This window comes from Paenibacillus tabacirhizosphaerae (genome assembly GCF_040812395.1).
Classification (GTDB): Bacteria; Bacillota; Bacilli; order Paenibacillales; family NBRC-103111; genus Paenibacillus_E.
In genome coordinates this window covers 57672-115342 of the sequence record NZ_JBFNXH010000001.1, presented here as the reverse complement: position 1 = coordinate 115342, position 57671 = coordinate 57672, and the positions used below count along the sequence as shown (strand labels likewise).

The following is a 57671-nucleotide window of genomic DNA, read 5'->3' as shown; positions in this document are numbered from 1 at the left end:
AATAATCCGATTACAGTTGGCCCTTACATGAATGAGCCGGACTATATCAACAACTGCTATCAGCAATCAATGGCCATGTATAACGCAGGAGACGTTTACAATCAAATACGTGAAGCATACGCTGATCTAACTGGGCGCGATTATCCGATTCTTGATTTGTATCGGATGGAAGATGCGGAAGTTGCGGTTTTCCTGATGAACTCGGCATCGGAAATTATTAAGGATGTCGTGGATCAACTGCGCGAGAAAGGCATAAAAGCCGGTTCGATCGCACCGAATATGATACGGCCGTTCCCTGCAAAGCAGATCGCTGCTGCATTGAAACATGTGAAGGCGATCACCGTCGGCGATCGCGCTGATTCGTATGGCGGCCATGGCGGGAATATGGTCAATGAAATTAAAGCCGCACTGTTTACGGAAGGGAACCGCGATACGCTTGTCATAAGCCGTGTTTATGGCTTAGGCGGGAAAGATTTTTATGCCGAAGATGGGCATAATCTATTTCAATTTGCTATCGATGCGATGCAAAGCGGAAAGGTTGAAGTGCCGTTCGATTACTACGGGCACACGCCTGGAGATCCGGCAAAAGCTCCGAAGCGGGTGTTAACACCGATGAAGTATGAGGATCTGAAGACAGGGCTTATTACAGTCACGCCTGATGAAACCTCTGGCAAGCTGAATGTTCGTATTCCGCCACTTCGCTCCTTGACGAAAAAGCCGAAGCGGATCGCTCCGGGGCATGGAGCTTGCCCAGGTTGCGGTATTTTCTCCGGGCTGGAGCTTTTCTTTAAGGGAATTGAAGGCGATATCGTCTCTATCTTTCATACCGGTTGTGCGATGGTTGTAACGACCGGTTATCCGTACTCGGCACACAAAGCGACGTATATCCATAATTTGTTCCAGAACGGCGCAGCGACCCTGTCAGGCGTTGTAGAGATGTTCTGGGAGCGCAAGCGTCGTGGCGAGCTCGACCACTTGAATTTGCAGGATGACTTTACTTTCGTCATGATTACGGGAGACGGCGGCATGGACATCGGGATGGGACCTGCGATCGGAGCAGCGCTGCGCAATCACAAAATGATCATCCTCGAGTACGATAATGAGGGCTACATGAATACGGGAGCCCAGCTTTCGTATTCAACGCCTCTCGGCCATCGGACGTCGACGTCTAACGTAGGCAAGAAGCAAGGCGGCAAAGTGTTCCATCACAAAGACACGGCGCAAATTATGGCGGCTACGCATATTCCATATGTGTTTACCGGCTCGGAGGCCTACCCGCAGGATCTTGTGAAAAAAGCGGCTAAAGCGCAGTGGTATGCCCAAAATGAAGGTCTGGTCTATGGGAAAATTCTGATTGCCTGTCCGCTAAACTGGCTGTCCGATGATCAAGAAGGCTCAAATATCGTAGGCGCAGCGGTAGATTCCTGCTTCTTCCCGCTCTATGAGGTTGAGCACGGGGTCACTACGCTGACATATAATCCAGAAGAGAAGAGTAAGAAGATTCCGCTGTCCGACTGGCTGAAAACGATGGGTAAAACGAAGCATATGACGAAACCGGAGTACGGAGAGTCTTTGAAATCGTTTGAAGACGAAGTGGAACGCCGGTGGAATATGCTTAAAGCGAAGCACGAAAATCCGTATTTGTAATAGCCGCAAAGGCACTTTCCTCCTCGGGGGATCGTGCCTTTTTACGACGCAGCAAAGTTTAACTTTGGCGAAATCATCTTACAGGTAACGGGATAGCTCATTTCGGAAATGAGTCGATGAACGCTTTTCATTGGAGGAACCTTAAATGCTCTATGTTTTAAAGCATAACAGCACTTCACAGATTTTTACGAGCACATTAGTAAATCAGTATGGGCTAGCTTATTATGGCGTTAAATTCTGGCATGACCGGAGTGACGCGGAAGCGGAAATGGAGCAGGTCCTTCAACAGGCAGGCATGTTGGCGCCTGCTGAGATAGAATGGAACATCCTCGAACTGGAAGAGGGGGAGATGAAGCTTTGCAATGTAAGGCTTCGGAACGATCCAGCATCTCTGTTGTTTTGGCGTGAAGACCGAAAGCCTGAAATTAGGCATAGAGAAAATGCATAAATTGATGATATTGATGCAAGAGGAGTCCATTTCTTGAGCATGGGTATCGTTTTACGCGAAGGTATGGTTCGATTGCAAGGATTTTGCCATATACTAAGATAGGAGCGGATTGCACGACTAGCACCCGCTTCTTCCTGATTCCAAGGAGAAAGGAAGAAACTTATCTTTGAGACCAATAACGATGACCCATTCGCTGGAATTCCGGAACACAACAGAAAGAGGATTAAGTTTGGAAACCGTTCATGAACGCATACTCCATTTCATGCGGCTTGACCCTGCAGCAGTGTATAAATTCATTATTGGAACGGATTGCCAGGTGCATCCTGGACACACGAAGTTCATAACAGGGGTTGTCATACAGCGCATGGGGAAGGGAGCATGGGCATGTTATCGTCAGGTGATTATACCGCGCGCCATGACCTCGGTGAAAGAAAAGCTGTCAACAGAAACTGCGCTGAGTGAAGAGATCGCCATGTATTTTGATGAGCATAAGCGTCGTGACATGGAGGATATCATTTTACCCCATTTGTATCAGGGCGCTACTTTCGATATGTACATACATATTGACGCCGGGGAGGATGAGAACAGGAACAAAACGGCGAAGTTCGTACAGGAAATGGTTCGGAGAGTGGAATCTGTGGGCATGGTGCCTGTCATTAAGCCAGATTGTTATGTAGCGTCTTCCTACGCAAACCGCTTTTCCAAGAAGCCGTATCAACATGGGTTTCAGGATCAAGAGGTGATCGATGGCAGTTTATAGCGCTGGACGCAACCGTTAGCTTCTGCTCATGTGAATGATCAGTTGGGCTAGCGGTTTTTTGTATAACGGACAGTTGCGGTCCAGTTCTGATGAAAGAAGGAGTTCAGCCGTAACATATCGAAATAATGCCTATTAACGATTGAAGGAGGGGGTCCATTTATGTCCAGGACTTTTGTTATGGAAGCTGTTATGTTGGCCGTTCATGGTCAATTGTTGCTTCCAGGATGCCCGGTTACTTATATCATCCCGCATACAAGCATTCAAGAATTATACGAACTTCAAGTCAGCGAAGAACCTATCATGCTCTCAACTGAAGACGATGGTTATGCAAAACAAAAGATCGGGGAACTCATATCCTTTTTCGAGGAATCTTTTAATAAGAAAAAAATTGAGAAGGCTCTTTCCGTTCCTTGGCGGAAAAGTCCTCCGTTTCCAATAAATGAGTATGTTACGTTGAATGTCGTATTTGCCATCGATAATGAAGCGTATGGTGAAAGCTTCGATCCGATCGAAACGGAAATCATCCTTACAGCAATCAAAGAAAATGCCGCGGTGCTGACGGATCAATTAGACATGCTTGACCGCATAATAGAAGCCGGAATTCCTGTTCAGGCCTATGATGTTGAAGATTTTGAATACGCCGTGGAAGGCGATTACCAAGTATAATTCTGAAGGAAGGGTGGTTCCATATGATTCGTGTAAAAGATCAAGAAGAGCAGCTGACCTCTTTGCCGGAACACTGGTTCCCAGGGCAAAAACAGTCAATTCGCAACGGTTCAGGAGGAATGAATAACACGACTCGTTTCGTAGTGGTTGACGGCACATCTTACGTGCTTCGAATCTACGAGACGCACCGCGATCGGGCAAAAATACAATTTGAACATGCTGTGCTTATGGCTTTGTCGTGTCAGAAGCTTCCTTACCGGCTTCCCATTCCAATCCCGCTGCCTGATGGAGGGACGATTAAAGCGATTGACTCGGAGGAAGGCAAGCTGGCAGCTTTATTTACGTTTACCGAAGGTTGTAATCCTGTATGGGAGCATGCGAATCAGGTGCGTTATTTCGGAGCGGCTGTCGGACAGCTGTCGAAAGCGCTGGCAGTGATTGAATTGAATTTAAAACCAGTCTATTCACCTTATTATGAAATTGAGCAGATCCATCCGCGATGTACTCCGGAGGCGATTCAACAATTTTGCCTATATCCTCCTGAAGCCTTTGAGGCTAAAAAAACGACGCTTCAATATATTTGGAATCGATTCCTTGCCTTCTATGAAGCTATTCCCGAATTAAAAAAACTGCCTCATCAACTGGTTCACGGAGATATTAATGGTTCGAATCTTCTTATACATCCTAATAATGAAATCGCCGCTGTATTGGATTTTGAATTTGTTACGGAAGATGTTCGTGTGATGGAACTCGCAGTATGCTTGTCGGATTTGATTGATCCAGCGTTGCCCGAAATGAAGTTGTGGGAGTTGTGTGCTGCCTTCTATGAAGGGTACAGGCCGTTTATTGATTTGAAGGATGATGAACTGCGCTTGATTCCTCAGCTCATTGAACTTCGCAGATTGGATGTGTTTGTTCACTTTCTGGGCAGATATTTAGACGGTGTCGACGCACAGGGTGTCCTTGCTGATATCATTGATAACACGACGGAGAAAGTAGCATGGTTAGAATCGCATCATGATAAGCTTGCATCCATTTTCGAAAGATAATGCTGCTACAGCAGTGGTCATACATAGATGAATGATCAGATTCTCGAAGCGATCTGGCAGCTCTTAACGGGCGGATAATATCTCTTTAAAAAGGAATAACTAACCTCCAAGTGAGTAAGGCACGTTTTTTTCAGTTCTTTTTTTGTTGAGACAGTTAGCCTATACTAGGACAAGGAAGTAAGTTTTCTAACTCTAAGGAGGACACATCATGGTCTATCAGGCAAGCGCAACTCGGTATGCAGAAATGAAATATAATCGCACAGGCAAGTCAGGTTTGAAGCTTCCGGCGATCTCTTTGGGGTTATGGCACAATTTCGGTGGATTGGATATTCACGAGAATGGTAAAGCGATGCTGCTTCGTTCTTTTGATTTAGGCATTACGCATTTTGACTTAGCGAACAACTATGGACCGCCGCCAGGATCTGCGGAAGAATTATTCGGGAAAGTGCTGAAGAGCGATCTGGGTGCTTATCGTGATGAACTGATTATTTCAACAAAAGCAGGCTATCACATGTGGGAAGGTCCCTACGGTGAATGGGGTTCTAAGAAAAATCTAATCTCCAGCCTCGATCAGAGCTTGAAGCGGATGGGTCTTGAGTATGTCGATATTTTCTACTCGCACCGCCCTGATCCAAACACGCCATTTGAAGAGACGATGGGGGCTCTAGACCAAATCGTTCGTCAAGGGAAAGCTTTGTACGTGGGAATTTCCAATTACACGGCTGAGCAAACCCAGCAAGCGGCTTCAATTTTGAAGGGATTGGGCACACCGCTCCTTATTCATCAGCCGTCATATAGCATGTTGAATCGTTGGATTGAGGATGGTTTGCAGGATGTGCTGGATGCGTTTGGCGCAGGCAGCATCGCATTTTGTCCGCTTGCTCAAGGATTGTTGACGAACAAGTATGTATCAGGTAACGTTCCAACCGATTCCAGAGCCGGGGGCAAGAGCGTTTTCTTGAACACGAAGGACATCACGGAAGATAAGCTTACGAAAATTAATCAACTGAATGAACTGGCGAGTTCCCGTGGCCAAAGCTTAGCACAAATGTCGCTGGCATGGGTGCTTCGCGGCGAGCGAGTGACTTCTGCGTTGATTGGTGCAAGCCGCGTGTCTCAAATCGAGGAGAATGTAGCTGCGCTGAACAATTTGGCGTTCTCGCCGGATGAACTTGCCAAAATCGAAGAAATCCTGAAGTAGTATTCAGGATTCCGAACGTTTGTCGATGGCTTCAGCCATCGTTTTATCCGTGAGATGCGCATAGATTTGAGTTGTTTCCGGCGAGGCGTGTCCGAGTTGTTCTTGCGTCTTGTACAAATCATTCTGCAAGTAATAATCGGTCGCGAACGAGTGGCGGAGCTTATGAACGGACAGGTAAGGCTTGCCGAATCGTTTGGCATATTTGATGACCATTTCTTGCAGAGCCCTTTTGGTCATCCGTTCGCCTTCTTTTTTGCCATTTGCTATGGCAAGGAAGAGGGCTTTTTCTTTTTTTGCAGGTTTGTAGCGGCTCGAACGAATGGCCAAATAGTCGGTTAAGGTTTGTATCGCATCCTGACGGAAATAAACCGGCGTTTTGAAGGTATCGTCATTTTTACCTTTGCGATAAACATGGGTTAGTTTTTTCTTCAGATCAATGTCATCGGCATTCAGATTGAAGACTTCAGAGACGCGGAGACCGGAGTTCAGAATTAATGTGATAATGCAGCTATCGCGTATTTTGTTCAGCTCATAGGAGTAAGTTGCTTGTTTATTAGTTGCCACGTCGTGCTCGTAACCATGCTGCACATAGTCGATGAATTCAATAATTTCCTGTTCTTGCAGGAGCTTGCCTTCAAGCTTCGCCGCTGTGTCCTTTGGTTTGTGCGAACGCTTGATCTCTATCTTGGCCATCACATTGCGCTTGAGAAGCGGATAGAAGTTCTCGTCCTCAGCAATCTGGCTCAAATAATGAAACAACGACCGGAGGGCGGAGAGCTTGCGATTGATGGTTGTTTTCACGTTGGCCTGCTCCTTGCGCGTGGCAAGAAACATGCGGAAATTGTCGACAGAGTCCATGTGCAATTTCTCCAAATCTTCAAGGGGAACTTGTGTCATGGATGGAGCTGAAGACAAACCTTCGGCTAAAAGCCAGGAGAAAAAAATCTCGTAATCGCGAACATACTCAAGCAAAGAGGAAGGAGACAGATCAGGAAGTTTATAGTTAATGAATTTCTCTACATACCAAGGCATTGAGGGGATTTTCTTCTCTAGTTCATTGCGGTCTTTCACTTTAATGATGTTCATCGGTGTTGTCACCTCTACGTTTTCTTCTTGTTGTTAGTATAGCAGTGGGTTCAGCAAAATGGTAGATCGTAAAAAAGAGTGGAAATGTCAAAATCATTCTGGTAATATAATGAAAAACGAAAAAGGAGATCATCAGATGAATTTAGGAGGGATATCTTTCCAAACGGTACAGCGAAGGCAAATCGTCGATGATGTCGTCATGCAACTACAAGCGAAAATCTCGCTGGGCGATCTGCCCGTCGGCACGCAAATTCCGACTGAACCGGAATTGATGGCGCAATTCGGCGTAGGCCGCTCTACGATTCGTGAAGCGGTTCGCGTGCTCGCACATGCTGGTCTGTTAGAGAAACGCCAAGGTCATGGCACCTTCGTTATGGGTGTAACGAGCGTGCAGGAGCCGCTGGACTACCGCTTGCGCCGCGCGGAGGTGCTTGATGTGTATGAACTGCGTTTCATGCTGGATGTAGAGATTGCCAGATTAGCGGCGGAGCGGCGTGACGAGCACGACTTGGCGCAAATTCACGATTGTTTAGAGCTGCGCAATAAGCATCTGGCTTCTGGGGATTGCAAGCTTTATCTGGATGCAGACATTGCGTTTCACGTAGCGGTGGCTGCGGCTACGAAAAACCCGGTTACCGTAGATTTATATCGTACTTTCTCGCAAGTGCTTCGGGTTGCGCTTGATAAGCATACAGCCGATCCTGAACTTAATAACCATTATACAGAACAGCACATTAGGCTCTATGAAGCAATTCGTGATCAAGACGCTATTGCGGCGGTAGCGTGTACGCTGGAACATTTGGAAGGCGTGAAAAGAGAGCTGGAGCAATTACTTCGCTAAGGTTTTCTTTTACATTTAAACGTCAGACGATATGACGAATTATTAAAAAGGAGAGATGACAATGAATACACAAGCAATAGGAAAACAGGCGAACGCTATGGCTTTCTCCATTCTTTTTGCGGTTAGTTTCGCACATTTTCTGAACGATACGATCCAAACGGTTATTCCGTCCATGTTTCCGGTCTTACATGAATCCCTTCATTTTACTTTCAGCCAAATCGGCTTGATCGGGATGGTTTTAAATCTGACGGCGTCCTTGCTTCAACCGCTCATTGGCCTATATACGGATGCTAAACCTATGCCATTTTTGTTGCCGGCAGGCTTTCTTTTCTCCATGGTCGGCGTTGCTGGCCTAGCTTACTCACATAACTTCATCGTTTTGCTTGGGTTCGTTGTATTAATCGGTATTGGATCGGCTGTGCTTCATCCTGAAGCTTCTCGTGTTGCCCATCTTGCTTCAGGAACGCGGAAGGGACTGGCGCAATCCATTTTTCAATTAGGAGGGAATACGGGGCAAGCTATTGCGCCTCTGCTGACCGCTTTTATATTCGTGCAGTTTGGTCAAAAAAGTATGATTTGGTTTACATTGTTTGCGGCATTAGCCGTGATTGTTTTGCTTCGTGTAGCGAAATGGTATCAGCAGGATATCGCGCAGCGCTCACAGAATTCAAGCGTGCGTACGAAGCTGAAGAGGGAGCTGAAGCTTAATAAACGGGTTGTTGCACTGTCCGTTTCGATTCTAATCGTGATGCTGTTCTCCAAGTTTATCTATCTCGCGAGTATGAACGGGTATTATTCATTCTTTCTTATTGAAAAGTTCGGATTGACCATTAAGCAATCACAGTTTTATTTATTTGTGCTTTTGTTTGCCGGAATGGCGGGCACATTTTTCGGCGGTCCGCTCGCGGATCGATTCGGTAAGCGAAACATTATCTGGTTCTCGATCCTGGGGACAGCACCATTCTCGTTGCTGCTGCCTTATGTAAGTCCAACCATTGCGATTGTCCTGCTCATTTGTATAGGTCTAATTCTGATGTCAGGTTTCTCGGTTATCATCGTATATGCGCAGCAGCTGCTTCCTGGACGAGTCGGTATGGTTGCAGGATTGTTCTTTGGTCTCGCCTTCGGACTAGGAGGTATTGGTTCGGCAGTTCTTGGGTCAATTGCTGATGCGACCAGCATTACTTTTGTCATTAAGCTTTGCGCGTACTTACCGCTTCTGGGCTTGCTTGCTACCTTACTGCCATCCGATCAAAAATTAGCCGGGAATGGATGAAAGAAGGGGATTTAGATGGAAGAGATCATACATATTCAGCAGGCTACTTATCGTAGAGAAGAGCAGGAACTGCTTAAGGCAATCAATTGGCGTGTAAAAAAAGGCGAGCATTGGGCCATTCTGGGTTTGAATGGCTCAGGCAAAACGACTTTGCTTAATATCATTAATGGCTATATTTGGCCAACAAATGGAACTGTTAAGGTTCTTGAAAATAGCTTCGGTTCTGTTGATTTGCGAGAGCTGCGCAAAGAAATCGGTTGGGTCAGCTCATCACTCCAGGATAAGCTGTATATGAATGATAAGGCGGAGTATATCGTCGTTAGCGGAAAATTTGCGACGATTGGGTTGTATGAGAATCCAACCGCCGAAGAGTGGGCGAGGGCGGATCAACTCATGCGGCAGCTTAGTTGTGGACATCTGAAAGGGAGGACATTCCAGTCATGCTCCCAAGGCGAGAAACAGAAGCTGCTGATCGCCAGAAGCTTGATGGCATCGCCAAAGCTGCTCATTCTCGATGAGCCCTGTAATGGTCTTGATCTTTTCTCGCGCGAGCGGCTGCTGGAAGCGATCGACTATCTTGCGCAAGACGCGGATGCGCCAACTTTGATCTATGTGACGCATCATACGGAGGAGATATTGCCTATTTTTCGCCACGCTTTGCTGCTGCGAAGGGGAGAGGTCTTCCAGAGCGGGGAGCTACGCGAGATGTTGACGAGTGAGCAACTGACGGATTTCTTTGAGACTCCAGTTGATGTGATCGAGCGGGATGAACGAATTTGGGTACTGCCGGCAAAGCGGTAAAATTGTAACAAGAAGGAGAAGCTCAAATCAGAGAGCTTTTCCTTTTATGTTTACATAATATATGATATGTAAACATACTTCTTGGCTTTTCACGCGTCATGATACTTGCTTTGCTTATTCCTTACTTTTCCAGGAAAAGTGAAGAACCGGAAAGCTTGATGGAATAGCGAGTTCAAGGCTTTATTTATACAAGCTTGGATCCTCATTATGGGTACAGCAATCTACATCTTTGAAAAGAATACGATCAAATTGTGACATTTTTTCATGAAAAAACGCATCCTGCGATGCGCTTTAACGTTTTATACTTGGGGGGATAGTGGATTACACCAGGGTCTTGTATCAATAAGTGCTATGGCTAAGAGGTCGAATAAAACGAGTGGAAGAATAAAGGGCAGGAATGAAACGTATGCTTTTTTTCCTTTTCTCGTTGTTTTTACATATATTTTGTTATTGTCTACTTTAACAATAGTTCCTCTAATGGTGCCCTGTTTGCTCTTGATCATGACTTCACGATGCAGATATTTTTTGCAAATAGCTATTTTCTCAGTTTTGTTCATCGCATTACCTCCTAACTTCGTTGATATTCTATGATATGGTCTGCTGATAGAAGTAGTGTGTGTCAATGGTAGGGAAAACAAAATTAATAGAAGAAAATGAAGAGTCGCACCTATTTTGTTGACATAACATTTATTATGTGAATTATTTTGTTGGAGTAAAAAATGGTATACTGAATTCACGCCAAGTTGAACTGAACATGATGGAGGGGGAAAGAATATGGCAAAGGCAAAAGTAGCCAAGAGACCAACGCGCGATGAATTTGTGCTGGAGGAAATCGGGAATCAATTAAGTGAGGCAAAGGATGAAAATTCAGAGATCGTGCTTACTGTATGGGGAGTTGAAGAACCCGTTCGCGGTCTTATTATAGCGATGGATTCCCGAACGGGTAAAGTGCACGTTGAAAGAAACGGAGAGTTGGTCAAGGTGCCGTTCATGGATATTATGCAGGTTAATTATCCGAAAGATTAATCGAATAACCGATAGAGCTGCCAGCGAATATCGCGGCAGTTTTTCTTATTTACGAGTACATCGGCGCAAAACCAGGCGCAGCTTGTAATCGATAGAAGACATAACAATAATTATGTAAACTATTGTTTTTTACACATTGATGCTATACTGGAATGACTACACGAATAGGAAGCAGGCGAACGTTTCAGCATGAATGGTCAAATCAGGAAAAATATTGTCCCAGGTATTGAAGTGAATATTGTATTAAAGCAAGATCAACGCAGCGGCAAGCTAACGCGTGGGATTGTGAAAGATATATTAACGAACTCACCCAATCACCCGCATGGGATTAAGGTCAGATTGGCGGATGGACAAGTAGGGCGGGTTCAACAAATTTTAACAAACGGGCTATGATTTCGCCATTATGAACAGTTATCTCTTTCGAGAGGTAACTGTTTTTTCTATTAACGGTCAAATATTTCATGAATGAAGGGCGTTATGGTATGATAAAATAATTGCACTAAATCTATATTTAACGCAATTTAAGATCTGAAGGACGGAGAGAATCATTTTGATACATCTAGATGACTTTGATGACGACTGGCTTGAGCTTTTTGACTCCTGGATGAAGGATCAAGGCTTTACGAAACGAACGCAGATGGCATACTTGGGGGATGTGCGTTTATTCCTGACAACGATGCAGAAAACGGTAAGCAGTATTGAAGCGATTGACGTTATGCGTTTCCTTACCAAAATGCGGCAGGGCGGGGCTGGCGATGCGGCCCGGAATCGGTACCTATCGTCCATTCGCACTTTTTTTACGGCTATGATCGAATATAACCTTGTTCAAAGCAATCCATCTCTAAATGTTAAGAAATCTAAAGTGGAGAAAAATCAGCTTCCTACTTATTTGGATCAAAATCTATTACGAGTATTTCTGGAATCAATTGAGGGAAAATATCAGATCAGGAACGTAGCAATGTTTCTGCTTATGAGTTATGCGGGATTGCGCGTAAGTGAGCTGCATCGCTTGAATATCGGGGACTACAGCAGGTCGAATGAAGTTCTTCAAGTATTTGGAAAAGGACGCAAGTGGCGAGCTATCCCGCTCCCGACTCAATTAGTTCATGTTTTGAATAAAGCGCTGGAAGAGCGGATTGAAGCTAGGAGCACGGGAGAGCAGGCATTTTTTGTGTCTCAATTCGGAAGAAGGATCAGCGTGCGCATGATTCAGACGATTGCCGAGAAACATTTCGAGGAATTAAAGATAAAGTATACGGAATTGCAAGGTAAATCCATTTCCAGCCATAAGCTCCGGCACACATTTGCAACGATGCAGGTTTTAGCGGGAACGGACATCCGGACGTTACAAGAATTGCTCGGTCATGCGAGCATACAGACTACACAGATTTATACCCATGTAGGGGATAAACAAAAACAGGACGCAATGAATCGCGTATCGACATATGTGCCCGCTAGTCTGGGTATTTAAAATAATCTCCAGCTATCACTTACTCAAGTGATCCTGGAGATTTTTTCATTGAGCTATTTTATCGGCAAATCGAAGTTTTCATTAGAGTTCGAACGGGATTCAGGTCAGTTCGATTTACGTGGAAAAGGTCATGGTATGCCCAAGCAGCATGGCAGTTTAGAACTTGATGTACGAGTTCTTGGCTGTCATGCTGTTTCTAATTATACAAAGTGTAAAATTAGAAACCCAATTTTAAAACACTTTGTATAATGTAAATTCATTTATATGTTATATAATATAACATATAAAGTTATTGAAATTGACTAAAATCTATCATTTAAACGTTGGAATGAGGAGGGAAAGGAATGAATTCAGATTTTCCCGAGAAAAATGTGGAAATCGCAGTCGATGGCGTATCCATGGTGTTCGGCAGGAAGGGGCGTCAAGTCACAGCACTTCAAGATGTGTCATTTGACGTGTATCAGAATGAATTCGTATCCTTGCTCGGTCCTTCGGGGTGCGGCAAATCAACATTGCTGCGGCTGATGGCCGACTTGCTGCAGCCGACTAGCGGTTACATCACCATCCAGAAGGAGCATCCTCGCGAAGTGCGTTTGCACAGGAAATTTGGCATCGTATTTCAGAATCCGACGTTATTCGAATGGCGCACTGTAAGGGAAAATATTGAGCTTCCTCTTGAAGTGCTTGGCGGCAGCCGAAGCGAGTACAGCGAACTGGTAGATCGATTGCTGGATATTGTCGGGCTTACGAAATTCAAAGAGCACTACCCCTGGCAGTTGAGCGGCGGCATGCAGCAGCGAGTGGCTATCGCCAGAGCGTTATCGCTGGATCCTCCGATTCTGTTCATGGATGAACCGTTTTCGGCGCTTGATGAATTCACGAAAGAAAAGCTGCAGCTAGAATTGCTGGATATTAAGAAAAAGACGAATAAAACGATCGTTTTCGTGACGCACAGCATTCCGGAAGCTGTTTTCTTATCTGATCGCGTGATTGTACTGTCTGCTCATCCAGGTCGCGTTCATTCCATCCTGGATGTAGAGCTGGGGAATGTGCGCGGACCGGCCGTTCGTGAATCCGAGCGTTTCCATGCACTGACAGCAGCTGTACGAAACTGTTTTTACAAGGAGAGTGGCAGCCTTGATGAGCAGATTGGCTAGGAATTGGCATCAAAGCGTTTTGATAACCGCTTGGGTCGCCGTCCTCCTGATTGTCTGGGAAACACTAGCTTGGTTCGTGCATCAAATTCTCCAGCTTGCACAACCCGACGCCAAACTGCCGTATCTGCACAAGGTGCTTGGTTCCTTGCAGGAGAACCTTCCGGCCCTTCTCCAACAAGGCTTTACTACTTTTGGAAATTCAATGACTGGCTTTCTGATCGGTTCCGCGTTCGGATTCCTTCTTGCCGTTTCTATGAGCTTATCCAAAACCGTAGAACATACATTATCCCCTTACTTGGTCGCTTCGCAAATGATTCCGATCATCGGGTTAGCCCCGATCATCTACGGTATCTTGCATGATCCTAGCGCATCAAGAATCATCATGTCAGGGTACGTAACATTCTTTCCTGTCACGATCAACACACTACGTGGTCTGCGCAGTGTGCAGACCGAACAGATTGAGTTCTTGCGATCAATAGCGGCTTCCACTTGGCAGAGCTATATCAAGCTCAAACTGCCTGCCGCATTGCCGGGCGCTTTCGCGGGTTTGAAACTTTCGGCGCCGCTCGCGATTACGGCGTCCATCATCGTCGAGCTCATGGGGGCGCCTGATGGCATTGGTGTGCTGATGGTCAGCTCATTATATTACGGAGCTGCTCAGGTGTATATGTTTTGGTGTACGGTGCTGGTCAGCATGGCGATTGGCCTCGCTTCCTACTTGATGTTAACGCTAGCGGAACGCTGGTTGACGCCGTGGCAGCCTGATTTTCGATCTGGCAGGTCGAGGAGGGGAGGGGCATGAGCGAGTTGTGGGTCAGTCCGGATCAACCAACACCAACGTCTTCACCATCCCGCACCGAGCGGATTAAGGAGTCGGAACCTTCTAAGAAGACTCCCCAAACCGCTTTGTTAGTCGTTCTGCGCATACTTCCTTCTAAGTTGTTCCCTTACTTATTCGGCCTATTGTTCGTAGTGCTTTGGCAGGTGGAAGGCTTCCACAGGCTGTTCCGCTTGGAACGATACCAGCTCCCGATCCCTTCGGATATTGTGTTATCAATCATAGATCATAGCGATATTTTGAGCATCTATGCCGTGTACACAGGCATTGAAATTATTGGGGGATGCTTACTTGGCTCGCTGCTTGGCCTTCTGGCTGCTGTGACGGCATCCTTTGTTCCGAATGCTGGCGCAGCAGCGATTTCCCTAACGGCATCGCTGAACGCGGTTCCCATTGTAGCCCTCGCCCCGATCATGAACAATTGGCTGGGAGATGGTGTTGCTTCTCGAATCGGCATTGTCTCCATCATGACGATGGCTACGATGGCTGTAACAGCCTACAAAGGGCTGCGCTCGATCGAGCCGACCTATTTGGAGCTGATGGCTTCCTATGCGGCGGGCGAAAGGCATACCTTTTTTAAACTGCGATTGCCCAAGGCGCTACCTGCTATTTTCTCTGCCATGAAGATCAATATGTCGACAAGCATTATCGGCGCGATTGTGGGGGAGTTTTTCATTGCCTCACGCGGTCTGGGATATTTGCTTTCCGATCAAATTAGGTTGGCCAATATGCCGCTTTCTTGGGCGTGCATCGTGATTGCAGCGATTTTGGGCATTGTGTTGTATACGCTCATTCAATGGATTGAAAAATGGTCCATTCCATGGTCCATCTCGCAGCGCTAATCCAGCTTATTAAAAAAACAAACAGCATCAAGGGATGTCACCATCTTTTAGATCATAGAACTTAAATAGGAGAGGAATGGTCGCTTTGAAAAAGAGATTCCCAGCTGTACGTTTTGCCCTCTTGCTCATCATGTCACTAATTGTAGTCATTGCATCCGGTTGCGGAGCGGAGAAAACGGTAACCACGTCCACGCCTGCACCTGCGGCCTCAACCTCAGCTGATGCAACCAAGACACCATCCACGGAACCGCTGAAGAAGGTCAAAATTCAATTGAAATGGGTGCCGCAAGCGCAGTTTGCGGGCATTTACGCAGCGAAGGAAAAAGGATTTTACAAGGATGAGGGGCTAGATGTTGAAATTATGCCAGGCGGACCGGATGTCATTATTGAACAGCAGGTGGTAAATGGCGCAGCGGATATCGGCGTATCCAGTTTTGACAGTTTGCTCGTTAACCGTGATAACGGCTTGCCGCTTGTTTCCTTGGCGCAGGTGACTCAGAAGAGCTCCTATCGGTTGCTGTCAAAGAAAGCGACAGGTATTGATGCGCCGGCGAAAATGAAAGGCAAGAAGGTTGGCACCTGGATGGGCAGCCAGCAGTTTCAGGTTCTCGCTTTTATGGAGAAGAACGGGCTGGATCCGAAAAAAGACATTCAACTTGTCAAGCAAGGCTTCACGATGGATCAATTTTTTGGCGATCAATTGGACGTTGCGACGGCCACGATCTATAACGAGTACTATGTTGTGCTTGAAAGCGGTGTGAAAGAGTCGGATCTGAACGTGTTCAATTTCGACGATGCGGGTGTCGCCATGCTTGAGGATACACTGATCGCAAAGAAGGATTGGGTGGATAAAAATCACGATCTGGCAGTCAAAGCGGTTCGCGCAACACTGAAAGGTTGGAAATACGCGATTGAGCACCAAGATGAAGTTGTAGATATCGTGATGAAAAGCGTAACGGCGGGAAGCACAACCAAGCAACACCAAACGACGATGTTGAAAGAAATGGCGAAGCTGGTGAAGCCGGAAGGATTCAAAGATGAGCAAGTCGGATCGTTCGTGGATGAATCGGTTAAACGAACGGCGGATATCGCCCTGAAATACGGTTTGATCAAAAAACCTGCAGATCTGGCGGCTTCGATCGATAAGTCGATTCTGGAGGGTGCTACGAAGTAACGGATGGGAAGCGGGTCGTGGATAGACGCAGTACACGATCCCTTCTTTTCATCATCTGGGAGGGGATGCCGTTTATGAGTGATAAGGGTGCAAGCGGCCAAGCGAATCGGGATGAGCTGCTCGAGAAGGATCGGAAGTATATATGGCATCATATGACGCCGCATAATGAGAATCCGATGATCATCGAGTCGGGAGCGGGCAGCTGGGTGCAGGATATGGATGGGAACCGCTATCTGGACGGGATGTCTGGCTTGTGGTGCGTCAATGTCGGGCATGGCAGGAAGGAGATTGCGGAGGCGGCAGCTGAACAGATGATGAAAATCGCCTATGCGACGCTTGTGCAATCCCACGCCCCGGCGATTGAGCTTGCCGCCAAAATAAACGAGTGGCTGGATGGCGAATATCGCATTTTCTTTTCGAATTCTGGATCGGATGCGAATGAGGTCGCGTTCAAAATTGCCCGCCAATATCATCATCAGACCGGCAAGCCGACAAAATATAAATTTATTTCCAGGCATCGCGCCTATCATGGCAATTCGATGGGGGCGCTAGGCGCCACTGGTCAAGCGCAACGAAAGCTGAAATATGAGCCGCTTGGCGTGGGCTTTCAGCATGTGCCGCCTCCCTATTGTTACCGTTGCCCGTTTGGTCAAACGAAAGGTACTTGCAAGCTTCAGTGCGCCACAGCTATCGAAGATGCGATCGTGTGGGAGGGAGCGGATTCCGTTGCCGGGATCATCCTGGAACCGGCGATCACAGGCGGCGGCGTCATTGTTCCTCCGGATGAATATTTGCAGGTGGTTCGGAAGATTTGCAATAAGTACGACGTCCTGCTTATCGTTGACGAGGTCATTTGCGGATTTGGCCGCTCGGGCGAGAAATTCGGTCATCAGAATTACGGGGTGAAGCCGGATATCGTTACGATGGCAAAAGGCATGACAAGCGCTTACTCGCCGCTCTCGGCGACGGCTGTATCAGCTGAATTGTATGAAACCTTTAGAAATAGTGAGCCTACGAGCCATTTCCGACACGTGAACACGTTCGGAGGCAATCCAGTTTCTTGTGCGGTTGCTTTGAAAAATATTGAGATCTTGGAAAAAGAGGGACTGGTCGAGCGTTCGGCTCAAATCGGACGTGAAATCAGGCTTGGGCTAGAGCCGCTGCTGGATCATCCGAATGTTGGTGATATTCGCATATTTGGCTCGGCGATTGGCATCGAGCTTGTGGAGGATCAGATCTCAAAAATTCCGGCATCTGCCGAGCTTGTGCTTGCCTATATCACAGGCTGCAAGAAGAAAGGCTTGTTGATCGGTAAAAATGGCGATACCGTGCCAGGCTACGCAAATATCCTAACGTTAAGCCCGCCATTCTCATCAACGGATGAGGATATCGTTTTTATCACCCATACACTGCTCGAAGTTTTCGCTTCGATACAGGGGAAAGGATGAATGGCCGATGAGTACAACGCCTTTGTTGCAAATCAATGCTTCCCGACTGCACACGCGCATCGAAGAACTTGCGCAGATCGGAAAAATAGGCGAGACCGGCGTATGCAGGCTGGCGCTTTCCAAGGAAGACAGAGAAGGTGTCGAACGGGTAAAAACGTGGATGGAGGCTGCTGGCATGGAAGCGCATATCGATCCATTCGCCAACTTAATCGGCGTGAAGCGGGGGCGCAATCCGCATGCTCCGGTGCTGATGTTAGGATCGCATGTGGATTCCCAGCCTTATGGCGGACGATTTGACGGGGTTATTGGCGTCCTGGGCGCGATTGAAGTGATCCAGACGATGACGGATAGAGGGGTCATGCCGGCATGCGATATCGAGGTCGTCGCCTTTTGCGATGAGGAAGGGTGCCGATTCAATAAAGGGCTGTTCGGCGTTCGCGGCATGACGGGCAAGCTGGAAGCGGATGAGTTGGAGCGAACGGACAAAAATGGTATTTCCCGGAGAGAAGCGCTTATTCAGTTCGGCTGCGATCCCGCTAGCTTTGAGCGCTACGTTTTTCAGGAGGGGCGTATTGGCGCTTTTCTGGAGCTGCATATTGAGCAGGGGCCTGTACTCGAATCACTGGATGCTCCGATTGGTATCGTGAGCGGCATTTCCGGTCCGCTTTGGCTCACCGTGGAAATGACGGGCTTCGCTGGACATGCCGGCTCGGTGCCGATGGCGATGCGCCATGACGCGCTTGTCGGCTGCGCCAAAGTGATTGTAGCGCTGAACGAGTTAGTCCAGCAGGAGCCGGGCGCGCCGACAGTCGGAACCGTTGGCTCACTGACGGTGTTTCCGGATTCGCGCAACATTATTCCGGAGAAGGTGAGTTTCACCGTCGATTTGCGCGATATCGACTTAAACCGCCGCAACCTCTTGGAAGCGGAGCTGCTCAGCGTGATCGACGTAGTGACGAAGTCGCATGGGCTCTCATACACGATCAGGGAAGATACGAACAGCGAACCCCGTTATTGCGCGGACTGGATTAAAGAAGCGATGCGCGAAGAGGCGGAGCATATTGGTTTCGCGCCGCCTGAGCTGATGAGCGGTCCTTTTCACGATTCGCTTACAATGTCGTATGTGTGCGATTACGGAATGATCTTCGTTCGATGTAAGGAGGGGATCAGCCATAATCCGAAAGAGTATGCCAGTCCGGAGGATATTGCGCTAGGAACGGAGCTTTTGTACCGAACAGCGCTTCGGATTGCGATGGAACATGGTGAGGCTGCCGACTAAGAGAGTTACAGTTAATTCTCAGATTTGAAGCTATATGGTTCCAGCCCAGGGAGTATGGTTCATTCGCTTGGGGGGACTACAGTTTGAGGAAACTACATTTGAGGATCTACAGTGCGCTAGTGCAGGCTAAAATGCCTTGTAATCTGATTTGGCGGAACGTGGGTGCGTTATTGGAGGAAATCAGGTTGTAGGAAGACGAAATCAACTGAATAGCGAACTCTTGTTCCACTATCCCTTCCGTTCAGATGCTCCAATGCCAAATAGCGCACTCCTATTCCTCGAATGTCATGTCAAATGAAATCAAGGAGGGCTTCAACCATGAAAGTAAAAATCGGATTAATCCAAGCGGCGAATAATGTTCATGGCGATGAACCCGTGGAGCATCACAAAAAGAAAGCGATCGAGAAGCATATCACGTTGATCAGGGAAGCGGCGCAAAAAGGCGCGCAGATGATATCTTTGCAGGAAATATTTTATGGCCCTTACTTTTGTTCCGAACAAACGACCAAATGGTATGAGGCCGCCGAAGAAATTCCGAACGGTTCGACGACGAAGCTGTTTCAAGAGCTTGCCAAAGAGCTTGGTGTCGTCATTGTGTTGCCCATCTACGAACGGGAAGGGATTGCCACCTATTACAATACGGCAGCAGTAATCGACGCAGACGGGGCATACCTAGGCAAATACCGCAAGCATCATATCCCTCATGTCGCCGCAGGCGGCGGTTCGTGCGGATTTTGGGAGAAGTATTATTTCAAGCCCGGTAACCTCGGGTACCCGGTATTCGATACGGCTTTTGCCAAAGTGGGCGTTTACATTTGCTATGATCGCCATTTCCCTGAAGGCGCTCGGGCGCTCGGGTTGAATGGCGCTGAGATTGTGTTCAACCCGTCAGCTACCGTCGCTGGCACCTCGGAGTATTTATGGAAGCTGGAGCAGCCAGCACATGCCGTTGCGAACGGGTATTATGTAGCTGCCATTAACCGCGTAGGCATGGAAGAGCCTTGGCATATGGGCGAGTTTTACGGCCAATCTTATTTGGTTGATCCCCGAGGTTCCATTGTCGCCATCGGCAGCCGGGATCAAGATGAAGTTATTATCGGTGAGATGGATAAAGAATTGATCCGCGATGTACGCAATGTTTGGCAGTTTTATCGGGATCGCAGACCGGAGACCTATGACCGGATCATTAGTCTGTAGCGGCAGTTGAACATTCATTCATAGCGGGGAGGCGCAGCGAAGATGAGCACAACCTTTATTTCTTTGACGGATTTAAAACGTAATTTTGCCGAGGTCAAATCCGGGATGAAACCCAAAGAAGCGATCGATGAATCGAACCGCTGTCTGTTCTGTTACGATGCGCCGTGTATTCGCGCTTGCCCCACGGGGATTAATATTCCTTCCTTTATTAAAAAAATCGCCTCCGGCAATTTGAAAGGCTCTGCTCGCACCATTATGGAAGCGAACCCTGTTGGCGCGACGTGTTCGCGGGTATGTCCGACAGAGGAACTGTGCGAAGGCGCTTGTGTACTTAATCAATCGTCCAAGCCGATTTTGATCGGCGATTTGCAGCGGTATGCGACGGATTGGGCCATGAAAAACGAACAAATCCTGTTTCAAGCCGGGGCCAGCAACGGCAAGTCGGTTGCAGTCATCGGCGGCGGTCCGGCAGGCCTCTCGGCAGCGAGAGAGTTGGCGCGTTTCGGTTTCGCGGTTACCGTATTCGAAGCGAAGGAGCAAGCGGGCGGCCTGGATACGTATGGCATTGTATCCTTCCGGCTTCCGCAGGACATTTCGCTTTGGGAAGTTGAGCAGGTGCGGAAGTTAGGCGTCTCGTTCCAGATGAATACGAAAGTCGGCGTCGATATTAGCGCGGCTGAGCTTTTGAATGGCTTTGACGCTGCAGTGCTGGCGATAGGGATGTCTAAAGTGCCTATGTTGGGCGTTGAAGGTGAGCAGCTGACTGGCGTGCATGATGCGATTGATTTTGTAGAATCGACGAAAATAGCGCTGGATACAAGTCTGGTTGGAAAGCGTGTGGCGGTTATCGGAGCGGGCAACACAGCGATTGATGCCGCAACGTGTTCGGTACGTTTGGGAGCGGAAGAGGTGCAAATCTTGTATCGGCGCACACAAGCGGAGATGACTGCTTATGATTTTGAATTCGATTTTGCCAAGCAGGACGGTGTGGCATTCAAATGGTTAACCGCTCCGAAACGGATCATCGGCAATGAAAGGGGCGAAGTCATCGCGCTTGAGTGCATACAGATGAAGCTGGAAGAGGCAGAAGCGGGCAGAAAGCGTCCGGTGCCTGTTGAAGGTTCTGAGTTCGTATTTGAGGTGGATGCAGTCGTCAAAGCCATTGGGCAAACGCGCTACATTGCCATCGTCGAACAATTGGGTCTGGCGCATACGCGTGGAACGGTCGCCGTTGATTCGGTTACCGGAGCCACGTCGAATCCGAAGGTGTTTGCCGCTGGCGACGTGACTTTCGGCGAAGGTCAAGGTGAGGCTATGGTTGTATCGGCCGCCCAGCAAGGCAAGATTGCGGCATTTGCAATTTACAATAAGCTGGTCAAACAACAAACCGAAACTGCTTAATAAGTGCATAAGGGATCGTACGACCGTGTCCGCTTAATTGAACTGGAGGGATTCAAGATGGCAGATTTAAGCATCAATCTAGCAGGGATTCAGTCGCCTAACCCTTTCTGGTTAGCATCTGCGCCACCGACCAACACAGGCTATCAGGTGCAGCGGGCATTTGAAGCAGGCTGGGGGGGCGCCGTTTGGAAAACGCTGGGCGATCCTATTATTAATACTTCATCCCGTTTTGCAGCTGTACATTTCAATGGGCAGCGGGTCGCCGGTTTTAATAATATCGAGCTCATTACGGATCGTCCGCTTGAAGTTAATTTGCGAGAGATTGCTGAAACAAAGAAGCGTTTTCCGAATCATGCCGTCGTCGCTTCCTTGATGGTTGAGCCCAAACGGGAGAAATGGCACGAAATCGTGAAAAAGGTGGAGGCCATCGGCGTGGATGGCTTGGAGCTGAACTTCGGCTGCCCGCATGGGATGGCGGAACGCGGGATGGGAGCGGCTTCCGGGCAGCAGCCGGATCTGGTAGAAGCTCAAACGATGTGGGTGAAGGAGGCAGCGACGACGCCAGTCATCGTCAAGTTGACGCCGAATATCACGGACATCACGAGTACGGCGATTGCTGCGGTTCGTGGCGGAGCGGATGCGATCTCTTTGATCAATACCATCAATTCGCTCGCCGGCGTTGATCTCGATTCGTGGAATACGATCCCGCACGTTGGCGGAAAAGGTGCGCATGGCGGGTATTGCGGACCTGCGGTGAAGCCGATTGCGTTGAATATGGTGGCGGAATGCGCACGCAATGCCAAGGTTGGCGTGCCGATCTCCGGAATCGGCGGGATATCGAATTGGCGTGATGCTGTGGAGTTTATGCTCATGGGTGCTACGGGCGTGCAGGTGTGTACAGCCGCGATGCATCACGGCTTCCGTATTGTCGAGGATATGATCGATGGCCTGAACAACTATTTAGAGGATAAGGGTTTGGCCAGCGTCAACGAACTTATAGGGAAATCTGTAACCCGCTATTCCGATTGGGGGAACTTGGATCTGAACTATGCGGTTGTGGCGCGTATCGATACCGAGACCTGCATTAATTGCAACAAATGTCATATTGCCTGCGAGGACACGTCTCATCAATGCATTGATATGCTCACGGGAGAGGGCGGCGCCTCTTACTTGCAAGTCCGGGAGGAAGACTGTGTTGGATGTAATCTGTGTTCCATCGTTTGTCCGGTTGACGGTGCGATTTCCATGATTGAGGTTCCATCGGCAGAACCGCCGATGACTTGGAACGAGAGGCAGGCAGCGATTGCAAACATATCGTCCGAAGGGACCTCGAAGAAGGAGGCTGTGTAAACGATGGTCAAACTTATCAAACATGGAATGATCGTGACGGCAGCGGATCAGTATCTGGGGGATATACGCATTGAAGGCGGCGTGATTACGCAAATTGGACAGAATTTGGAGGCAGGCGATGCGGAGGTGATTGATGCGGCTGGTCACTATATATTCCCTGGCGGGATCGATCCGCACACCCATCTCGATATGCCTTTTGGCGGTACGGTGACCGCTGACGACTTTGAGACTGGGACCAAAGCGGCTGCATTCGGAGGCACAACGACGGTTATCGATTTTTGTCTAACCAACAAAGGGGTTCCGCTCCGTCAATCCGTCCAAACGTGGCATAAGAAAGCAGCCGGAAAAGCGGTCATTGACTACGGCTTCCATCTGATGATTGGGGAAATCAATGATGATGTGTTAACCGAGTTGCCGAGCATGATTTTGGAAGAAGGGATCACATCCCTTAAGGTTTTCATGGCCTACAAAAACGTGTTTCAAGCCGATGACGGCACCTTGTATCGCACTTTGCTCGAAGCCAAGCTCCATGGCGCCTTGGTGATGGTTCATGCGGAGAATGGAGATGTCATTGATTATTTGATTAAAAAGGCGCTGGCAGAGGGTCGCACGGAGCCCATTTATCATGCGCTGACACGTCCTTCTGTGCTTGAGGGCGAAGCGACGGGCCGGGCCACTAAATTAACTGCTTTGGCAGGCGCTCGGCTCTATGTGGTCCATGTCACCTGCGAAGAGGCTGTCCAGCAAATTGCGGAGGCACGCAATAAAGGTGTCGATGTCTGGGGCGAAACCTGTCCGCAGTATTTGCTGTTGGACCAAACGTACTTGGAAAAGCCGGATTTCGAAGGGGCAAAATATGTTTGGTCGCCTCCGCTGCGCGAGCGCCATCATCAGGAAGTATTGTGGAACGCTTTGAGGAGCGGGCAGCTGCAGACGCTTGGCTCTGATCACTGCTCCTTTAATTTCAAAGGTCAAAAGGAGCTGGGTCTTGGCGATTTCAGCCTGATTCCAAATGGAGGTCCGATGATCGAGGATCGGTTCTCGATCCTGTATTCGGAAGGCGTGAGGAAAGGCAGGATCACGATCAATCAATTTGTTGATATCGTTTCTACAAGAAGTGCCAAGCTGTTCGGGCTGTTCCCACGGAAAGGCACGATTGCGGTTGGCTGTGATGCCGATATCGTTATTTTCGACCCGAATGCCGAGAGAACCTTGTCGGCGAAGACACACCATATGAACGTGGATTATAACCCTTTTGAAGGCGTCACGATTACCGGAGAACCTGTTACTGTGCTATCGAGAGGCGAGTATGTCATTTCAAACAAGCGATTTGTCGGCACGCCTGGCGCTGGCCAATTCCTGAAGCGGGATACTTATAACTCAACTAACCATAGGAATGGAGGCGCGCTCCATGTCTGAGTATGAACAATTCATGCGTGAAAAGTTAAAGCTGGACGGCTACGTGTCTCAAAAATTCAGGATTATCCGAGTAAGAGAAGACCTGAGCGGATCTTGGCTCGATCTCGAGCATCCTGGCGGTGAAACAGCTAGCTTGCATTTGGAAACGGCTAACGCCCGCAAATATTTCGTGTCGATACTGATTCAGCAAGATCAGGATCATACGCTCGCTTAATGAATAGTGCCATGCACGTATTCGTAACTATGTAAGGCGAGTTCGATAGCGATACGCTTTTGTGGCTGTGCGAAATCTTCGCCCAACAGGGCAGTTATTTTATCCAGCCGGTGATAAAGCGTCTGCCTGACAACGAAGAGCTCTTTGGCTGTTTCTTGCTTGGAACTGCTGAGAGCCAAATATACTTTCAACGTTTTCAACAGATGAGCATTTTTTTCTTTGTCATACTTGATGACAGGACCAATGTATTCATCGATGAATGAATCCAGCAAACCGCTTTTTTTCATGCTCATAATCACTTTGCTCACATGCAGGTCATGGTAGAACGGTACGGGCAGCATGCCGATATCTTTCTGAATGATAATCGTTTCTTGCGCGGTTTCGTAACTTGCTTTGGCTTGCGTAGGATCGTTCAGCTCTTTGCCGACGCCATATAAGGCTGAAAACATAGGAATTTCTTGCTGCAATTCCGTTTTTTGCAGTCTGTGGACGGCTCTTAGGATTCGCTCTTTCGCCGCGGTGGAGAGTTGATCAAGCAAGATAAAGACTACTTGATTTTGCCGCATCGTGGGCAGCAGGTAGAAGCCTTCGCCTTCAAAAATGGCGCGCGCAACCATGGTTTTTTGAATGAGCATGGCTTCCCAATCTTTAACATCTTCCAGATTTGCTTCCATATCGAACACGCATACGATGAGCCGGCTCCATGTTGCCGAGGGCTTCATAGCGGTGATATAATCGCGAATTTCCTGAAGGGAATGCTTGCCTCGAAGCCAGTCGATGACCCAACGATCCTCTTTGTACCGTCTTTTTTCTTCCATATACTTGGTGCGCATCATTTCTTGGGCGATCGCCGTGGCGAACCGATCCAAGGCTAATACTTGAAACTCACTGAGTTCTTGTTCGGCGTATAATAATAGGTCTGCAAACAAATGTTCGAGTGCGAGGATAGGGCGATGAGCTAGCCGGCTTTTAACCTCTGGATGATTGAATATTTTACCGTAAATCCATTGTTCATAAAAAGAATCGGCTTTAGCTTTCGCAAGGGCGGGCACGAACTGTGCTTCGGCGCCGAGCGGGAAGAAAGCGACCTGCGCTTGCGTTGTTTGGTGTAATAGTTTTAGAAGCGGTAGGAGCCCTTTGCCAGAGAGCAGCAATTGGTTTAACTGAGTGGAGAGTGATTCGAGCTCGGAAACCATCTTATGATGCTGATGAATAAAATAGGAATGAAGATCCTGGGTAATGTCGATATAACGGACCTCTTCGTGGAAGAAAATGAGTGGGAAATGCTCGCGGAGGGCAACTGCTTTCAGTTGATCCAGATGCTTTCTCGTATAGGGTCCCAGCTCGATGCACAGTCCGGAGGCGCCACAATCGATAAGCTGCTGAAGGAAGGAAACACTGGTTTCCTCATCATCGTGCCAACCGATGCCCGTGGAGAGAATAAGCTCGTTGCCATTGAGGAGATGGCCAACTTGCGTAACCTCCATAATATGCACCCATCTAACGGTACGCGCTAAAGCTTCGCGGCTTGCGATGGCTTCGGCCTTCTGGAACAGAGGACGCTGCAAAATATCTTTTACTGTTAGCTGTAATAACGTTTGCACTATCGAGCTGCACCGCCTTTGTTATGTCAGGAAAGTTAACAAAATTTTAAGTAAAACTAATTTTATCTATTATACAATGTGTCCAATTCATTTTGTGTAAAAATTTCTTGCGCTGAGGAGATGAACGTAGATGAGTTTAGATGCCGCTTCCCTTCGGGGAACAGTCAAGTTGCAAAATCTCATTCAAGGCGTGTGGGTAGATTCGACAAGCGATAATGAAGAGAGCGTATTCAACCCCGCTACAGGGGAAATCATCGCTAGAGTGCCGCTTTCTTCCGCAGATGAAGTAGAGGCCGCTGTAAACGCGGCGCAAGCGGCTTTTGCGTCATGGAGCCGCACACCGGTTCCTAAACGAGCCAGGATTCTCTTCCGTTATTGGCAGCTGCTGCAAGATCATGAGCAGGAGCTTGCAAAGCTGATCACTCAGGAAAATGGCAAGAGCTACAAGGAATCGTTAGGCGAGGTGCTGCGCGGCATTGAATGCGTGGAATTTGCTGCAGGCGCTCCCTCGCATCTGATGGGGTCGACGCTTGCCAATATTGCAACAGATATCGATTCGGAGCTGTTCCGTGTGCCAATAGGCGTAGTTGGGGGGATAACCCCTTTTAATTTCCCGATGATGGTGCCTTGCTGGATGTTTCCGCTCGCAATTGCCTGCGGCAACACGTTTGTGTTGAAACCGTCGGAACGCACACCGCTTACAGCCATGAAGCTTGTCTCTTTATTCCATGAAGCGGGGTTGCCGGATGGCGTGCTGAATTTGGTTCATGGCGGCCATGATGTCGTTAATGCGCTGACAACGATTCCTGCTGTTAAGGCGATCTCTTTCGTAGGTTCCCAACCGATTGCGAAATATGTCTATGAGCAGGCTTCTTCTGCTGGCAAACGTGTGCAGGCGCTTGCAGGCGCCAAAAATTATCACATTGTTATGCCAGACGCCCATGCGGAGAAAACGGTCGAGAACATTATTATGTCTTCCTTCGGCAGTGCAGGAGAAAGGTGTATGGCTTGTTCGGCAGTGGTCGTCGTTGGCGATGGCGATGTTTTCATGCACAAGCTGCGTGATGCGGCTGAACATATGGTGATTGGCTCAGGGCTGGACGACGATGTGACCCTTACGCCTGTCATTCGCAAAGAACAACGGGCGCGCATCGAATCATTTATTGAGAAAGGTGTCGAAGAAGGCGCTCAGCTTGTGGTTGATGGAAGGACAGCGAAGGCTTGTTCACAGGATGGTTTTTTCCTTGGAGCGACTGTCTTTGATCAGGTGAAACCGGAAATGTCGATTGCGCATGAAGAGATCTTTGGTCCTGTGTTGTCCGTGTTGCGTGCTGCCGATCTAGACGAGGCATTGACGCTTGTCAATCGATCCCGCTTCGGCAACTCAGCCGTTATTTACACGGAAAATGCAAAAGCTGTACGTCAATTCCGCGAGGAAGTTGAAGCCGGTATGCTTGGGGTTAATGTCGGGGTGCCGGCGCCAATGGCATTCTTCCCATTCTCTGGTTGGAAAGATTCTTTTTACGGCGATCTTCACGCGAACGGTAAGGATGGCGTTGAATTTTATACGAAGAAGAAGATGATGACATCGCGCTATTTTTAAAAGCGAATAAAGGAATGAGGAAGAGGCTATCCCGGAAAGTCTAACAAGACTGGAGGGATTGCCTCTTTCTCTTTCTGCGTGCAGTTAAGATCTCACGCCCGATGAAACCTGCTCCCGATGCGATAATTCGCTAAATTTTACGTTTTATCAGTATTCCTGATTAATCATATAAAATCATTCTAATTGACCAGATTGACGTGCTATGATAGGTTCAGGAGAGTGAAATATAAAGAATTTTGTAAATTAGGAATTCCTATTTTTTGCAAGCATGAGAGGTGGATATGTTTTGGAACTTCAAGTAATGAACAGCCCTTTTAATCAGGAACAAGTAGATTTGCTTAATCGACTGATTCCTACACTAACGGCAACACAACGGATTTGGCTGAACGGGTATCTTGCGGCTACCCAAGGATCAAGTACAGCGGCTCCAGCCGGCGCGGCGCCTACTGCGACTTTGGCAACGACTGCACCGGTAATCTCGAAAGAAGTGACCGTGCTCTTCGGATCACAAACCGGCAAAGCGCAAGGCTTAGCAAAAAAGGTAACGAAGAAGCTGGAAGAGCAAGGCTTTCAAGTAACGCTTTCCTCCATGGCTGATTTCAAGCCGAATGCATTAAAAAAGGTCCAAAACTTGCTGATTCTCGCGAGCACGCACGGAGAAGGCGAACCGCCGGATAACGCGATTACGTTCCACGAGTTCCTTCATAGCAAAAGAGCGCCTCAATTGGAGGATCTGCGGTTTTCCGTGCTTTCTCTTGGGGATACTTCTTATGAGCTTTTCTGTCAAACAGGAAAAGATTTCGATAAGCGCCTCGAGGAACTTGGCGGCAAACGTCTTAGCCCGCGTGTGGATTGCGACGTCGATTTCGATGAGCCTGCAGCGGAATGGATGAATCAAGTCGTTAGCTCCTTAAGCACGGCATCTGCGGCAGCAGGCACGCCGTCCGTAAGCGGAACGGCTGTCGAGATCGGTGGCGAATCCGAGTTTTCGCGGACGAATCCTTTCCAGGCGGAAGTGCTGGAGAATTTGAATTTGAACGGCCGCGGCTCGGACCGCGAAACCCGACATGTCGAGATCTCTTTGGAGGGATCGAATCTTCAATATGAACCAGGGGATTGCATCGGGATTTATCCGGAAAATCACCCTCGTCTAGTCGATGAATTGATCGAAGCTATGGGCTGGAATGCCGATGAGCTCGTTACGATAAATAAGAATGGTGAAAAACGTTCCCTGCGTGAAGCGCTGCTTCGTAACTACGAAATTACCGTTCTTACAAAGCCGCTGCTGGAGCAAGTTGCAAAACTTACTACCAACAATCAGCTGCAAGAACTGTTAGCTGCAGGACACGAGCAAGATCTTAAAACATATATCAGTGGACGCGATTTGCTGGATTTGGTACAGGATTACACCTTGAAGGGCGTGCCCGCGGGCGAGTTCGTATCGATCCTTCGGAAGTTACCTGCTCGTCTCTACTCCATTGCTAGCAGTTCCAAAGCTTACCCGGATGAAGTTCACGTTACTGTCCGCTCGGTGCGCTACGAGAAGCAGGGAAGAGAACGTTACGGCGTATGTTCCGTTCAACTTGCAGAACGTATCAAGTCCGGCGATACGTTGCCGGTATATATTCAAAACAACCCGAATTTTAAGCTGCCTGAAAACTCAGAAACGCCAATCATCATGATTGGACCTGGCACAGGCGTCGCTCCATTCAGAGCTTTCCTGGGCGAACGTGAAGAGCTTGGGGCTGAAGGTAAAACATGGCTCTTCTACGGCGATCAGCATTTCTCTACAGATTTCCTTTATCAAGTTGAATGGCAGAAATGGCTGAAATCCGGCGTGCTGACACGCATGGATGTTGCTTTCTCCCGTGATTCCGACCAGAAAGTGTATGTACAGCATCGGATGCTTGAAAAGAGCGCTGAGCTCTATAAATGGCTGCAAGAAGGGGCGAGCGTCTACGTCTGCGGCGACGAAAAGAAAATGGCGCACGATGTTCATGCGACCCTAGCAACGATCATTGAACAAGAAGGCGGCTTCTCCGCGGAGGAAGCTGCGGAATATTTGGCCCGGATGCAACAGCAAAAACGTTATCAGCGGGATGTTTACTAAGAGGAAATCCCAAGGATCGCGAGAGGAGAAAGACCAACATGTCAGAAAATAATTTACTTTCGAAGAACAGTGCGCCGCATAGCGATGTAGAGCACATAAAAATGAGAACGAATTACTTGCGCGGAAGTCTCGCAGAGACGCTGCTAGATCGAATCACAGGTTCCATCCCCGAGGATGATAACCGTTTGATGAAGTTTCACGGAAGCTATATGCAGGATGACCGAGATCTGCGCAACGAGCGGCAAAAACAGAAGTTGGAGCCTGCGTATCAGTTCATGCTGCGCGTGCGTGCTGCTGGCGGAATCGTTACGCCCGACCAATGGCTGATGATGGACCGTGTCGCACAGAAATATGCGAACGGAACGATCCGTCTGACGACTCGTCAATCGTTCCAGCTTCACGGTGTTTTGAAGTGGAATATGAAAAAGACGATTCAAGAAGTGAATGCATCGTTGTTAAGTACGCTTGCTGCTTGCGGCGACGTAAACCGTAATGTCATGTGCAATCCAAATCCTTACCAGTCGGATGTTCATGCTGAAGTATACGAATGGGCATGCCGCGTGAGTAACCATTTGGATCCACAGACCAAAGCCTATCATGAGATCTGGCTTGACGGCGAAAAGGTTGTGGACAGCCAGGATGGTGTTGAGCAAGAGCCGATCTATGGCAAGGTGTATTTGCCGAGAAAGTTCAAAATCGGTATCGCGGTACCTCCTTCCAATGATGTGGACGTTTTCTCACAAGACCTTGGATTCATTGCGATTGTGGAAGACGGTCGCCTCAAGGGCTTTAACGTTTCCGTAGGCGGCGGCATGGGGATGACTCATGGCGATACGCTCACTTACCCTCAGGTAGCCCAAGTAATCGGATTCATTACACCGGATCAGATGATTGATTTGGCTGAGAAGACAGTCACGATTCAACGGGATTATGGCGATCGCTCTGTTAGGAAGCATGCGCGTTTCAAATATACGATTGATGACCGCGGCGTTGAGTGGTTCGTTGGCGAACTAACTGCTCGTTTAGGTTGGAAACTTGAAGCAGCGCGTCCATACCATTTTGATCATAATGGAGATCGCTATGGCTGGGTGAAGGGAAGTAACGGGAAATGGCATTTCAACCTGTTCATACAAAACGGGCGTGTGAAAGACGAGGAAAACTACCTGTTGATGACCGGACTTCGTGAAATTGCCAAAGTCCATACAGGAGACTTCCGACTCACAGCGAACCAGAATCTGGTTATCGGAAATGTGAGCACGCAGAAGAAGAAAAAGATCGAAGAGATGATCAAAGAGTATGGCCTTACGGATGGGCTGCATTACTCGGCACTGCGCAGAAGCTCCATGGCCTGTGTGTCTCTCCCGACTTGCGGTATGGCGATGGCTGAGGCCGAGCGCTACCTTCCCGATTTAATGGATAAAATCGAGCCTATGTTAGAAGAATCCGGATTGGGCGACAAAGAAATCATCATTCGTATGACAGGTTGTCCGAATGGATGCGCCCGTCCCATGCTTGCGGAACTTGCATTTATTGGTAAAGCGCCTGGCAAATACAACATGTATCTGGGCGGCGGCCACTCCGGAGACCGGCTGAACAAGCTGTACAAGGAAAATATCGGCGAAGCGGAGATTCTGGAGTCGCTGAAACCGATTATTACGCAGTACGCGAAAGAACGACTCGAGAACGAACACTTCGGTGATTTTGTTATTCGAGCTGGCTATGTCAAAGAAGTTCGTTCGGGGCTGGACTTTCATTCGTAATAACACGTTTGTTGCGAGTTACCACCCAATAGGAATAACTTCCTGCAAATTGCAGGAGAGAGTAGAAGTGCGTCTAAGTGGCGCACTTCTTTTCTGTCTATTCGTTCATTGTCGGAGACCGTCCAATTTAGTATGATTGGAGGTACAGGTTGGAAAAAGGAGGGAAGAAACAGCATGAAAGTTGTATTTATTGGGGGTATCGAACTAATTAATGGCATAATATATTAATGGCATTAATTATAATGGAAGGGATGTTCACATGCATGGAAACAAAGCACACAGCTCCTTCGGCAAGTACAATGATTTTTTTCAAAAATACTTATTGCCGCAGCGGGGTACCCTCATCGGTTTAGCCTTACTTCTTTTCGGCTCCATTGGGATGCAGCTGATTAACCCGCAAATTATTCGATATTTTATTGATACTGCCCAGTCTCAAGGTGCGTTGAAACCGCTTATTATGGCTGCCGGATTGTTTATCGGCTTCTCCCTGATTCAACAGCTCGTAACTGTAATCGCGACCTATTTCAGCGAAAATCTTGGATGGAAAACAACCAATACGCTGCGCGGCGATTTAGCGGCACACTGTTTGTCACTTGACATGTCATTTCATAAATCGCATACGTCGGGCTCGCTCATTGAGCGGGTGGACGGGGATGTGAACGCGTTAGCGAATTTCTTTTCGAGTATGCTTATCCATCTTGTCGGTAATGTACTGCTTATGATTGGGATTATCGTGTTATTATTCCGGGAGAGCTGGCTGATTGGCGCAGGGATGGCCATTTTTGTGCTCTTCACTTTCTACATCATTCAGTGGATACGTAAATATGCGGTTCCGGTTTGGTCCGGATGGCGGCAAGCAAATGCTGAATTTTATGGCTTTATCGGCGAGCATTTGGAAGGGACTGAAGATATTCGCGCGAATGGCGCGGTTGGCTTCGTGATGAATCGGTTTTATGCCATACATAGGCGCATGCTTCCGCTTCGCATCAAGGCTTTTCTTGGTTTCTGCGCAATGTGGAATACGTCAATATTCGCATTTGCTCTCGGCAACGCAATGGCTTTCGTAATCAGTGCTTATCTGTGGCACACGCATCAAATATCGCTTGGCACGGTGTACCTGATCTTTTTCTACACGGAGCTATTAGCGAAGCCAATCGAGAAAATTCGTACGCAAATGGAAGACTTGCAAAAAGCGGATGCAAGCATTTTGCGGATTCGCGAGTTGTTCGCCATTCGTTCAACGATCGTTGATGGCAAGGGAGGTTCGCTTCCGGCTGGACCGCTTAGCGTTCAATTTAGCGATGTGTCCTTTAGTTATGATGGGGATCAACCGACATTAGAGAACTTAAATCTTGACCTGAAGCCTGGAGAAGTGCTAGGCCTGCTGGGACGCACGGGGAGCGGAAAATCGACGATGGCGCGACTGCTGCTTCGCTTCTACGATCCGCAAAAGGGCATGATTGTTATGGGAGATACGGACATCCGCACATGCAAGTTAGCGGATTTACGCAAGCGCGTCGCTTTGGTGACGCAAAATATCGAAATCATGCAGGGAACGGTTCGTGATAACCTGACTTTCTATGATGATGAGATTGCAGATGAGCGGATTTTTGAAGTGCTTAATGAACTTGGATTACAAGCGTGGCAGGAATCTTTGCCTGACGGGTTGGATACGATTCTGGCCTCAGGCGGCGGCAGTTTGTCCGCAGGCGAGGCGCAGCTGCTGGCATTCGCCAGAGTGTTTCTAACGGATCCGGGACTCGTTATCATGGACGAAGCTTCGTCCAGACTGGATCCACTTACCGAGCAGCGTATGGAAAAAGCCGTCTCCAAGCTGTTAATGGAGCGATCCTGTATCTTGATCGCGCATCGGCTTGCGACGGTACAAAGGGCAGATCACATCCTGATTCTTGACAACGGCCGCGTTCTCGAATCAGGTAAAAGAGAGCAGTTGGCCGCAGATCCGTCATCAAGGTTCAGCCAACTGTTGGCGACAGGGCTTGAGGAGGTGCTGGTATGAATACGCGTCATTATTTGTGGCGGCTCATCATGCACAGACCCGTACGCTATTTCCTTAATGCATTTGCCTGGACGGCTATTTACTTAGCGCCGATTGCGCCAGGTTTGGTTACCAAAGAGTTTTTCGACTCGCTTACTGGGAATTCCAAGCTGGGTTATGGGGTATGGGGCATTGTTGCACTGCTGATGGCTGCAGCTCTGGGACGAATGATGCTCATTCTTTTCGGTTTTATCACCGATGTCAATTTCCGCTTCCGTATGAGTATGCTGCTTAGGCGGAACATGCTGGAGCATGTGCTGAAACAGCCTGGAGCCCGAGCGATCCCAGTTTCTCCAGGGGAGGCGATCAGCCATTTCCGCGACGATGTTGATCAATCGGAAGAAGCGGCGAGCTGGTCGGTAGATGTATTTGGCATGATCTGCTTCTCCATTGTTTCCAGTTTCATTTTGATTCGCATTGACGCGCAAATGACTTTATTTGTATTCTTGCCCCTTATTCTTGTTATTGCAGCTGCGCAGCTGGCTACGGCAAGACTGCAGAAGTACCGCGCAGCAAGCCGTGAATCAACGGCCAAAGTGACGGGCGAAATTAGCGAAATGTTCGGCAATGTGCAAGCGATTCAAGTCGCAGGCGCGGAGAAGCGCGTCATTGACCGATTCCGCCAATTAGGCGAAACCCGTAGAAAAGCTAATCTGAAAGATCGGCTCATGAGTGAGCTGCTCGATTCGATTTTCTCGAATTCTGTCAACCTCGGGACAGGACTTATCTTGCTTCTGGCCGGGCAAAAAATTCGCGCAGGAGCTTTTACTGTCGGCGATTTCGCATTGTTCGTTTATTATTTGACCTTTGTCACGCAAATCATAACGAATGTCGGCAAATTTATTACGTTTTTCAAGCAAATGAGCGTGGCTTTGGATCGCTTGACCTTCCTGCTTCAGGGGGCTTCCCCTACAGTTTTAACTGCGTCCAAATCGCTGTATTTGAACAAAAACAGCGAGCTGCCGCCGATCAACGGCAATCCTCAGCTTAAGAATGAGCGATCTGGCGCCTTTCAGCGCCTGGATGTACATGGCTTGTCCTATTCGTACCCGGACACGGGAAGGGGCATAACCGATGTGCAGTTTAGCTTGACGCGGGGCTCGTTCACGGTTATTACCGGCACCATCGGTTCCGGCAAAACGACACTGGTCCGCGCCCTGCTTGGGCTGCTGCCCAAGGACGAGGGGACGATTGCGTGGAATGGCAAGTCTGTCGATGACGCGGGCAGCTTTTTTACGCCGCCTCGGAGCGCCTACACGGCGCAGGTGCCGCGACTCTACAGCGATACGCTGCGCAACAATATTTTGCTCGGGCAGGCGGAGCCTGGCGACAGCTTGCAGCAAGCACTCTACGCGGCGGTGATGGAATATGACGTCACGCAGCTGCCCGAGGGCCTCGATACGGTTATCGGGCCGCGCGGGGTTAAGCTGTCCGGCGGCCAAGCGCAGCGGACGGCGGCGGCCCGCATGCTCGTGCGCGACGCCGAGCTGTACGTGTTCGACGATTTGTCGAGCGCGCTCGACGTCGAGACGGAGCAAAAGCTGTGGGAGCGTATGTTTCAGCGCAGGAGCGAAGCCACATGCTTGGTCGTTTCGCACCGCAGAACAGCACTCGCGAGGGCGGATCACATTATCGTGATGAAGGATGGGCGCATTGAAGCAGAAGGCACATCCGCTGAGTTACTGAAGAACAGCCATACGTTTCAAGAGCTCTGGTATGGCGATGGTAATGGAATGAAGGAGCAATGAATCGAAAATGATCGCTGATAATAAGAACAATCATTTTAGATAACAGATAACTTTTAGGAGGAATGCAAATGCCAGGTACTAATCCAGTTGGTTTAACCGCTTCGGTTGGTTATCAAATCGGTGTCCGAAGGTCGCTGCCTCTATCTCAGGAACAAGTGTGGCATGTGCTGACATCGTCGCAAGGGAGGAGACTTTGGCTAGGCGTGCTGGAAGAGATGAACTTCACGGCAGGCTATTCGTATCGGACAGACGAGGGAACAAGCGGAGAAATACGCGTCGTAAAGCCTTTGGAGCAACTCCGGATGACGTGGCAACCTCAGAATTGGCCGAATCCGTCAACGCTGCAAATTCGATTAATTCCCGCGAAGTCGGGGAAAACAACAATCAGTTTCCATCAAGAGAAGCTGGATGATGAGCGGCAAAGAGCTGCGATGAAGCTGCGATGGGAAGAAGCTATTACAGCGATAAGCAATCTGATTGCTAATGAGTCTAACGATGACAAATAGTTTAATTATCGTATTCATCCTCACGATGATTATCCATACGGCGGAAACGTTGTCCTATTCCGTAAGGTTCGCTGGCGTTCAGCTGAACAAAATCGCGGTCGCTCTTTCATTAACCGGCATCATCGTACTCGTTTCAAGAACCGCCAACTTGGTACAAGCGCCGCTAACCGCCAAGTTCGTGGATTACGCGAAGCTGGATTCCTCCTTTGATCTGGAGCGGTATCTGCGCATTATTTTATTTGCGTCTTCGATCGGAACGCTCGTTGCAATTGCTTTATTCCCTTCTTTTGTTAGCATCAGCGCAAGAGTCATAGCTAAACTGGAAGTGGCTGGATCCATTCCTAAGCTTATTACGAGCGTAACGATCGACCAGATCAAAAACACGAAACATTATTTGAAAAAACCGACGGTCAAGCTCAGTCATTTCCGTTATTTGGGCATACCGAAGCGCTTTCTCCTCCTAAATATTGTTGTTACAGCCTTCTACTCCGTTGGGGTGCTGTCTTCCTTGTATGCGGCGCATTTATTGCCCCAATTCAGTACAACAGCTTCTCAAGCATCCGGTATCATTAACGGAATTGCGACTATTTTGCTCACCATCTTCATCGATCCGCAGTTGGGTCTTATTACCGACAAAGCGCTGCATAACGAAGAACATCGCCTTCAGCTCGGTAAAATTTATGCGCTGCTCATGACATCGCGCTTCTTGGGCACGCTGCTTGCACAGGCAGTTCTGATTCCGGCTGCACATTTTATCGGCATCATTGTGCAATGGATCGTCTAACTCTGTTATAATAGCTAGTATTGCGAGACGCAGCTAGAAAGAAACGGAGTCCATGAAATGAAAAAGTTCAAAAAATTTTATATCGAAATTACGAGTATTTGCAATCTGGCCTGCACCTTCTGTCCTCAGACACAGCGTGCGAAAGGTTTCATAGAAATAGATACCTTCACGAATATTTTGGATCAAATCAAACCGCATACCGATCACATTTATTTGCATGTTAAAGGGGAGCCGCTCCTTCATCCCAAAATTGATGAGCTGCTTGATATTAGCCACGAGAAAGGCTTTAAGGTCAATATTACCTCTAACGGCACGCTCATTACTAAAAACCGGCATAAACTGCTGGGTAAACCGGCGCTTCGGCAAATGAATTTCTCCCTGCACAGCTTTGACGGCCATGTCGGTTCGGAAGATAAAGAAGGCTATGTCATGAGCGTTTTACGATTTGCCAAAGAAATCGTCTCCACTTCCAATGTGATTATCTCGTTTCGGCTATGGAATTTGGATACCGATAATCAGACCAATCAAGAGAGACAACGGAATCGCGAAGTGTTGGAAATGCTGGAACGAGAGTTTGAACTCGATTATAAAATTGATGAAAAATTTGTTCGCGGAACCGGCGTGAAGCTGGCTGATCGGGTATATCTCAATCAAGACCACGAATTCCAGTGGCCGGATTTGAAGGCCGAAGAAATTCCAGGGCCAGGTTTCTGCCATGCGCTGCGCAACCAAGCGGGGATTCTGGTGGATGGCACGGTCATTCCTTGCTGTTTGGATGGGGAGGGGGTTATCAATCTCGGAAATATTAACGAGGCGCATTTCTCAGATATTATCGAGGGTGAGCGAGCGAACCGATTGTTCGAAGGTTTCTCCAAACGTGAAGTGGTGGAGGAATTGTGCCGCAAATGCGGTTATCGCGAACGATTTAGCATGTAAATGACGAAGCTTAATCCTGGCTGTCGGTATCGGCTCGGATAAGCTTTTTTTTCGCTTTATTTTTATGCTTGAATTGTGCAGATTTGCTTTGCTTTTGAACCGAGATATGGGATAATAATCTTTTCCTCGATATTAACTATTTTTGGAGGCGTCATCCTTTGGCACGGTACCCATTTGCATATGATCGCGGAAAGCCTTATATTCAGCAGGTTTCGGACTGGATTGCTGATATTTTTTATGACATATTGCCCGATGCGGGCTTTGAAGTTCGCGACGAACAAATTTATATGGCGTTTCAACTGGAACGTGCGTTTGCTGAGAAACAGACGATTTTCGCGGAAGCTGGTGTGGGTACGGGGAAAACCCTCGTATATTTGCTTTATGCCATTTGCTACGCTCGTTTTATGAATAAGCCTGCCATTATCGCCTGTGCGGATGAATCGCTCATTGAACAGTTGGTCAAGCCAGGTGGAGATATAGAGAAACTCTCCAAGCATTTGAATCTCGCGATTGATGCGAGACTAGCGAAATCGCCAGATCAATATGTTTGTCTGATGAAGCTGGATGAAGCCCGACTAGGCCATGATGATAGCGGTCGTTACGGGGATCTCTACGAGAGCTTGCCGGATTTCGTTCGTTCGCGCGAAGCGTTGCAAACTTTCCATGCTTATGGGGATCGCAAAAACTATCCCAACTTGAATGACGAGCAGTGGCATCGCATCGGCTGGGACGCTTTTCAAGACTGTTTTGTTTGCGATAAAAGACACCGCTGCGGGCAGACGCTTTCACGAGAAGCGTATCGTAAATCCGCGGATCTCATCATTTGTTCCCATGATTTCTATATGGAGCATGTATGGACCTATGAGGGAAGAAAACGGGAAGGGCAGCTGCCGCTGCTGCCTGAGCATTGCACCGTTGTTTTTGATGAAGGCCATTTGTTGGAGTCGGCTGCACAGAAGGCGTTAACGTATAAGCTGAAACATGTCGTCTTTGAAGAATTAGTCGTTCGGCTGCTAAAGGGCGAAGTGCGCGAAACATTAGCTGTGCTGATTGATGAAGCCATCGATCAAAGTCAATTGATGTTCGACCTGCTGGAAAGCTGCACGAAGCCAATTGCCGGTTCCGATCGGAAACAGATCACGATGAGCAGTCAACTGCTTAAGGAAATTCATCGGTTCTGCGATATTCTTACGGCGATTGAAGAGGAGCTCGTATTTGAAAGTGAGCTCTTTACTTTGAATGACTATCAACTGCGCATTGTGGAAGAGCATCTGGAGATGATGCAGAAAGCGCTCGGTCTCTTCCAGCAGGATGGAGCTTTCATCTGTTGGGCGACGGAGAACATAACAGGGCTCAGCCTGGTCATTATGCCAAGAACGGTGAAGGAAGTACTTCGCGAACGCGTGTTTGATACGAAAATGCCAATCGTGTTTTCGTCGGCGACGCTGTCCGTGGAAGGCTCTTTTGAATATGTGGCCAGCAGCTTGGGTCTCGATTCTTATTTGTCATTTTCGGTGAATTCTCCTTATGAATATGAGGATCGAATGGAAGTCATTGCGCCGAAATGGACTGCAGGAGGCACCTTTGAGGAGAAGCTGGAGGCAGCGGCTGCCTTGCTGCAGCGAACGGAAGGACGTGCACTGATACTGTTCCCGACGCAAGAGGAGCTGCAGCGGTTCAAACGCCAAATGGCGACCAACCGCGCGTGTGAGGGGCTGCGTTTCTTGTTCGAAGGCGATCAGGAGATTAGTCATCTCATTGCTTCCTTCCAAGAAGACGAGCATAGCGTGTTAGGCGCAGTCAGCTTGTGGGAGGGACTTGATGTGCCTGGCCCATCGCTTTCGAACGTGATTGTGTGGGCCTTGCCTTTTCCACCGCAAGATCCTGTGTTTATGGCTAAGCGGCAAGCCTCAACTTCTCCCTATGAAGAGGTGGATATTCCCTACATGCTGCTGAGGTTGCGTCAAGGGATGGGACGGTTGATTCGCTCCCGCGAAGATCGCGGCATTGTAGCGATTTTCAGTGACGAGCTGCGCCATAACACGAGCTTACGGGATCATGTTATCCGTATACTGCCGGATGGCGTCCACTTGAAAGAGGACTAGTTGTTGGATACTGTACAGCTAGGTAAACCAAATGTCACGAAATCGCACCCACCCCAGAGAATCGAGCGAAATGCCGCGAATCGACGGGTGGAAGGCGGTTTTCAAATGTTTCCGATATAAGAAAAGCAAGCTGTGCCGCTGTTTCAACTGCGATTCGAGATGCGAAAGCAGTGCGATTCTGCGGTTGGCATCAGACTCTGTTTGCAACAATCGGATATGATGTTCCAGCATGATCTGCACTTCAGGCGCTGCGTGTTGCTGCATGCTTTTGTACAGATCGATCAGCCTTAACTCGCGATGTTCGTCCAGCATAACAGCAAACAGCAGCAAATCGGCTTTCATCCGCGCTTCTCCTTTAAATTCCTCAGCGGGAATCAGCATAATGTTCAGATGAAGTCCCGCTGCAGCGCAAACTTGTTGGATGATCGTTGCATCTGTTTCATACTGAGGAATCGTCGCCAGTGTTAGGGATTCCCCGTTATAACCGGCATTTTTCAATCGCCGTTCGATTTCATCAAAGCCCCGTGAAGCAAACTCATGCGGGCTTTTTTGTTCATGCTCGTGCAGTTGTAGGAAGCTGCTGGCGGCTTCAATCACATCCCCTGAAAGCCGTTGAATCAGCTCTGCACGATCTAGGGCGAGATGAATTCCTTCTCTTAGTTTGGCGTTGGTACGAAGTTCATCTTTCAGCTCATTTACGGTTATGAATTTCGTCGTCATGCCAGACTGACGCACTTGCTGCCATTGCTCAGCGGCCATGTCGGATATACGAACATTATGCATAACTTGAAACGGAAACAGTTGTTCAGGCTGGTCAGACATGCCTACATGCTCCTTCTCCGGGATAGGAACCGTCCACACTTCAACCCGATCCAGGAACCCTCTACCTCGAAAATAAGAGGAGAAAGCCTCTAAAATCCAAATCCCTTGTTCATGCGTGACCAGCTTAAAAGGTCCTGTCCCGACTGGCGAACAACCAATTTGTCCATCCGCTGCTTCGCAAATATCTTGCGGGACGATGGAAGCGCGGTTCGTAGTCAGAAAGGCTAGAAACAGTTCATTTCTCTCAGCTAAACGGATGCGAATCGTTGTATCATCCGGCGTTTCTATCGTCGCGATGCTTGCATACGCCCAGCTATACAGGCCTCGGGGCGCCAGCTTTTGCAAGCGTTCCAGTGAATATTTCACATCGCTGGAGCGCATTACTTGACCATGATGAAATAGAACGCCTTTGCGAAGATAGAACGTCCATAATGTCCGGGATTCATCAACCTCCCACGCATGCGCAAGATGAGGTAAAGGCTGCTCGCCTCTGTCATCCATCCGGACGAGTCCGTCAAAAATTTGGTTCACGAGATGTGACTCACCGGAATAATGAATCGCCGCAGGATCCAACGAGTGTATCGTTTGCGGGAGTGGAAAGCGCAAAATATCCGTTCGCCGCTGGCCTTGAACCTCTGAGGAGAAGCCAAATTGGCCCGACAGCCATTGTTGAAATTGCTCGCGCAAGGCAGTGGATTCTTCATCAAAGCTATGCAGCAAATTCAGCGCTGAGTGTAGATCCTGTTTACTGACTAATTCCTGGGCTTCCAGTAGGACGATGTCATCCTTACGCGCCAGGAATATGAGTGTCGATCGGTTGCCGCGCCCTTTCTTCGGTAGCCATGTCAACCAATTCTCATGCTGCATTCGCTTCAGCAACAAGACCATATTGCGGTGCGTGCAATCTACGAAACGTGCAAGCTCTTCTAGTGTAATTTCCAGCGGGACCCCTTCCTGTATGTGAGGAAAACAGCGCCGTAAAGCCAAATAATGCTTCCGAACCTTCATCGAATTCTCCTGTTTTAAAATATGAAATTTTGAAATTTAAACTTACACTTTTTGTTCTTATTTTAAAGGTTACAATAAAAGGCAGGAATTCACAAATCCACGATGGTTTGTAATCAAAGGAGAGACAATGCGATGAGAGATCCTGCACCATGGCAAAAAAAGTATGCGCTAATGCTGTTGTTTGCCTGCTTGTTCGGTTTGGCCATCCAATATTTATTCATTGGGCATGCCGCAGGCGTTTCGGTTTTGTTAGGAATTATTGGTTTTTACAGTATGTACTTTTATACGATAAAGGGGAGGTTAGGCGGTTTCGATCAATGGAAAGGGCAGGCGATCGTTGGGTGGCTGCTGCTCATTCCCGTGTTTCTGTTGGCGATGACTTATATGATATATGCCAGTAGCCTGTTCCGCTTGTTGAACAGCTTGGCTCTGCCTTTTGTATTGGTCATGCAGACGTTGGTTTTATCCCGCAGCAGCAAGCATCCCTGGTATCGCGTTTCATTTTTCCAAGATGTATGGCACCAATGTTTCGTGACGCCGTTTAGGCATATTCCCGTACCGTTTGGCATTTTAAAAAGCTTATTTTCTAGCGGTGACAATTCACATTCAAAGTGGGGGCAGTTACGTAAAGCTGCTCTAGGCCTGCTGCTGGCAGCACCTATTTTGTTCATTGTCATTGCGTTGTTAGCTTCGGCTGACCGAATTTTTCAATCGTGGTTATCCGAAATTCCGCGTTGGTTCGGCGATGTATCCATTCTGGAAGCCATTTTTCGCATCTGTACTGCTGTGTGTATGGCTATTTACTGCTTTTGTTATTTATGGGGCATTCTTTTCCCGAAAATGGCTGAGGCAGCAAGTACAACGAACTCTGAAGATCAACCCCAAGACGATTTGTCACTGGAGTCACGTAAAAGCTTCTCCCTTGATCCAATTACAGCCATGACGTTCTTGGGCAGCATCAATTTCGTCTATGTTCTATTTGCTGTGATTCAGTTTTCCTATTTGTTCGGTGCGGCCAAGGGCTTGCTTCCATCAGGTGTAGCTTATGCCGAGTATGCAAGAAGAGGGTTTGCCGAGCTGGTGCTAGTCGCTATTATCAATATGGGTTTGCTGCTCTCTGGCTTGCATCTCATCCGCCGGATGGGGCGCTTCGTCGAAATTTTACGCCGAATCATGCTATCTATGCTAATCGGGTGCACGATCGTCATGCTGACCTCGGCCTATAGCAGGCTGTCCTTGTATGAAGAAGCCTATGGGTTTACTCAAACCAGATTGTTAGTTCACGGATTTATGCTGTTCCTCGGCGTGTTGCTCATTTTAGCCTTTTTCCGAGTATGGTGGGAGCGCATTTCCTTGTCCAAAGCCTATATTGGCTTCGCCATCCTTGCCTATGTTCTGATGAACTACGTCAATCTAGATCAAAAAATAGCCGTCAATAACATTGAGCGCTATGAACGAACTGGCGACATTGACCTTGTGTATCTAAGTAAGCTTTCAACAGATGCCATGCCGGCGCTATTGGAACTGCAAGCTAAACATCCCGAATTGCCATCTCTGGAACTGACGCTAAGCACGATGAGGGCTGCCGCCCAACAGGATGCATGGTCTTCTTGGAATTTATCGAAGTATAGAGCAGGGAAGTTAAATTGATGTGGGATTGTTCCTATTTACATAAGTTGAAATTGCACTGTTTTCTGATGCAAATCACAGATCTAACAATCAAAAACGTTTAGATCCTCTTGGTAAATTATGCTATTCCTCGACAAGACAAAATGATATACTAGAGTTGTCAAAAGGTATTAGAACTTCGCGGTCGGCGTACACTATTTCTAGAAGGAGATTTCTAGGAGGTGCCGTGAATGGATAGAGATGAAAGGAAGATAAAACTGATGGCCAAACCAATCGATGCTACTCCTATACTCAAGGGACAAGATTTAGTTGATTTTGTAAACTCTCTTTCCAAAAGGGACTCTAAGGAAAGTGCTGCTAAAAGAAAGTCTGCTCTTTCTTTATTGAAAAGAGTCAAGAAGTAACATGAAGTATCGTGATACCGGGGAATACGAAGTAATATCACAAAAGGTTTCTTTAGTGCCTTTTGACGAAATTTATCTTATCCAACCTTTCGACTGCGGGGTAACAGATTATAATAATTTCTTAGTACACGATGCAAGAAAATACATAAGTATGGGAATCAGTTCTGTTCATCTTCTTATAGAAAACGGAACTGATTTTGTTTTGGGTTATTTAGCGCTTTTAACTGATTCATTTTTACTTGATAAATCTGAAAAAGAGAAAATGGAGCTGGATATCCCTTTTAGTTCCGTTCCTGCGTTAAAGATAGGCAAGTTAGCTACACATAAAGATAGAAAAGAACACCATTATGGTTGTTACTTACTTGAATTAGCACTCGGTCATGCACAAGAATTATTGGAAAACGGCATTGCCTGCCGGTTCTTGACTTTGGATGCCGACATTGAATTTAATGCTACAAATCCAGAATTTTATGAACGCAATGGGTTTGTAAGAAATCAGCACAAGACGCTCAAAAGCAGGGAACATAGCGTTAGTATGAGATATGATATATTCGAGTAACATAAAGTAATATACCAAAAATCTCGGGACAGTCACTGAATGAAAAGTGCTGTTCTTTTTTGTTTCAATTATCCGAGAAGGAAGAGGAACAAGAAGAGGAGCAAGCTATTATTCGCCATAGACCCAGCCATACAACTCTCCGCAGAAGGCGATCATCTTATCAATAATGCGATTCAGTGGGAGGTTCATTCAGGGGTGGAAAAATTACGTTATCCAATAGGTCAATTTGAACCGATTCTCAATCCTTCTATTGAAGTGCGAAAAAACGTTGTCAATCGAATTCCTGAAATTACAATTACACTTAGAAGTCTGTTGAAGGATCTTAAACATGATCAACTTCATATCCCATATCGTCCTGGCGGATGGACCATTCAACAAATCGTGCATCACTTAGCTGATAATGATATGAATGCTTATTTGCGGTTCAAACGGGCGATGACGGAAGATGAGCCTCTAGCGGACTCTTATCGCGAAGATTTATGGGCAGAATTAATTGATTACAAGATCACCCCTGTCGAGAGCTCAATAGTGCTTCTTGAAGTACTCCACAGTCGGTTTCTGGATCTAATAAATGGATTGAATCCGAGTGATTTTAATAAAGTATTGAGAACCCAAGTGTTAGGTAAAATTACACTGGATACTGCACTCCAAAGATTTGCTTGGCATAATCAGCATCATATTTCACAGATAAAATCTTTAATAGACAGCAAGGGATGGTAAAGGCTATGGTTATGTTAATGAGGAGAGACCAGAATTAGGAATGGCGATTCGATCGGAATATAAGGGGAGAGGTGCTAAATAGACATGGAAGTAAAGTTTAATGACTATGTGATTAGTGACAATAAAGAACTACTAGATTTAAAGACGATAAAAGAATTTTTGGCAAGAAGTTATTGGGCGAATACAAGATCGGAAGAGAGAATTGAAAGATCCATTGAAAACTCCGTTTGTTACGGGATTTATCACAATCGTATACAGGTTGGATATGCTAGAGTCGTTACCGACCACGCTACCGTTTACTATTTATGTGATGTATTTATTGATGAAGCGCATCGCGGGAAAGGAATTGGAAAGAAATTGATCGAAAGTCTTGTTACCTCTGAAGAATTAAAAGACTTGACAGGGGTATTAGGAACACTCGATGCTCATGAGCTATATAAACAATATGACTTTGAATCGGAGCCAGAGCGCTTTATGAAAAGACGTCCTGATTATGTTCGGAATTTAGGAAATTAACTGGTAAAAGGAATTCCACGACTCATACACACATATTGCCTTTTCGATTGGCGAAGAACAGGGCAGTTAGATGATCGATTGAACTATTATCGAAGTGATAAAAAACATATGCTGTTTTATGAGGATGAGAAAAGTGAATGAAGTTGAAATTCGCTGGGCAACTTTCGATGATTGTTTGCAGATAGGACAAGTACATAATGAGGCTTATATTAGTGCCTATGAAAGTATGATTCCTGAAACATATTTAAGAATGCTTACAAGTAAAGAGAGACAATTCGATTGCGAGCATTCTTTAAGGAATGGCTTGGAGAAGACAGCGATTATTTTAGTCGATGGTATTATAATTGGGTTACTGATTTTAGGTGTTGGCAAAGAAAAAGAATTCGATGAAACATTTGCTGAAATAAAAGCGATCTATTTGTTGAAGCCGCATTGGGGAAAGGGATATGGGAAGAAACTGTTAAACTGGGGATTATCCAGATTACGTGAATTAGGTTATTTGAATGTTTATTTATGGGTGTTAAAAGAAAATACAAATGCCATTCATGTTTATAACAAAATGGGTTTTAGATTTGACGGTGAAGAACGGTTAATTGAGCGTGGAAAAGAATGCATTCAATTAAGATGTTCGATGGCGATAAGAGCGTGAGCATGGTAAGGAGAAAAATTTGACCTTCAGAACCAACTTGCATTCCTGAGAATTATTTGGGAAATGGAGAAGAGTGGACAGGCACAGTTTATGCGAAATCCTCGAGCGGGCCGTTGGATGCAACGGTTTTTTATTGAAAAGAAGTCCCTTGGTCAGTTCATCTGCCTGGGACTTCTTTTATTTTCTGGATTTCACAATCGAACCGAAGTTAAGAAGTATACTTTCGGATGCCAAAAGTATCCTTTTGGATAATATAGTTTTTTGTCTTAAGCTGTCATACTTGATTTTGCGATTAATGAACCTCGAGGAACAGGAGGAGTGAAGAAGGGATTAGTCGGATTAACGGTTAATTAACCGCTATTTAACGAAGGTAGCACCTTGCAGGCCACCTGGGAGAAAGACTGGAGAAGAGAAACAAGGGAGGAAACAGTTAGCATGTTCAAAATACGAAAAAAAATACAATCTGTCTTGATGAGCTCGGTGCTGGTAGGAGTGATCGCTTTCGCCGGTATCGCTTCTGCTTTTGGTGAGTCGACGCCAACCGGTGTGGACATCAAGGAATTCAGTCTGCTGGATACGGCTACTGATGTTGTCGGTGCGGCGGACTTCACACCAGAGGGCAACAAGGACGGTCACTTCAAGCTTATGCTGAGTCTCGCTCAGAAGACGGTCATTAAGTCCGTTGTACTCCGTTCTACGGATGATTACGGCAAGGATAATTACCAGGGGGTGTGGAGAACTAACCGCGTCACCACTGGATGGCTGCTCGGTATTGTGCAGGACAAAACCCTTGTTACAGCAAGCGGCACTACCCACGAAAGTGAAGTTATTAACCCGGGTTTTCGAAAAGATGTGAAAGAACCGGTAGGCGAGTTCGCAGGAGAACTCACGTTCGATTTGTACGCCAGCAATAACGGCACGATCAAGGAAACACAGTATTATGTGTTGGAAATTGAGACGCCGCAAGGCACGGTTGTATCCAAACCGATTAAATATAAGAAGCCGATGACATCGGGAGGGACTTCGAGCTCACCTACACCGGCGCCAACATCTTCTCCGAGTCCTGCCTCTCCAACGCCATCATCAACTCCGGCACAAAATACGCCGACACCTTCGTCAAGTCCAACACCGCCAACGCCTTCATCAACTCCAGCATCAACGCCAACTCCTGCAGAAGGTCCAACCATTCATGTGTTTTTTAAAGGGCAAGAGCTGCATTTTGACGGTGCTCAGCCTATACTGAAGGACGGTTCAACGCTAGTCCCATTCCGCAAGTTGTTTGAAACTCTTGGCTTTACTGTGAAATGGGTTGAGACGGAAACTACCCAACAGGCAATTGGAACTAAGGACGGTCTCACCATAGAATTAACAATAAATAGCACTACTGCTAAGGTAAATGGAAATCAAGTTACTTTGGATATTCCTGCGCAGATTATTAATGGATCCACATTAGTTCCATTACGTTTTGTGGCGGAGAACAGCGGTTATCAAGTCACATACGCTAAAGATGGCAACGTTGCAACGATCCAGATCAATGACGGCGATGTGATTGCTGATCCCCAACCAACGCCAGATCCAACTCCGGAACCGGCTAAAGAGGAAATCGAACCCTATGTTGTAAAAGGTTTCGTGCGAGACGTGAAAGGCAATCCAATCTCAGGTGTTACGATCTATGCGGATAATACGTTGCTCTATGACAGCAACATTCTCGGCGTCACTGATGAGTCTGGACACTATCGGATTGAATTGCCGGAAGTTACTACTTCTTGGCGAATGGGTGCAGATCTCACCAAACCGTTTAACGGCAAGAGTTTCACCTTCCATTTAAGCGCTGACGTCGATCAGCCTCTTGCGGGAAGTACGGGAGCCGTTCGGGATTTTACTTGGACGAAATTCGATGGGCAAATTTATATCTATCCCTATTTTGAGTTTGATGCCTCTCTGCCTGACTTCCAAATAGGCGATCTGGAATTGACGCTCACGCCTGTAGGTCCGTTACTAGATGGCAGCATAGGCAAAACGATCATAAAGCATGTCGGCCCTGTCCAAGGCGGCCTTGGCATTGATCATATACCGATTGGCAAGTACAAGGCGACCGCCAGATGGCTGCCGGACGGACACGAACCATTAGCCATGCAGATAAGAATAAATTATATCGGTAAATACGCTGAGTTTGCCGAATTCGAATTCGATAAACCTAGAGGAGCGTCCACTTCCAACTATTTAAGTGAACTTGAAGTCAGACTCCCACAGTGAATGAACTAAAAGCAAGACCTTTGCCAGCATGAACTGGTAAAGGTCTTTTTTGAACCTCCTCGGACTAAACGCGGCAATTGAGGCAGCAAGAGCACCTAAACGATCAACTGCAAAAACATGATTTCGTAGCAAAAAGAACCTCTTCTGTGAAGAAGTTCTTTTTGCTATTTTAGTACAAACAAAAAAGGGGAGGAGCGCAGTTTTTGTCGATACCCAATTTAGGATGTGTTAGTGAATATAACATATTTTGTTGAATTCAATCGTAAAACGATATATATTGAATATAACTATCTTTATCTATTTATATTTAAACATAGTTCAACGAAGCGTGTTGTCGAACTAACATTGGTGTTTCTCAGGTTTCATACAAGATTTCACCTGTTCGAGACATGTCGTAACCGGAAATCGCTTGCAGCTCCTTTTTGAATAAATCGGGCTGCAGAATTTGCAAAAGGGATTGAATCCAAGATTGATTTTCCGTGTTTTTAAGCATCACGAGATCATAACGCTCTTGGATCAATGGAATAAAATCAATTGTCCAACAATGGAGGCTGTTTGCACGCATCTAATGCAGCCAGTATTAAAATTGATGAGCTGGGATAATCCACTATTTTTTGCAACGATAAGCCGCACGGATTGAGGTTCAGTTCATTTTACATATCAATGAATAACTACAAAAAAACGCAAGGGAGATATGCTATTTTGCTGAAGGAACATGATTTGAATTATCCAGTTCTCAGAAAGTTTTCACTGCTTATTGCAATGATATTCGCCGCATTCGCTTGGTTTTTGATGCATCCGGGCCATTCATCTGCACAGACCGTGTCGGTGGAAGTTTACGTGGATGAAAATCTTGTTCAAACCATTTCTTCGAGTGATCTCGTTGTTAGCAATCAACTGACACCCAACCCCATTTCCTACTCAACCGTCAATAATAAATCGGGACAGACGCGTTATTACTCTGCAAAGGGGGTAACTTTGGAAGATCTGCTAACAAAGCCGGCTTTTGGAGTTAAGTTGAGAAAAGAGGATATCGCGACCGTTAAAATTATTGGTTCCGACCAGTATGCCAAAACTTTTTCCTCACAAGATGTGTTTAGCCTTCGCTACTATTATCCAGCCATAAGCGCAGACTCCCAATTAGCCGTATCCGTTCCTGCGATGCTTTCTACAAGTTGGGCGGGGAGTATTTCTACAGACGCAAATAAGTTCGAGTCAGCGGATGCACTAGGCTTTTTCATCGGTCAATCCTTTAGTTCAGAAAAAACGAATTCATTGTTCGTCAAGAACGTTTCAACAATCCGCGTCACTACTGCAACAAGCAAGAAGAGTCCATTCACCGACATCGATAATCACCCAGCCAAGGAAGATTTGAATATTTTGGCGGCTAAAGGGTATTTAAGCGGAATTGAGGGGGATCATTTTGATCCAAAGCGAGAAATCACTCGCGCAGAATTTACATCTATTTTAGTCAAATCTTTAGGAATTAATAAGTTAGGGGAAGTGAAGACTAGTTTTCGCGATATTTCTCTAGGGGATGCTTATTATTCTGAAGTGAACGCAGCACATGAACAGGGAATTGTTGCTGGATTTGAAGACAATGTGTTTGCACCGAACAAGAAAATTACACATGAAGAAGCACTCACAATGATTACTAGGGCGATAGAGGGGACAAGGAAATTCGATACTGACATAACCGAGAACGAATTAAATCACTTGGAATCCAACTATTCTGACGCAAAGCAAATAAGCCTCTGGGCCCGAGGTCCGATGGTTATAGCCCTTAAAAACAATCTAGTCACTAGTGATAAGGGAATGATTTTCCCAAAAAATAGTCTGACCTGGGCGGAAACCGCAACGATGTTCGTGAAATTGTTGAAAAATGCAGGTTTACTTTAATTAAGATTAGTTACAAATGCTATAGTTGAGTTTACAATAACTTGTTTCATAGTTATAATAATTATGTTTATTTATACTTATATATAATTTTGGAGGGGATCTTATGTTTAAAAATATTAAAAGTAGTATGGCTCTATCTTTCATCTTGGCTGTAATGTTAGTAGTTGCAGGCTGCGGTGCGGCACAAAAACCAGAAACTACTAATAATGCCAGTACACAAGCTCCAAGTACGGCTGCTCCGAGCCAAAAACCGACTGAAACCGTAGAGCTGACTGTGTCAGCGGCAGCAAGCATGACTGATGCGCTTAAGGAAATTCAGAAAGCTTATGAAACTAAAAACCCTAACATTAAATTGAACTTCAACTTCGGTGCATCCGGTGCGCTTCAGCAACAGATCGAGCAAGGTGCGCCGGCTGACTTGTTCCTATCCGCAGCAACCAAGAACTTGAAAGCGCTAGTTGATAAGCAGCTAATTGATGCGAATCAACAAAAAAAATTATTGACCAACGAACTGGTAGCTGTCATTTCTACTGACGGGAAAGCATCGATCGGGAACGTAGCGGATTTGTCCAAAGCGGAAGTGAAGAACGTCGCGATTGGCATTCCTGAGAGCGTTCCGGCTGGCAGCTATGCGAAAGAAGCACTTACAAACGCGAAACTTTGGGATATCCTGCAGCCAAAGCTGGTTCAAGCGAAAGACGTAAGACAAGTGCTTCAATATGTAGAAACAGGAAATGCTGATGTTGGTGTCGTTTATAAAACAGATGCTTTAACCTCGCAAAAAGTGAAAGTCGCATACACCGTCGATCCAAAAACATATACACCCGTCGAGTATCCAATCGGAATCGTAAAGGCGACGAAACATAGTAAAGAAGCCGATGGTTTTTACACCTATTTGCAGTCTAAAGAAGCACTTGACGTTTTCGTTAAATACGGATTTTCTGTCCTCAATTGATTGTGACCGTTATGAATTGGCATGAATTTTGGGCTCCTATTAAGCTATCGTTGCAAATTTCATTTTTATCGAGCCTTGTGGTCGTTGTACTCGGTGTGGGAGCTGCTTGGTGGATATCTCGAAGATCGTTCAAAGGAAAGACGATCATTGAAACAACTTTTATGCTGCCGCTAGTTCTTCCGCCCACTGTAGTAGGTTTTATACTTTTAGTCATGCTGGGCCGTAAAAGCTGGTTCGGTCAGTTCATCGAATGGCTTTTTGCCGCACCAATCATATTTACATGGTGGGCTGCCGTGATCGCTTCGATCGTGGTGGCCTTTCCACTTGTGTATCAAACAATGAAGGTAGGTTTCTCTGGCGTGGATCGGGAAATGGAGGGAGCTGCGCGCTCAATCGGAGCTAGCGAATGGCAGGTATTCAGATACATCACGCTTCCATTGACTTTTCGCTCATTACTATCTGCCTATATTCTCGGCTTTGCTCGCGGTCTTGGCGAATTCGGGGCAACATTGATGATAGCGGGCAATATACCGGGTAAAACACAAACCATTCCGACAGCCATCTACGTTGCTGTCGATGCAGGCAATACGACGATGGCTTGGGCTTGGACATGCTCGATTATCATCATTTCCTTCATCATGCTGATTCTTACGAGACAAAGAAATTAGCGTAACATGAAAGTCGCAGAATGCAGCGGCTTTTTTTTATGTGACTCATAGCTCGATTTATTTTTTTCCATTTAGATTGAAAATGGGTTATGATGTGTAGTGAAATAAAAAAAGAAAGTGGGATTGTCGTGGGCCGTAAGTGGAATAACATTAAAGAGAAGAAAGCCTCAAAAGATGCAAATACAAGTCGAATTTACGCAAAATTCGGACTTGAGATTTATGTAGCAGCACGGAAGGGTGAACCGGACCCTGAAGCAAACCGTAGTTTGAAAGTTGTACTCGAACGGGCAAAAACCTACAATGTGCCGAAAGCAATTATTGATCGCGCCCTGGATAAAGCAAAAGGCAACTCAGATGAAATTTATGTGGAACTTCGTTATGAGGGTTTCGGGCCAAATGGTTCGATGGTCATTGTGGACACGCTGACGAATAACGTGAACCGTACAGCTTCAAGTGTACGTGCTGCCTTTAGCAAAAATGGGGGCAATATGGGTGTGAACGGTTCCGTTGCTTACATGTTCGATGCCACTGCGGTTATCGGTATTGAAGACAAGAACAGCGATGAGATCATGGAAATTTTGCTGGAAGGGGATGTAGACATTCGTGACATCGTTGAAGAGGATGAAATCGTAATGGTCTATGCTGATCCCGATCAGTTCCATGTTGTTCAAGAATCACTCCAAAAGGCTGGAATAACGGAGTTTTCCGTTGCAGAACTGACGATGTTAGCTCAAAATTACGTCACCTTACCGGAAGATGCCCAAGCGCAATTTGATAAATTAATTGATGCTTTGGATGATTTAGAGGATGTACAGCAGGTGTATCATAACGTGGAATAATTGTAATAAGAATAGCTGTATGTGTAGCCGCGCATTGCGCGGCTTTTTTATTTTATGATTCCTGCAGTTGCTTATCAACGAACCAGACCAGTGCTTTCGATAATTACGCGTGTATCCACTTCAAACTTAACCTGAGGGTAAACGGATTGCCAATGTTTCCAGTCCTTCTCTTTGCCGAAATATTGGCCAAGATAATGGAGTCCGAACCCGTAAGGGTCAACGCTGGCGTCCCGGATTTTGTATAACAGAGCTTCTGCATCCTCTTTGAGATGTTCCTCAAGCAATTTCTGGACTTCGGGAATATTTTTATTCATTAAATTCAGCGGGCTTTGCTCAACGATTCCGGTAACTTTGAGTTTCATCTTAACTGTGGGGACGTAATCTTTCGTAATCGAAATGTCCCGGGAGACTCGTGATACGTAGAAAGCTAGCCGCTTTCCGTTATAATTAATGTGAATGCCAGAACGGCTAAATGCATTTGAGCTCAAATTATAAAGCTGTGTTTCCTCCTTATTCAGTACGAGGCGTTCTTTTATTTTATTAAGTAAAGCCAGATTCTCAACGACATAAGAATCGCCATCAAAGCTAATGATCGGAAAGTAGGGGTCCACACCTTTCTCTTTGAATCGGCGAAAACTATCGAATAGATGTTCGGTCACTGTGTATGGGGAAACCGTTCCTTCTTTGCCGAAGGTGAGAAAAAATGAGTTGCCAGCCATTCGCTCTGAAGTCGGGTTTGCTAATAAAACTTTGTTGGCATTCGGCTCCGCAACGGCAGAGTAAGAGATCAATTGAATGTCTCGTCTCCTTGCTAGCCAATTGAAAGGTTCTTCCATCGACTCCTTCACTAAGCTGTCTCCGAAAAGAAACATTCGGCAATGTCCGAAATCGAGCTCCTTATCGACATGCGCTTTGAGATTTCTAACCGCTTCCGCGATGCTTAGCGCTTCCAACTGCTCGATCTGGCTTTCCGCTAGCCCTTCTCCGATTTTGGATGTAGGAACAGCAAGCCGAAGCGTTATGAGGTATGGTTTATCCTCTTTACCCGTCCAATCAATTCCCATGGCGACGACAAAGAACCGTTTATCGATGTCTTTGAATCCGCATCCACTAAGGAAAAAACAGACTTGCAGTAGGAGTAAAACAGTGGCGATTTTTGTTACGTGCATGATTTCTCCTTCTTTCTCTTCCATACGAAATAGAGCATCATGAAAAGGAATATGATTTCTGTGAAAAAGCGCGTGACAATCCATACTTTGGTTATAAATTCGTTTTTTTCTAAATTTACAAATTTCATAAAAACGAAAGAGGCAGCGCCGATTGCTAACGCTAACCATAAGTTAATATGGGGAACAGGATCTTCTTCTACTGTGACAGTTCGGGCAATTGTATGCCTGATAAGCATAATGGTCGTATGCCAAGTGTTCATCACGAACAGAAGCGAAAGTCCAGTGAAGAGGAGCAGAAAGACGAACAATACTCTGTTGATGAAACCGTATTCCATAACCATGGAGTCCGCTGTCATGCTCCACAGGTAGACGTAATCTTGCACGCCTACGGTTCCGTGGAAGCCAATAGGAACGAAAAAAGTAACGGCGAGGAACAAAGTTCCGAACAAAGGAACGACCCAACGAAAGCGGAACTTAAACCCCGCGACATGCAGTCGATTGAAGATGACGAGGCTCGTATAGCCGGAAAACAAAAAAGTAGAGGCTGCGACTGTTATGAAAGTTGGCGGCTTGTTTACATAACCGGCAACGTAACGTATGGCGTCCCAGTTCAGGTTTTCGTTAAAAATACCTTTGAACAGAAACATAATAAGCAGAGGAGAACTCATGATCATCATGATCTCATGGATGAATTGGACCGAACGGGTTGATCGGCTACTTGCCCAAACTGCGGCGCTTGCCATGAGCAGCAAGTTAAGATATGGATTCATGTCAGGGTAGAAGAACATCCGTACCGTCTCGGAATAAGAGTAGATGACAATGGTTCCAGCAGGTAACCAGATAAATAATCCAGCATATAAGTTAGTAACATTGGAAAGCCATCTAGGTAAATAAAGATCACATATTTCGGGGAAACCCAGACCAGGGAATCGTTCAAAGCAGGCCATCGTCACGAGTGAGAGAATGGTTCCAATGACCGTTGCGATGAGCATGCCCGAAATCGCGCCATTAAACCTATCTCTTATAAGTAATGAAGGAACGAACATCATAATGTTTATCATTCCGACATAGAGAACATGGTAGTAGGTATAACGGGACATTCCTTACTTTGCCCCCTTTCCATGATGATGCGCTTTCGCCTCCATTTTCGGTACGTACATAGCTAAATAAGGTTGGCCAAAGCTTCTAAGATTGCACCAATAGACGATCAATGTGAAGAGAAGAACGACCACGCCAAGCAGTCCAAAGAAAATAGAACCCAATACGAAGATGTATTTAATGAACCGAACTGAATATCCAAAGCCGTTGTTTGGAATAACGAAATTTGAAATTGCGACGACCGAAGTTACGATAATCATAATGCTGCTCACTAATCCTGCCTGTTGGATGGATTGGCCTAGAATCAAGCCTCCAACGGTTGTAGCTGTTGAACCGATATAGCGTGGAAGGCGAAGACTTGCCTCGTTCAATGCTTCGATCATAAACAGCATGATAATGACCTCGATGAACGCAGGGTAGGGGACGACGACCCTGCTTCCCGCTATCGATAGTGTCAATTGGACACGCAGCACTTCAGGATTATATGAGACAATAGAGATATAAAGAGCGGGTAAAGTAATTGTTAAAAGCATCGCGAAATAGCGGAGAACCAGGAGACATTTACTCATCCAAAATGATTCATAATCGTCGTCCATCGCGTGAAGGAAATCGAAAAGCCGCACAGGAAAAAGGAGGCCGAATCGGCTTCCATCCTGAAGAAGGGCAATTTTTCCGCGTTCCAACATGATTGAGATGCGGTCAGGTCTTTCTGTTTGAAGAATGATTGGAAAAAACCTGTGCCTACGTCCTGAAAGCTCCTGCATCAACTGACCGGCAGCACGGAGCATCTTGATGCGAACCTTAGGCAACCGCTCGTTCAATAGTTTGAGTACATCTTCATTAACAAGATCTTTGTCGTAGAGCACTGTAACGCGTGATTTCGAGATTTCACCGAGGATGTGCTGTTCCACGCATAGAGAAGGGACGTTATACCGTAGACGTATAAGGCTGATGTTTAGATCCAAATCTTCAGTCAGCGCAGTTTGAGGACCTTGAAGAGCTGCTTCTACTTGAACTTCATCAGGCTTATCCTGCATTTTACGTTGGACATCATAACGAAACACTTGATCTTCAATTTTGAACAAAAGTGTGCCTTTCAGCAGTAATTGCGTCCAATATTCGGGATGATCTACTTTGCCAAAGTTGGGATTCGAGTTGAGCATACGATCGAATTCTTCTGGATCAAAACAATAGGAATAAGGGACAATTAATCCATCTTTGATCAATGTCTGATCGCAAAGAGAAGGGAAATAACAAATCTCCATTTGGATGTATCCATTGTCCAGAGTGTCATAGGAAAGATCAGATGGATTATTCATTTCGTCGCGGATTTGTTCGATCATACCTTGTCCTCCAATTCCCTCACTTTACCATTTTGCTTAGCGTGCCCTGAATGGAGGGAGAACATACGATTCTCTACTTCTAAGTCAGCTTCAAGAGGAAAAAACGGACGCAGAGGTGACGAAGAGTTGTTTATCGAGATTCGAATGGCATCCCTACTTCAGTGACGCGGCCTTCGGACGTCTTCGCGCTAAACATTTAGTCATGGGGTATTAACGCGGTGTCGTGTTAAATAAGTTGAACATAAAGAAGGCTGCCGATACTTTCTCGACAGCCTGACCATCCATAATAGGATGGACTCTCTCTTTTAGGTTTACATGTTAGATATGGTTTTGTCTTTTAAATTCGAAAATCTCATCAACAGCTTGATGATACCCGCCAGATTTTCGAAAGGATTCCTTCATAGTTGCAGCAACTTCCTTGAAGGATGAATGGCTTAACACATGATCTACGGCTTCACGCAGCTGATTTGCAGTCAAGCTTTGCATCTGCAATTGAATGCCAGCTCCGATTTTGGCGACTTGCCCCGCAATGATCGGCTGATCTGCGCTTTGTGGGATTACAATTAGCGGAACACCGCAATAGAAGCCTTCAGTGGTACTGTTCATACCACCATGTGTAATAAATAGTTTCGTGTATTGCAGGACATCCGTTTGTGGAACATAATTTTTTACAATGAAATTAGCGGGAATTTCCCCTAAGTCAGAAATAGAGGTGCTATTGCCAATAGACAGGACAATCGTATGATCCGTGTTTCCCAATGCTTCAAAACATAGCTTATAAAAATCTAACGATTGGTTAAAGACTGTACCCAACGAAATATAAATGGGGTTCTTCTCCTTGATCGAGGTCAAGTCGAAGTCCTCATGCGTTACGCTTGCTGAGATAGACGGACCTACAAACTTAAAAGATTGATCGAATGTTTCTACATTTGGTTGAAACTCCTTTGTTGTATAAACGATTGTAATCGGTGCAGGATTAAAGAATACTTCGTAAGGCGAATGAATCTCCACATTATAGCTGTCTTTCACCTTGGCCGTCAGGCTTTGATAGGTGTCGATTATCGGTTTAACGATCTCTTCTGGGACTGTCGTAGAAAAATCTTCCAACGCTTGATCAAATGATACATTTGATAGAGCAAAAGAAGTGCAAGAATTGATTGCAGGAAGTTTAAGAATTTGAGCGAGTATACGTCCACAACCCATCATGGAATCATGGATGATATAATCAAAATGCTCATCTTTGATTTGTTCAAGAACGCTTGGAATGACGATATCAGCCGTAAGTAAAAGACCGTTGACTTCTTGGTGTAAATAGTCTCTTCCACCTGAGA

At 46.7% G+C, this 57671-nt stretch carries 53 protein-coding genes (2 of these 53 cut by a window edge); 44 read left to right on the top strand and 9 right to left on the bottom strand.

The window, feature by feature from the left end:
- The 6 genes from ABRS97_RS00435 to mgrA form a co-directional block, all read left to right on the top strand.
- A protein-coding gene (locus ABRS97_RS00435; protein ID WP_367810927.1) for a thiamine pyrophosphate-dependent enzyme crosses the window boundary here: on the top strand, window positions 1-1647 show its 3' portion. Its footprint begins 657 nt before the window's first position; 1647 of the gene's 2304 nt are visible here — the last part of the coding sequence; its start codon lies off the left edge, out of view; it ends in the stop codon at window positions 1645-1647.
- A 145-nt stretch (window positions 1648-1792) separates the two neighbouring features.
- Entirely contained in the window at window positions 1793-2095 is a 303-nt protein-coding gene (locus ABRS97_RS00430) for a hypothetical protein (protein ID WP_367810926.1), read from the top strand.
- Between the two features lie 166 nt (window positions 2096-2261).
- A complete protein-coding gene (locus tag ABRS97_RS00425) occupies window positions 2262-2855 on the top strand; it encodes a ribonuclease H-like YkuK family protein (protein WP_367810925.1) in 594 nt (197 codons plus the stop codon).
- A 159-nt stretch (window positions 2856-3014) separates the two neighbouring features.
- Window positions 3015-3521 carry an ADP-heptose synthase gene (locus ABRS97_RS00420; protein WP_367810924.1) on the top strand — a complete coding sequence of 169 codons (507 nt, stop codon included), beginning with the start codon at window positions 3015-3017 and terminating at the stop codon, window positions 3519-3521.
- 23 nt (window positions 3522-3544) lie between these two features.
- Window positions 3545-4570: a phosphotransferase gene (locus ABRS97_RS00415; RefSeq protein ID WP_367810923.1), complete on the top strand. Its 1026-nt coding sequence runs from the start codon at window positions 3545-3547 to the stop codon at window positions 4568-4570.
- A 208-nt stretch (window positions 4571-4778) separates the two neighbouring features.
- Window positions 4779-5771 (top strand): L-glyceraldehyde 3-phosphate reductase, encoded by a 993-nt coding sequence (mgrA, locus tag ABRS97_RS00410; protein WP_367810922.1) that lies wholly within the window; start codon window positions 4779-4781, stop codon window positions 5769-5771.
- Window positions 5772-5774: 3 nt separating this feature from the next.
- Here the strand turns inward: mgrA and xerS are convergent, their stop codons facing one another.
- Window positions 5775-6857, bottom strand: coding sequence for a tyrosine recombinase XerS (xerS, locus tag ABRS97_RS00405; RefSeq protein ID WP_367810921.1), 1083 nt, complete (start codon window positions 6855-6857; stop codon window positions 5775-5777).
- A gap of 136 nt (window positions 6858-6993) precedes the next feature.
- Between xerS and ABRS97_RS00400 the strand changes: the two genes are divergently transcribed.
- The 3 genes from ABRS97_RS00400 to ABRS97_RS00390 all read left to right on the top strand — a co-directional run bounded on the left by ABRS97_RS00400 (window position 6994) and on the right by ABRS97_RS00390 (window position 9775).
- On the top strand, window positions 6994-7698 hold the full coding sequence (locus ABRS97_RS00400; RefSeq protein ID WP_367810920.1) for a FadR/GntR family transcriptional regulator: 705 nt from the start codon (window positions 6994-6996) through the stop codon (window positions 7696-7698).
- A 61-nt stretch (window positions 7699-7759) separates the two neighbouring features.
- Complete coding sequence (locus ABRS97_RS00395) at window positions 7760-8974, top strand: MFS transporter (protein WP_367810919.1); 1215 nt, start codon at window positions 7760-7762, stop codon at window positions 8972-8974.
- A 15-nt stretch (window positions 8975-8989) separates the two neighbouring features.
- Window positions 8990-9775, top strand: coding sequence for an ABC transporter ATP-binding protein (locus ABRS97_RS00390; protein WP_367810918.1), 786 nt, complete (start codon window positions 8990-8992; stop codon window positions 9773-9775).
- A 299-nt stretch (window positions 9776-10074) separates the two neighbouring features.
- Here ABRS97_RS00390 and ABRS97_RS00385 read toward each other — a convergent pair whose 3' ends face one another.
- Window positions 10075-10332 (bottom strand): hypothetical protein, encoded by a 258-nt coding sequence (locus ABRS97_RS00385; RefSeq protein ID WP_367810917.1) that lies wholly within the window; start codon window positions 10330-10332, stop codon window positions 10075-10077.
- A gap of 217 nt (window positions 10333-10549) precedes the next feature.
- Between ABRS97_RS00385 and ABRS97_RS00380 the strand changes: the two genes are divergently transcribed.
- The 15 genes from ABRS97_RS00380 (at window position 10550) to ABRS97_RS00310 (ending at window position 24591) form a co-directional block, all read left to right on the top strand.
- Window positions 10550-10801: a YolD-like family protein gene (locus ABRS97_RS00380; RefSeq protein ID WP_367810916.1), complete on the top strand. Its 252-nt coding sequence runs from the start codon at window positions 10550-10552 to the stop codon at window positions 10799-10801.
- A 189-nt stretch (window positions 10802-10990) separates the two neighbouring features.
- Window positions 10991-11194 carry a YwbE family protein gene (locus ABRS97_RS00375; RefSeq protein ID WP_367810915.1) on the top strand — a complete coding sequence of 68 codons (204 nt, stop codon included), beginning with the start codon at window positions 10991-10993 and terminating at the stop codon, window positions 11192-11194.
- Between the two features lie 157 nt (window positions 11195-11351).
- Window positions 11352-12272, top strand: coding sequence for a tyrosine-type recombinase/integrase (locus tag ABRS97_RS00370; protein ID WP_367810914.1), 921 nt, complete (start codon window positions 11352-11354; stop codon window positions 12270-12272).
- 48 nt (window positions 12273-12320) lie between these two features.
- A complete protein-coding gene (locus ABRS97_RS00365; RefSeq protein ID WP_367810913.1) occupies window positions 12321-12521 on the top strand; it encodes a hypothetical protein in 201 nt (66 codons plus the stop codon).
- Window positions 12522-12616: 95 nt separating this feature from the next.
- Window positions 12617-13429 carry an ABC transporter ATP-binding protein gene (locus ABRS97_RS00360; RefSeq protein ID WP_367810912.1) on the top strand — a complete coding sequence of 271 codons (813 nt, stop codon included), beginning with the start codon at window positions 12617-12619 and terminating at the stop codon, window positions 13427-13429.
- Entirely contained in the window at window positions 13413-14231 is an 819-nt protein-coding gene (locus tag ABRS97_RS00355) for an ABC transporter permease (protein WP_367810911.1), read from the top strand. The genes ABRS97_RS00360 and ABRS97_RS00355 overlap by 17 nt, the downstream gene beginning before the upstream one ends.
- Entirely contained in the window at window positions 14228-15109 is an 882-nt protein-coding gene (locus tag ABRS97_RS00350; RefSeq protein ID WP_367810910.1) for an ABC transporter permease, read from the top strand. Before ABRS97_RS00355 ends, ABRS97_RS00350 begins: the two co-directional genes overlap by 4 nt.
- Before the next feature lie 76 nt (window positions 15110-15185).
- Complete coding sequence (locus tag ABRS97_RS00345) at window positions 15186-16283, top strand: ABC transporter substrate-binding protein (RefSeq protein WP_367810909.1); 1098 nt, start codon at window positions 15186-15188, stop codon at window positions 16281-16283.
- 74 nt (window positions 16284-16357) lie between these two features.
- On the top strand, window positions 16358-17731 hold the full coding sequence (locus ABRS97_RS00340) for an aspartate aminotransferase family protein (RefSeq protein ID WP_367810908.1): 1374 nt from the start codon (window positions 16358-16360) through the stop codon (window positions 17729-17731).
- 7 nt (window positions 17732-17738) lie between these two features.
- Window positions 17739-19010 carry a M20 family metallo-hydrolase gene (locus ABRS97_RS00335; protein WP_367810907.1) on the top strand — a complete coding sequence of 424 codons (1272 nt, stop codon included), beginning with the start codon at window positions 17739-17741 and terminating at the stop codon, window positions 19008-19010.
- A gap of 318 nt (window positions 19011-19328) precedes the next feature.
- Window positions 19329-20207: a nitrilase-related carbon-nitrogen hydrolase gene (locus ABRS97_RS00330; protein ID WP_367810906.1), complete on the top strand. Its 879-nt coding sequence runs from the start codon at window positions 19329-19331 to the stop codon at window positions 20205-20207.
- 42 nt (window positions 20208-20249) lie between these two features.
- On the top strand, window positions 20250-21608 hold the full coding sequence (locus ABRS97_RS00325) for an NAD(P)-dependent oxidoreductase (RefSeq protein WP_367810905.1): 1359 nt from the start codon (window positions 20250-20252) through the stop codon (window positions 21606-21608).
- A gap of 57 nt (window positions 21609-21665) precedes the next feature.
- Window positions 21666-22958, top strand: a complete 1293-nt coding sequence (preA, locus tag ABRS97_RS00320; protein ID WP_367810904.1) for an NAD-dependent dihydropyrimidine dehydrogenase subunit PreA — start codon at window positions 21666-21668, stop codon at window positions 22956-22958.
- Between the two features lie 3 nt (window positions 22959-22961).
- Entirely contained in the window at window positions 22962-24377 is a 1416-nt protein-coding gene (hydA, locus tag ABRS97_RS00315; protein ID WP_367810903.1) for a dihydropyrimidinase, read from the top strand.
- The gene (locus ABRS97_RS00310) at window positions 24370-24591 is read left to right on the top strand and encodes a hypothetical protein (RefSeq protein WP_367810902.1); all 222 of its coding nucleotides are present in this window, start codon (window positions 24370-24372) and stop codon (window positions 24589-24591) included. The genes hydA and ABRS97_RS00310 overlap by 8 nt, the downstream gene beginning before the upstream one ends.
- On the opposite strand, the gene ABRS97_RS00305 is transcribed toward ABRS97_RS00310, so the two are convergent.
- Window positions 24588-26195 carry a PucR family transcriptional regulator gene (locus tag ABRS97_RS00305; protein ID WP_367810901.1) on the bottom strand — a complete coding sequence of 536 codons (1608 nt, stop codon included), beginning with the start codon at window positions 26193-26195 and terminating at the stop codon, window positions 24588-24590. The two genes, ABRS97_RS00310 and ABRS97_RS00305, sit on opposite strands and share 4 nt — an antisense overlap.
- 130 nt (window positions 26196-26325) lie before the next feature.
- Between ABRS97_RS00305 and ABRS97_RS00300 the strand changes: the two genes are divergently transcribed.
- The 9 genes from ABRS97_RS00300 (at window position 26326) to ABRS97_RS00260 (ending at window position 39806) form a co-directional block, all read left to right on the top strand.
- The gene (locus ABRS97_RS00300; RefSeq protein ID WP_367810900.1) at window positions 26326-27798 is read left to right on the top strand and encodes a CoA-acylating methylmalonate-semialdehyde dehydrogenase; all 1473 of its coding nucleotides are present in this window, start codon (window positions 26326-26328) and stop codon (window positions 27796-27798) included.
- A gap of 286 nt (window positions 27799-28084) precedes the next feature.
- The gene (locus tag ABRS97_RS00295; RefSeq protein ID WP_367810899.1) at window positions 28085-29908 is read left to right on the top strand and encodes an assimilatory sulfite reductase (NADPH) flavoprotein subunit; all 1824 of its coding nucleotides are present in this window, start codon (window positions 28085-28087) and stop codon (window positions 29906-29908) included.
- A 38-nt stretch (window positions 29909-29946) separates the two neighbouring features.
- Complete coding sequence (gene cysI, locus ABRS97_RS00290) at window positions 29947-31668, top strand: assimilatory sulfite reductase (NADPH) hemoprotein subunit (RefSeq protein WP_367810898.1); 1722 nt, start codon at window positions 29947-29949, stop codon at window positions 31666-31668.
- A gap of 259 nt (window positions 31669-31927) precedes the next feature.
- The gene (locus ABRS97_RS00285; protein ID WP_367810897.1) at window positions 31928-33688 is read left to right on the top strand and encodes an ABC transporter ATP-binding protein; all 1761 of its coding nucleotides are present in this window, start codon (window positions 31928-31930) and stop codon (window positions 33686-33688) included.
- Window positions 33685-35475 carry an ABC transporter ATP-binding protein gene (locus ABRS97_RS00280; protein WP_367810896.1) on the top strand — a complete coding sequence of 597 codons (1791 nt, stop codon included), beginning with the start codon at window positions 33685-33687 and terminating at the stop codon, window positions 35473-35475. The genes ABRS97_RS00285 and ABRS97_RS00280 overlap by 4 nt, the downstream gene beginning before the upstream one ends.
- A gap of 68 nt (window positions 35476-35543) precedes the next feature.
- Entirely contained in the window at window positions 35544-35981 is a 438-nt protein-coding gene (locus ABRS97_RS00275) for an SRPBCC domain-containing protein (RefSeq protein ID WP_367810895.1), read from the top strand.
- Entirely contained in the window at window positions 35971-36765 is a 795-nt protein-coding gene (locus ABRS97_RS00270; protein WP_367810894.1) for a lipid II flippase Amj family protein, read from the top strand. Before ABRS97_RS00275 ends, ABRS97_RS00270 begins: the two co-directional genes overlap by 11 nt.
- Window positions 36766-36822: 57 nt before the next feature.
- On the top strand, window positions 36823-37701 hold the full coding sequence (locus tag ABRS97_RS00265) for a radical SAM/SPASM domain-containing protein (RefSeq protein ID WP_367810893.1): 879 nt from the start codon (window positions 36823-36825) through the stop codon (window positions 37699-37701).
- 158 nt (window positions 37702-37859) lie between these two features.
- Window positions 37860-39806 carry an ATP-dependent DNA helicase gene (locus ABRS97_RS00260; protein ID WP_367810892.1) on the top strand — a complete coding sequence of 649 codons (1947 nt, stop codon included), beginning with the start codon at window positions 37860-37862 and terminating at the stop codon, window positions 39804-39806.
- 18 nt (window positions 39807-39824) lie between these two features.
- On the opposite strand, the gene ABRS97_RS00255 is transcribed toward ABRS97_RS00260, so the two are convergent.
- On the bottom strand, window positions 39825-41636 hold the full coding sequence (locus tag ABRS97_RS00255; RefSeq protein ID WP_367810891.1) for an ABC transporter substrate-binding protein: 1812 nt from the start codon (window positions 41634-41636) through the stop codon (window positions 39825-39827).
- A 132-nt stretch (window positions 41637-41768) separates the two neighbouring features.
- Here ABRS97_RS00255 and ABRS97_RS00250 point away from each other — a divergent pair, with 132 nt between their 5' ends.
- The 7 genes from ABRS97_RS00250 to ABRS97_RS00220 all read left to right on the top strand — a co-directional run bounded on the left by ABRS97_RS00250 (window position 41769) and on the right by ABRS97_RS00220 (window position 48369).
- The gene (locus tag ABRS97_RS00250) at window positions 41769-43286 is read left to right on the top strand and encodes a DUF4153 domain-containing protein (protein ID WP_367810890.1); all 1518 of its coding nucleotides are present in this window, start codon (window positions 41769-41771) and stop codon (window positions 43284-43286) included.
- A 209-nt stretch (window positions 43287-43495) separates the two neighbouring features.
- Window positions 43496-43669, top strand: a complete 174-nt coding sequence (locus tag ABRS97_RS00245) for a hypothetical protein (protein WP_367810889.1) — start codon at window positions 43496-43498, stop codon at window positions 43667-43669.
- A gap of 1 nt (window position 43670) precedes the next feature.
- On the top strand, window positions 43671-44228 hold the full coding sequence (locus ABRS97_RS00240) for an N-acetyltransferase (protein WP_367810888.1): 558 nt from the start codon (window positions 43671-43673) through the stop codon (window positions 44226-44228).
- A gap of 195 nt (window positions 44229-44423) precedes the next feature.
- Window positions 44424-44948, top strand: a complete 525-nt coding sequence (locus tag ABRS97_RS00235; protein ID WP_367810887.1) for a YfiT family bacillithiol transferase — start codon at window positions 44424-44426, stop codon at window positions 44946-44948.
- An 84-nt stretch (window positions 44949-45032) separates the two neighbouring features.
- Complete coding sequence (locus tag ABRS97_RS00230) at window positions 45033-45464, top strand: GNAT family N-acetyltransferase (RefSeq protein ID WP_367810886.1); 432 nt, start codon at window positions 45033-45035, stop codon at window positions 45462-45464.
- Between the two features lie 133 nt (window positions 45465-45597).
- Complete coding sequence (locus tag ABRS97_RS00225; protein ID WP_367810885.1) at window positions 45598-46113, top strand: GNAT family N-acetyltransferase; 516 nt, start codon at window positions 45598-45600, stop codon at window positions 46111-46113.
- 435 nt (window positions 46114-46548) lie between these two features.
- Window positions 46549-48369 carry a stalk domain-containing protein gene (locus ABRS97_RS00220; protein WP_367810884.1) on the top strand — a complete coding sequence of 607 codons (1821 nt, stop codon included), beginning with the start codon at window positions 46549-46551 and terminating at the stop codon, window positions 48367-48369.
- Window positions 48370-48724: 355 nt separating this feature from the next.
- Here the strand turns inward: ABRS97_RS00220 and ABRS97_RS00215 are convergent, their stop codons facing one another.
- Window positions 48725-48934 (bottom strand): substrate-binding domain-containing protein, encoded by a 210-nt coding sequence (locus ABRS97_RS00215; RefSeq protein WP_367810883.1) that lies wholly within the window; start codon window positions 48932-48934, stop codon window positions 48725-48727.
- A gap of 137 nt (window positions 48935-49071) precedes the next feature.
- On the opposite strand from ABRS97_RS00215, the gene ABRS97_RS00210 reads away from it, so the two are divergent.
- From ABRS97_RS00210 to ABRS97_RS00195, 4 genes are all read left to right on the top strand, one after another.
- Window positions 49072-50268, top strand: coding sequence for an S-layer homology domain-containing protein (locus ABRS97_RS00210; protein WP_367810882.1), 1197 nt, complete (start codon window positions 49072-49074; stop codon window positions 50266-50268).
- Between the two features lie 103 nt (window positions 50269-50371).
- Complete coding sequence (modA, locus tag ABRS97_RS00205; protein ID WP_367810881.1) at window positions 50372-51223, top strand: molybdate ABC transporter substrate-binding protein; 852 nt, start codon at window positions 50372-50374, stop codon at window positions 51221-51223.
- An 11-nt stretch (window positions 51224-51234) separates the two neighbouring features.
- Window positions 51235-51891, top strand: a complete 657-nt coding sequence (modB, locus tag ABRS97_RS00200) for a molybdate ABC transporter permease subunit (RefSeq protein WP_367810880.1) — start codon at window positions 51235-51237, stop codon at window positions 51889-51891.
- A gap of 128 nt (window positions 51892-52019) precedes the next feature.
- Window positions 52020-52730: a YebC/PmpR family DNA-binding transcriptional regulator gene (locus ABRS97_RS00195; RefSeq protein ID WP_367811391.1), complete on the top strand. Its 711-nt coding sequence runs from the start codon at window positions 52020-52022 to the stop codon at window positions 52728-52730.
- Window positions 52731-52804: 74 nt separating this feature from the next.
- On the opposite strand, the gene ABRS97_RS00190 is transcribed toward ABRS97_RS00195, so the two are convergent.
- The 4 genes from ABRS97_RS00190 to ABRS97_RS00175 form a co-directional block, all read right to left on the bottom strand.
- Window positions 52805-53899: a Ger(x)C family spore germination protein gene (locus tag ABRS97_RS00190; protein ID WP_367810879.1), complete on the bottom strand. Its 1095-nt coding sequence runs from the start codon at window positions 53897-53899 to the stop codon at window positions 52805-52807.
- Window positions 53890-54999, bottom strand: coding sequence for a hypothetical protein (locus ABRS97_RS00185; protein WP_367810878.1), 1110 nt, complete (start codon window positions 54997-54999; stop codon window positions 53890-53892). Before ABRS97_RS00185 ends, ABRS97_RS00190 begins: the two co-directional genes overlap by 10 nt.
- A gap of 3 nt (window positions 55000-55002) precedes the next feature.
- Window positions 55003-56340, bottom strand: coding sequence for a spore germination protein (locus ABRS97_RS00180; protein WP_367810877.1), 1338 nt, complete (start codon window positions 56338-56340; stop codon window positions 55003-55005).
- 318 nt (window positions 56341-56658) lie between these two features.
- Window positions 56659-57671, bottom strand: the 3' portion of a protein-coding gene (locus ABRS97_RS00175; protein ID WP_367810876.1) for a macrolide family glycosyltransferase. 190 nt of this gene lie beyond the right edge of the window; only the last 1013 of its 1203 coding nucleotides appear in the window; the start codon falls outside the window, past its right edge; the stop codon is at window positions 56659-56661.

Coding starts and splice junctions, on each gene's coding strand:
- ABRS97_RS00335 (WP_367810907.1), top strand. CDS start 17,739: ATGAGTACAACGCCTTTGTTGCAAATCAATGCTTCCCGACTGCACACG.
- ABRS97_RS00300 (WP_367810900.1), top strand. CDS start 26,326: ATGAGTTTAGATGCCGCTTCCCTTCGGGGAACAGTCAAGTTGCAAAAT.
- modB (WP_367810880.1), top strand. CDS start 51,235: ATGAATTGGCATGAATTTTGGGCTCCTATTAAGCTATCGTTGCAAATT.
- ABRS97_RS00330 (WP_367810906.1), top strand. CDS start 19,329: ATGAAAGTAAAAATCGGATTAATCCAAGCGGCGAATAATGTTCATGGC.
- ABRS97_RS00395 (WP_367810919.1), top strand. CDS start 7,760: ATGAATACACAAGCAATAGGAAAACAGGCGAACGCTATGGCTTTCTCC.
- ABRS97_RS00250 (WP_367810890.1), top strand. CDS start 41,769: ATGAGAGATCCTGCACCATGGCAAAAAAAGTATGCGCTAATGCTGTTG.
- ABRS97_RS00285 (WP_367810897.1), top strand. CDS start 31,928: ATGCATGGAAACAAAGCACACAGCTCCTTCGGCAAGTACAATGATTTT.
- preA (WP_367810904.1), top strand. CDS start 21,666: ATGGCAGATTTAAGCATCAATCTAGCAGGGATTCAGTCGCCTAACCCT.
- ABRS97_RS00345 (WP_367810909.1), top strand. CDS start 15,186: ATGGTCGCTTTGAAAAAGAGATTCCCAGCTGTACGTTTTGCCCTCTTG.
- ABRS97_RS00310 (WP_367810902.1), top strand. CDS start 24,370: ATGTCTGAGTATGAACAATTCATGCGTGAAAAGTTAAAGCTGGACGGC.
- ABRS97_RS00255 (WP_367810891.1), bottom strand. CDS start 41,636: ATGAAGGTTCGGAAGCATTATTTGGCTTTACGGCGCTGTTTTCCTCAC.
- ABRS97_RS00275 (WP_367810895.1), top strand. CDS start 35,544: ATGCCAGGTACTAATCCAGTTGGTTTAACCGCTTCGGTTGGTTATCAA.
- ABRS97_RS00415 (WP_367810923.1), top strand. CDS start 3,545: ATGATTCGTGTAAAAGATCAAGAAGAGCAGCTGACCTCTTTGCCGGAA.
- cysI (WP_367810898.1), top strand. CDS start 29,947: ATGTCAGAAAATAATTTACTTTCGAAGAACAGTGCGCCGCATAGCGAT.
- ABRS97_RS00430 (WP_367810926.1), top strand. CDS start 1,793: ATGCTCTATGTTTTAAAGCATAACAGCACTTCACAGATTTTTACGAGC.
- ABRS97_RS00360 (WP_367810912.1), top strand. CDS start 12,617: ATGAATTCAGATTTTCCCGAGAAAAATGTGGAAATCGCAGTCGATGGC.
- ABRS97_RS00390 (WP_367810918.1), top strand. CDS start 8,990: ATGGAAGAGATCATACATATTCAGCAGGCTACTTATCGTAGAGAAGAG.
- ABRS97_RS00375 (WP_367810915.1), top strand. CDS start 10,991: ATGAATGGTCAAATCAGGAAAAATATTGTCCCAGGTATTGAAGTGAAT.
- ABRS97_RS00265 (WP_367810893.1), top strand. CDS start 36,823: ATGAAAAAGTTCAAAAAATTTTATATCGAAATTACGAGTATTTGCAAT.
- ABRS97_RS00280 (WP_367810896.1), top strand. CDS start 33,685: ATGAATACGCGTCATTATTTGTGGCGGCTCATCATGCACAGACCCGTA.
- ABRS97_RS00245 (WP_367810889.1), top strand. CDS start 43,496: ATGGATAGAGATGAAAGGAAGATAAAACTGATGGCCAAACCAATCGAT.
- ABRS97_RS00270 (WP_367810894.1), top strand. CDS start 35,971: ATGACAAATAGTTTAATTATCGTATTCATCCTCACGATGATTATCCAT.
- ABRS97_RS00325 (WP_367810905.1), top strand. CDS start 20,250: ATGAGCACAACCTTTATTTCTTTGACGGATTTAAAACGTAATTTTGCC.
- ABRS97_RS00340 (WP_367810908.1), top strand. CDS start 16,358: ATGAGTGATAAGGGTGCAAGCGGCCAAGCGAATCGGGATGAGCTGCTC.
- ABRS97_RS00230 (WP_367810886.1), top strand. CDS start 45,033: ATGGAAGTAAAGTTTAATGACTATGTGATTAGTGACAATAAAGAACTA.
- ABRS97_RS00420 (WP_367810924.1), top strand. CDS start 3,015: ATGTCCAGGACTTTTGTTATGGAAGCTGTTATGTTGGCCGTTCATGGT.
- hydA (WP_367810903.1), top strand. CDS start 22,962: ATGGTCAAACTTATCAAACATGGAATGATCGTGACGGCAGCGGATCAG.
- ABRS97_RS00400 (WP_367810920.1), top strand. CDS start 6,994: ATGAATTTAGGAGGGATATCTTTCCAAACGGTACAGCGAAGGCAAATC.
- mgrA (WP_367810922.1), top strand. CDS start 4,779: ATGGTCTATCAGGCAAGCGCAACTCGGTATGCAGAAATGAAATATAAT.
- ABRS97_RS00180 (WP_367810877.1), bottom strand. CDS start 56,340: ATGATCGAACAAATCCGCGACGAAATGAATAATCCATCTGATCTTTCC.
- ABRS97_RS00355 (WP_367810911.1), top strand. CDS start 13,413: ATGAGCAGATTGGCTAGGAATTGGCATCAAAGCGTTTTGATAACCGCT.
- ABRS97_RS00220 (WP_367810884.1), top strand. CDS start 46,549: ATGTTCAAAATACGAAAAAAAATACAATCTGTCTTGATGAGCTCGGTG.
- ABRS97_RS00380 (WP_367810916.1), top strand. CDS start 10,550: ATGGCAAAGGCAAAAGTAGCCAAGAGACCAACGCGCGATGAATTTGTG.
- ABRS97_RS00240 (WP_367810888.1), top strand. CDS start 43,671: ATGAAGTATCGTGATACCGGGGAATACGAAGTAATATCACAAAAGGTT.
- ABRS97_RS00385 (WP_367810917.1), bottom strand. CDS start 10,332: ATGAACAAAACTGAGAAAATAGCTATTTGCAAAAAATATCTGCATCGT.
- ABRS97_RS00185 (WP_367810878.1), bottom strand. CDS start 54,999: ATGTCCCGTTATACCTACTACCATGTTCTCTATGTCGGAATGATAAAC.
- ABRS97_RS00215 (WP_367810883.1), bottom strand. CDS start 48,934: ATGCGTGCAAACAGCCTCCATTGTTGGACAATTGATTTTATTCCATTG.
- xerS (WP_367810921.1), bottom strand. CDS start 6,857: ATGAACATCATTAAAGTGAAAGACCGCAATGAACTAGAGAAGAAAATC.
- modA (WP_367810881.1), top strand. CDS start 50,372: ATGTTTAAAAATATTAAAAGTAGTATGGCTCTATCTTTCATCTTGGCT.
- ABRS97_RS00190 (WP_367810879.1), bottom strand. CDS start 53,899: ATGCACGTAACAAAAATCGCCACTGTTTTACTCCTACTGCAAGTCTGT.
- ABRS97_RS00350 (WP_367810910.1), top strand. CDS start 14,228: ATGAGCGAGTTGTGGGTCAGTCCGGATCAACCAACACCAACGTCTTCA.